This is a genomic window from Nocardia alni, assembly GCF_019038435.1.
GTDB classification, from domain to species: Bacteria; Actinomycetota; Actinomycetes; order Mycobacteriales; family Mycobacteriaceae; genus Nocardia; species Nocardia alni.
In genome coordinates this window covers 1-57,671 of record NZ_JAGPOX010000034.1, presented here as the reverse complement: position 1 = coordinate 57,671, position 57,671 = coordinate 1, and the positions used below count along the sequence as shown (strand labels likewise).

Sequence of the window (57,671 nt, the reverse complement as noted above, 5' to 3'; positions counted from 1 at the left end):
ACCGATCTGGGCGTGGACGACGCGGCGCTCGAGCGGGCGGGAGTGCGGCTGATGCGCGTCGGGATGCCGTATCCGATCGCTCCGGAACGGGTGCGGGAGTTCGCCTCCGGGCTGTCCCGGGTGATCGTGGTCGAGGACAAGGTGGCGTTCCTGGAGACACAGATCCGGGAGATCCTGTATGGGACGCCTGATGCGCCTGAGATTCTCGGCAAACTCGACGCTACCGGTGCTCCGCTGTTCCCCCGGGACGGTGAATTGACCACCGGACGCGTCCTGGCGCCGCTGCGCCGCGTGCTGGACGGTCACTTGAAGATGAAACGTTCGCTGCCCCAACCGCTGTCACTGTCCGTGCTGCCGGCCCAGCGCGCCGCCTACTTCTGCAGCGGTTGCCCGCACAACCGCTCTACCGCGGTGCCCGAGGGCTCCCTGGCCGGGGGCGGAATCGGCTGCCACACTCTGGTCACCATGTCCGGACGTACGGACAGCAAGGTCATCGGGCTGACCCAGATGGGCGGCGAGGGTGCGCAGTGGATCGGGTTGGCGCCCTTCACCGATGTGCCGCATCTGTTCCAGAACGTCGGTGACGGAACGTATTTCCACTCCGGGCAGCTTGCCGTGCAGGCATGTGTGGCAGCGGGAGTGAACATCACCTACAAGCTGCTCTACAACGACGTGGTCGCGATGACCGGCGCGCAGGACGCCGAGGGTGCGCTCGAGGTGCCCCGGCTCACACACAAGCTCACCACCGAGGGCGTGCGGCAGATCATCGTCTGCGCCGACGAACCGGAGAGGTATCGCAAGCGCGACCTCGCGCCGGGAACGCTGCTGTGGCACCGCGATCGGCTCGACGAGGCGCAGCGGACGCTGCGCGAGATCCCGGGTGTGACGGTGCTGATCTACGACCAGCACTGCGCCGCCGACGCGCGGCGCAAGCGCAAGCGTGGCGAGCTGCCCGTGCGGCGCACCCGCGTGCTGATCAACGAGGCGGTCTGCGAGGGCTGCGGTGACTGCGGAGTACAGAGCAACTGCCTGTCGGTGCAGCCGGTGCAGACCGAATTCGGTCGCAAGACCCGTATCGACCAGACCTCCTGCAACACCGATTACAGCTGCCTACAGGGCGATTGCCCGTCGTTCGTCACGGTCGAGCTGCCGGAGGGCGGTAAGGAGACCGGAAAGCTCGAGCGATCCCGTCCGGAGCCGCCGCTGCTGCCCGAGGTCGACACCGCCACCTCGCACGCCACCCACAATGTGTTCCTGGCGGGCATCGGTGGCACCGGCATCGTCACCGTCAACCAGGTGCTGGCCACCGCGGCCCTGCGCGCCGGGTACGAGGTGGCGGGCCTCGACCAGATCGGAATGAGTCAGAAGGCCGGTCCCGTGGTGTCACACCTGCGGTTCGCCGCTGGCGCGGTGGAGCCCTCGAACCGGCTGACCCCGGGCTCCGCGGACTGCATCCTGGCCTTCGATCTGCTGGCGGCCGCGGAGGCGAAGAATCTGGCGTACGGATCGGTGGAGGTCACCGTGTCGGTCGCCTCGACCAGCCCGACGCCCACCGGGGCGATGGTGTACGACAAGTCGGTCGGCTATCCGGAGACCGAGGAACTGCTGGCCCGGCTGTCCGGAGTGTCGCGGTCGGTGACCTCTTTCGACGCGCTGGCCGCGGCGGAGGCGCTGTTCGGCAACACCGCGGCCGCCAACTTGCTGCTGGTGGGCGCGGCGTATCAGGTGGGCGGGCTGCGCCTGCCCGCCGCCGCGATCGAGGAGGCCATCGAGATCAACGGCGTCGCGGTCCGGGCCAATATCGCGGCCTTCCGCTGGGGCCGGGCGGCGGTCGCGCGCCCGGACGAGTTCGCCGCCGCGATCCGGAACCACTCCGCACCGCGGCCCGGCAAGCCGGTACCGGCGGAACTTCTCGACGGTCTGAGTGCGACGGGGGAGACGCGACGACTGGTCGAACTGCGCGCGGCCGAACTCGTCGGATTCGGCGGTACGCGTTCGGCGCGCGAGTATGTGGTTGCGATGCAACATATCTGGGAGGCCGAGCGAGCCGCCGGCGAGCGTACCGAATTCAGCGAGCAGGTGGCGCGCGGGCTGTACAAGTTCACCGCGTACAAGGACGAGTACGAGGTCGCCCGCCGGCTGACCGATCCGGAGTTCCTGGACGAGGTCGCCGCGGCGATCCCGGACGGCGCCAACCTCACCTATCGCCTGCACCCGCCGATCCTGCGCGCCCTGGGCCGCTCCGAGAAGATCGGTTTCGGCCCGCGCGCGCATATCGCCCTGCGCTTGCTGGCGAAGGGAAAGCGGTTGCGCGGCACCGCCTTCGACCCGTTCGGTCGCACCCGCGTCCGCCGGGTCGAGCGTGTGCTGCTGGCTCACTACACCGAGATGGTCCGGACTCTCGCGGCCACCTTGTCCACGGACTACGACCGTGCTGTGACGGCGGCCGCCCTGCCCGACGTGGTCCGCGGCTACGAGGAGATCAAACTCGCCAACGTCGAGATCTACCGGGATCGCCTGCGCGAGTTGGGCATCGAGCCACCGGAGCTGCCCTGAAACAGTCGTTGCCGGAACGCGGGCTCGAGACGATCAGAACGCGGGACGGCGCTCACGGGGGACCAGCAGGCACAGCAGCGCGATGAGCAGCCCACCGCCCAGTGCGTACAGACCCCAGGCACCGGTGAGCAGGTGCTGGTAGTCGTTGCGGAGCTGGTGGTCGAAACTGCCGTCCAGTCGCCAGGCCAGCACGCCCACGGTGACCAGGCCGACCACGACGCCCAGCCAGCCGAGCAGGCGCGAGCCGAACAGCGCGGCCAGCAGCACGACCGCGGCGACACAGAGCACGACCAAGGCCAGTGACGACTGGAAAGTGACCGACTGGGACTGGATCTGATCGAGCGAGCGCCCGGCGGGGAATCCGTCGCGTAGCTCGGTGAGCCGCACATGACGAGCCTCCACCGTGCCGATGAGCGGCCCGAAGGCACTCACCGCCACCGCGACGGCACAGACCAACAGCAGCAGATGGACGAAAGTGCGCATACCACAGGGTAGGGCGCGGCGACGGATTGCGCCCCTGTGACTCGGCCCAGCTGACGCAAGGACGCCAGGGGGCGCGGCGACGGCTCGCACCGCCCGGCGGCCTGCCGATGCTCGATGCCGCGCACGTTGCTCGGGGCGACACCTCTCGGATCGCAGCGCGCCCATCCGAACGAACCCGGATGGGCGCGAGGCATATTCGATCGGGCATCGCCAGCGGTCGGCTCAGCCGACGCCGGCCTTCACGCGGAACGCGTGCGGTTCGATCGCGCCGCGGATCAGCGCCCGCTCGTCGACCGTCTCGGCGCGGTAGGGCAGCCGCGACAGGGTTTCGACCATCTTCGCCACCGGATCCGCGAGCACCTTCGGGGTACCGAAGATGAACGTCCACTCGTGTTCGTCGCTGACGTACGGCACGACGGTCGGGAACAGGTCGTGGAACCGGTCCCATGAACGCTTCAGGGTCTCGTTACGCCACATGGTCTGACAGCCCGCCTGCGCCGCCAGCACGCCGCCCTCGGCCAGCAGGGCCCGGCAGCGCTGCAGGAACTCGTCCTCGTACAGCCGGTTGTGCTGCGCGTCCTCGACCCGCTCGTCGGGCAGGTCGATACAGATCATGTCGTAGCGCACGCCCGCCGCCTCGGCCTCGGCCAGGAAGTCCCAGCCGTCGGCGTAGTGCATCTTGATCGGGCCGGCCTGTGCGACCGCCTCGGCCAGGTCGGCCTCGGCGTAACCGTAGGGGAGGTGCTTGGCGCACAGCTCCACCTCGAGTTGGTCGATGTCGACGTGATCGACCACCGCCGCGCCCGCGGCCACCGACATCTGCGAGGCGACGCCCTCGCCGGAGCCGACGATCAGCACCCGCTCCAGCTTTTCCGCCAGCGCGTAACCGGGCACCAGCATGGCCTCGTGATAGGTCAGCTGGGAGAACTCGGTGGACTGGCGGTCGTCATCGGAGAACAGGCTCACACCCTGATCGGTGCGCGCGATCACCATGTGCTGGAACGGAGTTCGTGTATCGACGATGACATCGTGCAGATCCCACACGCGGGTCAGGCCGTCGCCGACCGGCTCGTGGATCCGCCGGGCGTTGCGCCCGCGCTGCACCACCTCCATATGGACCGAGCCCGGTGAAAGCTCCTGCTGCAGAAGCTCGACCGCCTTGGTGGCGCCGGCGCCCAGGCTGCCACAGGTGAATACGTCGACGAAGATGTCGCCGGATTCCGGATACGTGTGGATCGAGGCATGCGATTCCGACAGCAGCGCCAGCACCGTGACGCCCATCGGCTCGAACTTCTTGTGCACCACATCGCATATCGTCACCCCGGCGGCGATCAACGATTTTCGAAGCGCTGCTTCGAGTCGTTCGAGATCGTCGCACAGGGCCGCGTCGACACCACCGAACTCGGCCAGCACGTGCCAACCGGTGAATTCTGCCGTCATGGCTAAACTCACTCTCGCTCAGCGCCGATGACATGAACAGTCAAAGGCGGAAAACCGTTGAAGGACACCGACGAATAACTCGCCGTATAGGCGCCGGTATCGAGGATCCGAACAGGATCACCGGCACGCAGCGTGGTCGGCAACAGGACCCGCGTGCGTTGATAGAGTACATCGTCCCCGTCGCAGGTCGGACCGGCAATTACCGCCTCATCGCTCGTGTCGCCGTCTCGTGAGGTTTCGATCCGGTAGGCGATGTACTCGTTCTCGGTTTCGGCCATTCCGTTGTAGCGGCCGATATCGAGGTATATCCAGCGCCGCCCGTCCGGCGCCGTACGCACGTTCACGACCTCGGCGTGGATCACACCGGCGCTGCCCACCAGGGCGCGGCCGGGTTCCACCACCAGATCGGTGTGCTCCGGGAGATGGCGGGCGACCGCGTCCGCGATCACCGCGCCCAGTTCGGACAGTTCCGGGGCCTTGTCGACATATGAAATCGGCAATCCACCACCGATATTCACCGAATTCACCGGAATATCCTTGACCGCCAACGCCTCCGCGATGGCGCCGGCCTGTTCGACGCCGATCCGCCAGGCCACCGGATCCAGTTGCTGTGAGCCGACGTGAAAATACGGGCCCACCGGCGTCAGGCCCAGGTCGCGCGCCCGAACCAGCAGGCGTATCGCCTCACTGGGCGCGCAGCCGAATTTGGCGCCGAACGGCGTCCGCGACTCCGGCGCCGAGGACAGGAAACGGCACTCCACGTGCGATCCGGGGGCGTGCTCGGCGATGCGAGCCAGATCGTCCTCGGTGTCGAAGGCGTAGCGGCGCACACCCGCGGCATGGGCGTGGGCGATATGCGCGGCCTTCTTGATCGGATTTCCGTAGCAGAGGGTGGCCGGGTCGATGCCCAGGCCGATGCACTGATCGATCTCACCCACGCTGGCGACGTCGAATTCCGCACCTTCGGCGGCCAGTAGCCGGATGATCTGCGGCACGGGAGAAGCCTTGACCGCGAACCGAATTCGTGCTGTGGGTAGGGCCGACCGCAGTGCGCGGTAGTTGTCGCGCACCCGATCGAGATCGATCACGAGACAGGGCGACTCGGGCGCGTGTGTAACCAGCAATCTAAGGGAACTCTCTTTCTTCCGGGCAGCCTCCCACGACAGACAGCGAGCGAGAGCGTATCAGCGAGAAGGCATGCGAAACGAACCGGCGATGAGGTGAACCGGAACACGTGTGCGCGACGTCACGGCGGTCGGGCTGCCACGCCTCGGGGCGAGAACGGCTAGCGGGACACGCGACGGACGCACACGTCGCCGGGTTTTCGGCGCAGGATAATGCTCATCCCACACTCACCGTCACCGTGTCGAACACCACTTCACCGGCGGCGTCCGATTCGGGCAGGTCGACCACGGCGTCCAGGGACCAGCCGTGATCACCCGCGGGATCGTCGAGCACCTGACGCACCCGCCATAGATCGGGCTCCTGCTCGACCTGGAACAGCCGTGGGCCACGCGCGGCCGGACCGATGCCGATCTCGTGGTATTCGGTGAAGTAGGCCGCCAGCTCGGACTCCCAGTCCGGTCCGTCGTCGAGTTCGTCCAGGGCGTCCCAGCGGCGCAGCGCCGCCAGCTCCACCCGGCGGAACATCGCGTTGCGGACCAGCACCCGGAAGGCGCGCTCGTTGGCCGAGATCGGGCGCACGGTTTCCGCGCCGAAGGCGAGCTGCTGCGAGTCGTTCTCCGCGCCGGGATTGGTCAGCTGCTCCCACTCGTCGAGCAGGCTCGAATCCACCTGGCGCACAAGCTCACCCAGCCATTCGGTGAGATCCTCGAGCTCCTCGGTGCGCGCGGATTCGGGCACCGTGCGGCGTAGCGCGCGGTAGGCGTCGGCCAGATAGCGCAGCACCACGCCCTCCGAGCGGGCCAGCTCGTAGTTGCTGACCAATTCGGCGAAAGTCAGTGAGCGCTCGATCATTTCGCGAACCACGGACTTGGGCGAGGGGCTGAACTCCGATACCCACGGATGGCCCGCGCGATAGGTCTCGAAGGCCGGTTCGATCAACTCGGCCAGGGGTTTGGGCCAGGTGACCTCTTCGAGCAGCTCCATGCGCTCGTCGTATTCGATGCCGTCGGCCTTCATCTCGGCGACGGCCTCCCCGCGTGCCTTGTGCTGCTGGGCCATCAGCAGTTGGCGCGGGTCCTCGAGCGTGGACTCGATGATCGACACGACATCCAGGGTATAGGTATGGGCGGAGTTGTCGAGGAGTTCCAGGGCGGCCAGTGCGAACGGCGAGAGCGGTTGATCGAGGGCGAAATCGCGCTGAAGATCGACTGTCAGACGCGCGTGGCGGCCCTGAGCGTCGGGTTCGGCGAGCTGCTGCACCACACCGGCATCCCGCAGCGCGCGGTACAGGCGAATCGCCTTGACGATATGTTTGCGCTGCGCCGGGCGCGGCTCGTGGTTGTCCTCCAGCAGGTGCCGCATCGCGTAGAAGCAGTTGCCGGGCCGGGCGATCACATTCAGCAGCATCGCGTTGGTGACCTGGAAGCGGGACACCATCGGCTCGGGCTGGGCCGCCACCAGACGATCGAACGTCTCCTCCGACCAGGACACGAACCCGTCCGGCGGTTTGCGCAGCTGCACTCGCTTCTGCTTCTTCGGATCGTCGCCCGCCTTGGCCCGCAGGCGGGCGTTCTCCACCTCGTGTTCGGGCGCCTGCACCACGACCGTGCCCATGGTGTCGTAACCGGCACGTCCGGCGCGCCCGGCGATTTGATGGAATTCGCGCGATTTGAGCCTGCGGGTGCGTACCCCGTCGAATTTGGTCAGGCCGGTCAGCAGCACCGTGCGGATCGGAACGTTGATGCCGACGCCGAGAGTGTCGGTGCCGCACACCACCTTCAGCAGCCCCTCCTGGGCCAGCCGCTCCACCAGACGACGGTATTTGGGCAGCATTCCGGCGTGGTGCACGCCGATGCCGTGCCGGATCAGCCGCGAGAGCGTCTTGCCGAAACCGGTCGCGAAGCGGAAGCCGCCCAGTGCCTCGGCGATCGCCTCCTTCTCGGCCTTCGAGGAGAAATTGACGCTGGTCAGCGCCTGCGCGCGCTCTAGCGCGGCGGCCTGGGTGAAGTGCACGACGTACACCGGCGCCTGGCTGGTGGTGACCAGATCCTCGAGGGTTTCGGTGATGGGCGTGCGCACATACGAGAACATCAGCGGCACGGGGCGTTCGGTGCCGCTGACGATCGCGGTCTCGCGTCCGGTGCGGCGGCGCAGATCCTCCGCGAAGAAGTCGACCTCGCCGAGGGTGGCCGACATCAGCAGGAACTGGACCTTCGGCAGCTCGATCAGCGGCACCTGCCACGCCCAGCCGCGATCCGGATCGGCGTAGAAGTGGAACTCGTCCATGACCACCTGGCCGACATCGGCGTTCGCGCCCTCGCGCAGCGCCATATTCGCCAGGATCTCCGCGGTGGCGCAGATGATCGGCGCGGTCGGATTCACCGCCGCGTCCCCTGTCACCATGCCGACCTTGTCCGCGCCGAACACCTCGCACAGGGCGAAGAACTTCTCGCTGACCAGGGCCTTGATCGGTGCGGTGTAGTAGCTGCGCTCCCCGCGATTGAGCGCGGCGAAATGCGCGCCGACCGCGACCATGGACTTACCGGAGCCGGTCGGGGTGGACAGGATGACGTTGGCGCCTGTCATCAGCTCGAGCAGCGCCTCTTCCTGCGCCGGATACAGCGTCAAGCCCTGATCGGAGGCCCACTCACCGAACGTCTCGAACAGCCAGTCCGGGTCCACATCGGGTACCGCCTGGTCGGGTACGAGGTCGGACAGCTGCACGGGCGAGGAGTCTAGTGGCTCGGACAGGGAACCCGGGCATCGGATCAGAGCTGCTCGCCCTCGCCCGGCGCGTCGGAGCCATCGATGCCGTCGAAACCGCCCTGTTCGGCCAGGAAGCGCTCGAATTCGGCGCCGAGCTCCTCACCGGTCGGCAGGTCCATTTCACCGGCCAGGAGGCTGGACTGCCGCTCCTGGGAGGTCACGAAGCTGTCGTACTGGCGCTCGAGGGCCTGCACCACCATCTCCACCTCGGAGTTGCCGGCGATGTGCTCGTTGACCTGCTCGCGCACCCGCGCGGCGGACTCGCCCAGCGCCGCCAGGGGCAGATCCAGCCCGGTGTTGTCGGCGACGTTCTCCAGCAGGGTCTGCGCCGCCTCCGGATACGCGGTCTGCGCCAGGTAGTGCGGCACGTGCACCGAGAAGCCGACCGATTCGTGGCCGTGCTGCGCCATCCGGTACTCCAGCAGCGACGACGCGCTGCCTGGCACCTGCAGCTCACCCGGCCAGCGCTGATGCTCGCCGATCAGATCGCGGTCGTTGGAGTGCGCGGTCACGCCCAGCGGGCGGGTGTGCGGGATCGCCATCGGGATCGCGCTGAGCCCGATCGTGCGGCGCACCCCGAGCTGCTCGGCCAGCAACCGCACCGCGGTGACGAACTTCTCCCAGCGCAGATCCGGTTCCAGGCCCGCCAGCAGCAGGAACGGCGTGCCCGCGGTGTCCTTGACCGCCCAGAGAGACAGCTCCGGCTCGGCGTACTCGGAGAAGTGATCGGTCTTGAAGGTCATCAGCGGACGACGCGAGCGATAGTCCAGCAGCTCGTCCACGTCGAAGGAGGCGACCAGCTCGGCCTCGAGGCTCTCCCGCAGATGCGTGGTGGCCAGGCGAACCGCGTGACCGGCGTCGGTGAACCCCTCCAGCCCGTGCACCAGCACCGGGCCCTCGCCGTCGGCAGACGACAGCTGCGGAGCGGGAAACTCCAGCTCGTACATATGCGACTCGTAGTCCTCCATCGAGTACTCCTTCCTGCGTGGTCCGCCACAAGCGGCCCGGCGGCGGGACAAGGCGCCGAGATGGCCCGGGTGACCACCCCCATTGTCCCTCATGTGCTTCCGACTCCGCGTTCAGCGGGGGACCGTACCGCTGACAACGCCCCAACCACCAATCCCCATTCCCTGTAATTTGGCCTCCGCTTCGCTGCGGCGGGTTTTCGGCGCCCTGGGGCTCGTCGGTGGTTACGTTATCGACGCATCGCGCGAAGTGTTTCCGGCGTGGCGGCTGGGGGTCGGGAGTGGGGTTCGGCATAGTGTGCGGCGTGAAACTGCCGGAGACACCGGGTACACGGGGGCGTGCGACCGGGCTGGCCTGGGTGGCCGGGTGCGTGGTGGTGGGGTGGGTGCTCACTGCGTGCGGGTCGTCGGTGCCGGGGCATCCGTCCGGTCCGGCCGGCAGTGCGACGCCCGAGGCGACCAAACATGTCGGGGCGGATCTGGCGGTGCTTCTTCCCGGACAGTCGCAGTTTCCGGCTACGTACCAGGCCGTGGTGTTGCCGGCGCCGCACACCGCGCAGGCCGCGGCCGATCTGACCGGGATTCCGGTCGGCTCGACGGTGGATCCCGCTGATTGTGTGGCGCCGCCGCCGGCGGATCCGCACCAGGTCGCGGTCGTGGTCGGTACCGACGAGAACACCAGTGCGACCATCACCGTCGAGCTGAGCCGCAGCCCCGAGCCGCTCGATCGGTTGCGGGCGCAGCTGGGGCAGTGCGGCACGGTGCGGGCCCGGCACGGCGCGCTGGTCACCACCGTCACCACCGAGCTGGATCCGCCGCCGCCGGTGAACGCCGACGACTCGCTCGCGTGGAGCCGCACGGCCGGCGGGCAGCGGGGCGGGGCTGGGCTGACCCGCTTCATGCGAACCTTGGCCGCGCAGGTCGGCGATGTGCGGATCACCGCCACCTACCTGAGCTTCGGCCATGACGCGCCCGATATGGAGGCGCTGGATCAGGTCTTCACCGCGACGGTGGGAGATGTGCGCAAGGGGTGATCGGGCATTGTGGTCGGGGGTTGGGCCCGGCTGCTCCCCGCTCGGACCTTAACAGCGGGGTCCGACACGAATCGTCTTGCGAGACCGCCGGATCGGCTGGCTGTACACAGGTCGGCGGTTATCCCCAGGTCTGATGAACGCCCAGCTCATCACTCCGGGACCGAATCGTCCGGCGGTCATCGTGGACGCATGACAACCGCTATCGACACCACACCCGCCGCCCGGACGGACGATTCCGGCCCCGCCCCGGCTGCCCTCTCCAGGGCTCCGGGCGCTCTCGAGACGACTCCGTGCCGGTTCGCGCTGCACGCGGACGACCCGGCCGAATGCATCGCCGCCATCCCCGCGCTCCTGGGCTTCGCGCCTCGGCGATCGGTCGTGGCCGGTCTGCTCCAGCATTCGCCCGGACGGCCCGGCCGGGCACAGCTCGCGGCGGTGGCCTGCCACGATCTGGATCGTCCGGGTGAGTTCGCCGAGCTGGCCAGGAATCTGGCCACGATCTGCGCGCACGAAAACGCCATCGGCGTACTTGTGCTGATCGTCGACGATCGTGCCGGCACTCCACGCGGGCCGTGGGCGTCCTGGCATCGCGACTTGGTCGCGGCCATCGAATGCGCCCTCACGGCCGAGCAGATCGTGCTGGACGACGCATGGGTGGTACCCGACATCGCCGAAGGGTACGCGTGGTGGGACGTGCGCGATCCGACGCTGTGCGGGGTGCAGACCGACCCCGCCGCCTCGGCGCTCGCGGGAAATCACGCGTGCTGCGCCCACCCGTGCTGCGAACGCGCTCCGCAGACCTCATCGGCCACCGCGCGCACCCTGGTGGCGCCCGATGAGAGGCTGACATCCGAGGTCGGTGAGCTGCTCGAACAGGTCGAGGAGGATGCCGGTGAGCGTTTCCGCGCGGCCGTGCGCCACGACGCGATGGACCGGTATCACCGGGAAACCCTGGCCGCGGTACTCGACCGGATATGCGCGGCCAACGACGCCGGTGACGCTGATACGCGGGGAATCGCGAGCACGGCGGTCGCGCTGCGGAACAAGACCGTGCGCGACGCCCTGTTCGCCGTGGCCGGCACCGAATACTCGGAGGCCGCCGAGCGACTGTGGTCCCGAATGTGCCGCGCCTTGACCGGACCCGATCGAGCCGAGGCGGCGGCGCTCCTGGGATACAGCGCCTACACCCGCGGCGACAGTTCGCTGGCGGCGGTCGCCTTGCAAGCGGCGGCGCAGTCCGATCCGGACCACACCATGGCCCGCCTGCTCGACACGGCGCTCACCACCGGGATGTGCCCGAGGGCGGTTCGCGTACTCGCGTGCAGCGGTCGCACGATAGCCGCCGACCTGGGTATCGAACTCGATGTGCGGCCTGGTTGGCTGCCCGGATGAGCGAGCGTGCCGTGGGTACGGTGTGCCGCGCTGGCGGCGGAGGGTGCTGGCGGTGTGGAGCCGTGAGCGAGCGTGCGTGGGTACGGCGTGCCGCCCGCGCGGCGGAGCCGAGTGCCAGCGAAGTGGAGCTGTGAGTGCTACCGGGCGCTGTGCGCGCGGTCGCCGAGGGATTGCAGGAATGCCCAGGCGTCGGTGACGATCTCGTCGAGGTCGTTGTGCCGCGGCTGCCAGCCCAGTTCGGCGATGGCGCGTTCGCTGGAGGCGATCAGCACCGCCGGATCACCCGCCCGGCGCGGCGCGTCGACCGCCGGGATCGGGCGGCCGGTGACCCGCTCGCAGGCCGAGATCACCTGGCGCACCGAGAATCCGGTGCCGCTGCCGAGGTTGCAGATGCGGTGTTCGCCCGGACGGGACTGGGCCAGTGCCAGCAGATGCGCCTGCGCCAGATCCCGGATGTGGATGTAGTCGCGGACCGCACTGCCGTCGTCGGTCGGATAGTCGGTGCCGAACACCGAGATCGATTCCCGGTGGCCCAGTGCGGTCTGCAGGACCAGCGGAATGAGATGGGTTTCCACTACACGGTTCTCGCCGAGCCCACCGTAGGCGCCGGCGACATTGAAATAGCGCAGGCTGGTCGCGGCCAGCCCGTGCGCCACCGCATAGGAGGTGATGGCATGGTCGATGGCCAGCTTCGACGCGCCGTACGGATTGGTCGGCCGGGTAGGCGCGTCCTCGGTGATCGGCACCTGCTCGGGCTCGCCGTAGACCGCGGCGGTCGAGGAGAACACCAGCCGCTCGGTTCCGGAGTGGCGGATCGCCTCGAGCAGGGCGAGGGTCTTGACCACGTTGCCGTGCCAGTACTTCTCCGGCTTCTGCACGGACTCGCCGACCAGCGACTGCGCGGCGAAATGCAGGACGCCGTCGAAGGATTCGGATTCGACCAGCTCCACGCCGACAGTCGCGATATCGCCGTCGACGAACTTGGCCCCGCTGGGCACGCCCTCGGCATTGCCGGTGGACAGGTCGTCGACCACGACGACCTCGTGACCCTCCTCGATCAGCACCTGCGCGCAGACGCCACCGACGTATCCGGCGCCACCCGTGACCAGAAGTTTCATACTCGGGTTACCTCAGACCAATTTCACTTGGACGGCGTGAGCCATCTCGTCCGACAATTCGAATCCACCATGCCCGGGCACCGAGATGACCACGACACCGGGCTTGGTCTCCACGGTGACGCGGGCATCGGGGACCACGCCCACCTCGCGGAGTTGATTGATGGTCTCCGGGTCGGTCTGGATGTGCTCGGACAGCCGCCGGACCACCACCGCGACCGTCTGGCCCGCGGGCAGATCCGACAGGCGCATCAGCCTCTCCTCGGCCGATCCCTGGGCCGACACGCCCAGCTCGTCCAGTCCGGGGATGGGATTGCCGTAGGGGGAGGTGGTGGGGTTATTGAGCACTTCGACGAGGCGGCGCTCGACATCCTCGCTCATCACGTGCTCCCAGCGGCAGGCCTCGGCGTGCACGTTCTGCCAGTCCAGCCCGATCACGTCCACCAGCAGGCGCTCGGCCAGCCGATGCTTGCGCATGACCGCGACCGCCATCGAGCGGCCCTTCTCGGTCAGCTCGAGGTGACGGTCGCCCGCGACCAGCAGCAATCCGTCCCGCTCCATGCGGGCAACCGTCTGGCTCACCGTCGGGCCACTCTGCTCGAGGCGTTCGGCGATCCGCGCGCGCAGCGGCGTCACGCCCTCCTCCTCGAGGTCGTAGATGGTACGGAGATACATCTCCGTGGTGTCCACCAGATCTTTCACCTGTTACCCCTTCGTCGGGACGAATTCTACTCACGCACGGCCGCCGTCCCGCGCGTCAGCATATTTCGTTTGTCCTGCGGAAACGCCGAGGCAACCGGGCACGGCCCGGTGGCGCCGGAATCCGGCGCGCCGCACTGCCTAGCATTTGTACTGCATACCAACGACAAAAAGTGCCCTCCGCTTCCCGTGTTCGGTCGCAGATCACATCGAGGCCGTCCAGGGGTCCTGTGCATTAGCGTTGTCCGCATGGCAAGCCGACCGCGCAGCGACGCCACCGTGGTGTGGACCGACCGGTTCCTGGAATACACCTGGACCCCGGAGCATCCGATGAAACCGGCCCGGCTCCGGTTCACGATTGCACTGGCACGTGCCCTGGGACTGCTGGAAGGGGTGGAGTTGCTGGCTCCCGCCCCGGCCGGGGAGGCGGAGTTGCTGCGCGTGCACACTCCCGCATATCTGGAGGCCGTCCGGCACGCCGAGCCCGCGGCGCCGGGGGCCCTGATCCCGGAGTCCGCGCCGTACGGGCTGGGGACGCAGGACAATCCGATTTTCCCGAGGATGCACGAGGCGGCGTCGGTGATCGTCGGCGGTACCCTCGCCGCGGCCGGGGAGATCGCCGCGGGCCGCACCCGCCGGGCGGTCAGCATCGGCGGCGGCATGCATCATGCGATGGCCGAGGCCGCATCGGGATTCTGTGTCTACAACGACGCCGCCGTGGCCATTTCCTGGTTGCTGGACAACGGTTTCGACCGCATCGCCTATGTCGATGTCGACGTGCACCACGGCGACGGCGTGCAGCGCGCGTTCTACGGCGATCCACGGGTGCTGACGATCTCGATCCATCAACATCCGGCCACACTGTGGCCCAATACGGGGTGGCCCGAGGAGATCGGCGCCGGTCCGGCCGAGGGGACAGCGATCAACCTGGGCGTGCAGCCCGGCACCCGCGACGCCCAGTGGCTGCGCGGTCTGCACGCCGTCGTGCCCGGCGCGCTGGCCGCGTTCCGGCCGCAACTGCTCGTCGGTCAGTGCGGCGTCGATACCCACCGCGAAGACCCCCTCGCCGACCTGGCGTTGACCGTCGACGGCCAGCGCGCGGCGTTCCTGGCGATGCGCGAGTGGGCCGACCGCTACGCCGAGGGCCGCTGGCTCGCCGTCGGCGGCGGTGGATACGGCGTGGTCCGGGTGGTGCCCCGGGCCTGGACCCATCTGCTGGCAACGGCCCTGGACCGGGATATCGACCCGGCGACCGCGACGCCGGCCGAGTGGATCGAGCAGATTCACACCTACGCGCCCGCGGTCGAACCGCCCCGCACCATGGGCGACGGCACGCCGCCGGAGTTCACTCGCTGGGACGGTCCCGGTGGTGCGCCGGACACCGGCGACCCGCGCGCGGACCGAGCCCAGCGCGCGATCGACACCGCCGTGCTGGCCACCCGCCGGGCGGTATACCCGCTGCTCGGCCTGGATCCGGAGGATCCCCGTGACTGATTCCGATCACCCCGGCGCGGGAACGAGCGCGACACCGCCGGAACCGGATGCGGCGGCCGGCGCGGATGCGCCCCCGGGCTGGCTCGCGGCATTCGGCCCCGATACGCCCGAAGTCCCGCCGCCCCCGCCGCAGCATTGGGTCGCCGACGTCCTGGGCTCCGACGGCGGAGTGGTGCGACTACGCCCGATCACCCCGGATGATGCCGCGGCGATGCAGCTGTTCCATGCCCGTCTGTCCGACCGCACCCGTTATCTGCGGTATTTCGGGCCGTATCCCCGCATGACGCCCAAGGACCTGTACCGGACCTCGCATGTGGACTACCACAACCGGGTGGGCCTGGTGATCGAACTGGGCGCGGAGATCATCGCGGTCGGGCGTTACGAGCTGTTGCCCGAGCACCCGGGCCCGCGCGCCGCCGAGGTGGCGTTCGTGGTCGCGGACGCGCATCAGGGCCGTGGCCTGGGCTCGATCCTGCTGGAACATCTGGCCGGGGCCGCCGCGGAGAACGATATCGACACCTTCGTCGCGGAAGTGCTGGCCGAGAACAACGCGATGGTGACCGTCTTCCGGGACGCGGGCTATCAGGTGCAGCGCAGTCGCGACGGTTCGGTACTGCATCTGGAGTTCGCGATCGACCCCACCGAAGCGCTGCTGTCGGTGCGTGATTCGCGCGAACGAGCCTCGGAGGCGCGTAGCGTCGGCAATCTGCTGCACCCCCGGTCGATCGCGGTCATCGGTGCGACGCCGTCCCCGGGCCGGGTCGGCGGGGTGGTGCTGGCCAATCTGCTGTCGGGGTTGTTCCAGGGCCCGGTGTTCCCGGTGAATCCGAATCGCACCTCGGTGCGCGGGGTCCGGGCGTACGCCACCGTGCGCGATATTCCGGACGAGGTGGATCTGGCCGTGGTCGCGGTCCCGGCCACCCGGATCTCCACCGTCCTGGACGACTGCATGGCCAAGGGAGTCAAGGGCCTGGTGGTGCTGACCGCCGGATTCTCCGAGACCGGCCCGGCCGGATATGCCGCCGAACGGGATCTGGTGGTCGCCGCGCGCGGCCACGGCATGCGGGTGGTCGGGCCCAGCGCGCTGGGCATCGCCAACACCGATCCGGCGGTCTCGCTCAACGCCACGCTGGCCTCGGTCCTGCCCGGGCGCGGGCGGGTCGGGTTCTTCTGCCAGTCCGGGCCGTTGGGCGCGGCGATTCTGGCCGAGGCCGCCGCGCGCAGGCTGGGCCTGTCCACCTTCGTCTCGGCCGGAAATCGCGCCGACGTGTCCGGTAACGACCTGCTCCAGTACTGGGACTCCGACCCGAATACCGATGTGGTGCTGCTGTACCTGGAGACGTTCGGCAATCCGCGTAAGTTCTCGCGGATCGCGCGGCGGGTCGCGCGCACTAAACCCATCGTCGCGGTGAGCAGCGGACGTAATGGCGTCCGCACCGCCTCGCCGAGCGCGTTGGAGCGCTCGGTGGAACGCGACCTGTTCGCCCAGGCCGGAATCGTGCAGGTGGACACCATCTCCGAACTGTTCGACTGCGCGATGCTGCTGGCCTACCAGCCACTGCCGAGCGGGCCGCGCCTGGCGGTGATCGGCAACAGCGCCGCGCTGGCATGGCTGGCGGTGGACGCGGCACGGGGTGAGGGACTCGAGGTCGGCGAACCGGTGGATCTCGGACCACAGGCCGGGCCCGAGGACTTTCTCACCGCCACCGCGGCGGCCGTCGCGTCCGACGAGGTGGACGCGGTGATCGTGATCTTCGCACCGCCGGTGTCGACCCCGTCGGCGGCCTACGCCGAGGCCATCCGGTCCGCGGCCGGACCGGGTGTGGACGCTGATTCGACGCCCACCACCGTCCGCAAACCCGTGCTGACCACGTTCATCGCCGATTTGGGCATGCCGAATCTGCTGGCCACCAGAGGGATCGGCGGCGCGGTGGAGTCCGGTTCGATCCCGTCGTATCCGGATCCGGAACGCGCCGCGCGGGCGCTGGCCCGCGTGCAGCGCTACGCCCAGTGGCGCATCGCTCCGGCCTCGGCCACGCGCCGCCCTGCCGATATCGATGCCGAGCGGGCACGGAATCTGGTGGAGGAGTGGATGATTCGCGCGCCTGGCGGCGAGTGGCTGGGTGATCTGGAGGCGGTGCGGCTGCTGGACTGCTACGGCATCCGGGTGGTCGAGTTCCGCGAGGCCCGCGACGCCGACACCGCGCGGGAGGCCGCCGAGAAGCTGGGATATCCGGTGGCAGCCAAGGCTACCGGTGAGATGTGGCGCAACCGGCCCGATCTCACCGGGGTGCGCCTGGATCTGTGGCGCCCCTCGGCGGTGGAGCGCGCCTACGCCGACCTCGCCGAACTGTCCGGCAACCAGGTCGTGCACGTGCAGAAGATGGCCGTCAAGGGCGTCGGCTGCGTGCTGCGGGTGCAGGACGACCCGTCGTTCGGGTCGGTGATCAGCTTCGGCCTGTCCGGCACGATCATCGATCTGCTCGGCGACCGGGTGTATCGGGCGCTACCGCTGAGCGAGGCCGAATCGGCCGCGCTGATCGACGCGCCGCGCGCCGCGCCACTGCTGGCGGGCAAGTCGGGAGTGCCAGGCAAGACCATCGGCGAACCCGTGGACAAACGCGCCCTGTCCGAACTGGCGCAACGCATCTCGGCCATGTGCGACGACCTGCCCGAGATCCGCGAACTGTCGATCGAGCCGATCCTGGCCTCCCCGCAGGGCGCGGCGATCCTGTACGCCCGCGTCCGCATCGGCCCCGAACCCAGCCGCTTCGACATCGGCCCGCGCCGCCTGGCGTGAACCCATCCGGGCCGTACCACCAGAGGCCCGAGGATCGGTCGAGCATTGCAGTCCGGCCTCACACGCCATCGGTGTCACATGTCCGGATCTGCACCGACATTCGGGACGGTATACGACGCGCCCCGTGGAGTGGCCAGAGCCGTGATTTCGTGAGGTGATCGCGGATCGTGCCTCGACCGCACAGGCAAGATCGTCATCCGCACCGCCGATTGATCCATGACCAGGCGTGCGCCCCGCTCAGGCGGGGCAGGTCAGGTCGTTACTCAGATGCGGCAAGGTCGGCTGCGACGGGGACGGGAAGGGGGTGCGGAAGGTGAAAGCGTAGTCGGTCGGACCGTGTTCGCGCAGGTGGGTGATGTGCTGCTCGGCCTCGGCCACGGTCGGCACATGGCCCGCGGGCACCCACCACAGTGCCTGGTAGGCCTGGGTCATCGAGACGAACCACTCGCGGCGTTGTCGCATGATCCGCACGTGATCACTGCTGTAAGCGAAGTCGGCCAGTGCCTCCAGTGACGTCCACACGCTCATGTTGATCAGCAGCCGGTCGTCGTCGAGGACCTGAATCGCTGTCGCGTCGCCGTCCTCTGTCTGCAACCGCCACACGAAACCCGGTGCGGCGTCAGCCAACGCGTTGATTTCGTCGAGCGCGCCGACGAAGCCGGCGAGCCGGTCGGAGGTCAGGGGTTCGAGGGGGAGAGCGATGTTCGCGTGAACGGAGCGTAGCGGAGTGAACCATAGGCACAGGGCGCCTCGCGCCCGACGGAGCCGAGCGCCAGCGAGGTGCAGTCGGGGGTGAGATGATGGCCGAGCATGACGCGATGCTACCGAAAATGAGTAGATCTTCTCAGAAATGGTGAAACGCCTCGGGCGACGCCAGTTGCCCGGACGACCGCGCGGTAGTCGATACTGGGCGCATGCGCGAAGATCAGATCGAGACTGCCACCGCGCCACTGCGGGACGATATCCGGTTCCTGGGCGCGATCCTGGGGGAGACGGTTCGCGACTGTGAGGGTCCGGAGGTGTTCGACCTCGTCGAACGGGTGCGGGTCGAGGCGTTCCGGGTGCGCCGATCGGAGGTGGAACGCAGTGCGGTCGCGGATATGCTGCGCGACACCGATATTCGCACGGCGCTCCCGCTGATCCGGGCGTTCAGCTATTTCCTGCTGCTGGCGAATCTGAGCGAGGATCTGCAGCGCGACCGCCGCCGGGCGGTGCACATCGCGGCGGGGGAGCCGCCGCAGGAGTCCAGCCTCGCCGCGACGTACCGCAAACTCGACGCCGCGCGCCCGGACGGCGCGCTGGTCGCCGACCTGCTGGACGACGCGCTGATGTCGCCGGTCATCACCGCGCACCCCACCGAGACCCGCCGCCGCACCGTCTTCGACGTGCAGTCCCGCATCACGGAGCTGATGCGCCGCCGCCAGCGCTATACCGAGTCCGAACCGGAGTACGCGCGGATCGAGGTCGAACTGCGCCGTCAGATCCTCACCCTGTGGCGCACCGCGCTGATCCGCCTCGCCCGGCTGCGGATTCAGGACGAGATCGAGGTGGGCCTGCGTTACTACGAGCTGACCCTGCTGGAGGTGATCCCCCGGATCAACGCCGACGTGCGTACCGCGCTGCGTGCCCGCTGGCCGGAGTATCCGCTGCTGGAGCGGCCTATTCTGCGCCCCGGCTCATGGATCGGCGGCGACCGCGACGGCAATCCGAACGTCACCGGCGAGGTCGTGCAGCGTGCCACCCATCGCGCGGGCGCGGTCGCCTTCGGCCACTATCTGAGCGAACTGGTCGGGCTGGAGAAGACGCTGTCGCTGTCCGTACGCCTGGTGACCGTCTCGGACGACCTCGAGCGCCTGGCCGTGACCGGATTCGACGATTCACCACAGCGCACCGACGAACCGTATCGACGTGCGATTCACGGCATCCGCGCACGCCTCACCGCGACGGCCCAGCGAGCGCTGGGGAAGATACCCGTCGACGGCGTCGATCTGGGCGCGGTCGGATCCGGCGGTTCGAGTGCCGACGCACAGCCGGCCGACAACTCTTCCGGCACGACGCCTCTCGATGCCGCGCGCCGACGCGTGGAACCGTACGACACCGCGCAGGAGCTGCTGCACGACCTGGCCGTCGTGGACGCGTCCCTGCGGGCCTCCGGCGACGCGCTGCTCGCCGACGACAGGCTGGCCGCCCTGCGCGGTGCGGTCGAGACGTTCGGCTTCCACCTCCAGGGCCTGGACATGCGCCAGAATTCCGAGGTACACGAGCAGGTGGTCGCCGAACTGCTGGCCTGGTCGGGCGTCCACCCCGACTACGCGAGCCTGCCCGAACCCCAGCGGATCGAACTGCTGGCCGCCGAACTCGGCACTCGCCGCCCGCTGCTGGGTCCCGGCGCGCACCTGAGTGACCTGGCCGTCAAGGAACTGGGCGTCCTGCGCGCGGCCAAGTCCGCCCTGGACCACTTGGGCCCGGACACCGTGCCCAACTACATCATCAGCATGTGCACCTCGGTCAGTGATCTGCTGGAGGCCGCGCTGCTGCTGAAGGAGTCCGGCATCCTCGACCCGGGCGACGCGCGGACCCCGCCGTACAGCCCGGCCGGTGTGGTGCCGCTGTTCGAGACGATCGAGGATCTGCGCAACGGCGCGCAGACCCTGCTCGCCGCGCTCGAGGTGCCCGCTTATCACCGCCTGGTCGCCGCGCGCGGCATGCGGCAGGAGGTGATGCTCGGCTACTCCGACTCCAACAAGGACGGCGGCTATCTGGCGGCCAACTGGGCGTTGTACCGCGCCGAACTGGATCTGGTGGACGCCGCGCGCAAGACCGGAATCCGCTTGCGGCTGTTCCACGGTCGCGGCGGCACGGTGGGCCGCGGCGGCGGCCGCAGCTACGACGCGATCCTGGCGCAGCCCGCGGGCGCGGTGCGCGGCGCGCTGCGGCTGACCGAACAGGGCGAGGTCATCTCCACCAAATACGCCGAACCGGGCACCGCGTACCGCAACCTGGAGGCGTTGGTCGCGGGCACCCTCGAATCGACGCTGCTGGACGTGGAGGGCCTGGGCGCCGATGCCGAACCGGCCTACGAGCTGTTCGACGAACTGGCCGAACTCGCGCGACAGGCCTACGCGCGCCTGGTGCACGAAACGCCCGGCTTCGTCGAATACTTCCGCTCCTCGACCCCGATCGCCGAGGTCGGAGACCTGAACCTGGGCAGCCGCCCCGCCTCGCGCAAGCCGACCAGCTCCGTGAACGACCTGCGCGCCATCCCCTGGGTGATGGCCTGGAGCCAATCCCGGGTGATGCTGCCCGGCTGGTACGGCACCGGCGCGGCGATCGAGCAGTGGGCCGGGGACGATCCGGCCAGGATGGCCGTGCTGTCGGACCTGTACCGGCGCTGGCCGTTCTTCCGGACGGTCATGTCGAACCTCGCGCAGGTGCTGGCGAAGGCCGATCTGGACATCGCCGCCCGCTACGCCGAACTCGTCGAGGACGAAACGTTGCGGGACACCATCTTCGGCATGATCCGTGACGAGCACGACCGCACCGTGCGCATGCACGCCGCGGTCACCGGCAGCGATCATCTCCTGGCCGACAACCCGGCCCTGGCGGAGTCCATCCGCAACCGCTTCCCCTACCTCGAACCACTCAACCAGATGCAGATCGAACTGCTGCGCCGCCGCCGCGCCGGTGACGATTCCGAACTCGTCGAACGCGGAATCCTGCTGACGATGAACGGTTTGGCGACGGCACTGCGCAACTCGGGATAACCGGCGAGCCCGCGGTTATGCGGGGAGGTTCAACACAGCCGGTCGTCGGCGACGCGGACGATCGTCAGGATCTGCGGCCGCCGAAGGTGCACCAGGGTCGGCGCATGGGTCCGGCTGTGGATCCCGCGAGGCCTGTGCGGTCTTCCTCGCTCGGCGCTGGAGGAGGTCCGATCGAGGACGTCGTGGCGCTCAGAGCTGGGAGGCTCCGCCGTCGACGGCGAGTTCTGAGCCCGTGGTGTAGGTGGCGTCGAAGGCCAGGTATGCCACGGCCTCGGCGAGTTCCCGTGGTCGGCCGAATCGCTGCATGGGGTTGTTCGCGCGCATGGTCGCCTTGGTTTGTTCGGCGGCCTCCGGGCCTAGGGTGTGGGCGAGGATGTCGGTATCGATGGGGCCGGGGCTCACGGCGTTGACCCGGATATCGTGGGGCAGCAGCTCGCGGGCGAGTGAACGGGTCAGCGAGCGCAGGGCCGCCTTGCTGGCCGAGTAGGCGCTGATCATGGGCTGGCCCTTGATGTTCACGATCGAGGTGGTGAGGACCACCGCGCCGCCCGCCCGGATCAGCGGGGCCATCCGCTGCACGGTGAAGTACGGGCCCTTGGTGTTGACCGTGAACACCTCGTCGTAGGTCGCCTCGTCCATATCCTCGAAGGGGCGGAAGCGGGTGATTCCGGCGTTGGCGAACAGCACGTCCAGGGCGCCGAACTCATTTCGTACCCGCTCGGCCAGCGCATCGATATCGGTGAGTACGGTCGCGTCGCTGCGCACCGCGACCGCGGCCGGGCCCAGCGCCTCGGCGGCCGCGTCGAGCGTGGTCTTGTTCCGGCCGGTGACCATGACCCGGGCGCCCCGGTCGATCAGCAGTTCGGCGGTGACCAGGCCGATTCCGCTGGTTCCGCCGGTGATCAGCACTGTCTTCCCGTCGTAGCGTCCCATGACGGCCGTCCCTTCCTGTCGCGCGAGCGTCGTTGTCGCCGGATTATGTTGCGACGGTGGCGAATACGTCCGAGCCGCGTACCGAGAGGCGCTGCGGCCGGTGTCTCCACCCTGCGGTCGGCGGATGTGCCGCGTCCAATGAATGTTTCGCAGCGGCCGATACGTTCGCCGTATCGGCGCAGATCAGGGTGCTGATTTCAGCGCGTCTACCCTGGAGAGGTGCCCGAATCGGACGTGTCGTCTGTGGATCTCGATCTGCGCCTCGTGTACTGCTTCATCGTGGTCGCCGAGCACGGTCATTTCGGCCGCGCCGCCGAGGTGCTGCACACCACGCAGCCGTCCCTGAGCAGGCAGATTCGCCGGCTCGAGCTGCACGTCGGCGTGCGCTTGCTGGACCGTACCGCGCACGGCGCCCGGTTGACCGCGGCAGGGGAGGCGTACCTGCCGTTGGCCGTGGATCTGCTACGCGCGGCCTCGCGGGCGACGGCGACCGCCCGGGCCGCAGCGCAGCCGCATCGCGTCGTCATCGGGTACACCACCGGAGTCGTCGTCACCCCTGCGGTACGCGAGTTGCGCCACCGATTTCCGGACGCCGAGGTCGAGACCCTGCATCTGGCCTGGAACGAACCGCACACCGCGCTGCTGGATCATCGGGTGGATGTGGTGGTCGCCCGTTTACCCTTTCCCGCAGACGGTCTGACCGTGTCCGTGCTGTACGACGAACCTCGTGTCGTGGTGATGCCGGTGGACCACCGGCTGGCGGGCAAGGAGTCGATCACGCTGGACGATATCGCCGACGAGCCCGTGGCCCGCGTGCGGCGATCCGATCCGCTCTGGGGTGCGTTCTGGCGCATCGACCCGCGCCCGGACGGACGTCCCGCGCCGATGGGTCCCGTGGTCGAGGCAGTCGAGGACAAATACGAGATCATCGCCGCCGGACAGGGTGTGGCGATCGTTCCTGCGGGCGACCCCATCAGCGCCGTGCGCGAGGATCTGACGTCGGTTCCGCTCGAGGGAGTGGAACCCGGGCATGTCGCGCTGGCCGCCCGGCGCGGTGACCGCAACCCGCTCGTCGTGGCCTTCGGAGCCATCGTCCCGGCCCATCTCACCGGACCGAAGTCATAGATCGCCGATGACGGCTCAGGCCGAGTCGTCGGTGAGGTCGGTGATGAATAGGTAGCCCGGTGTGTGAGTGAGCGCCTGCGGTGGCCGCGATGCCATGATCACCGCCTGCCGGGTGACACCGCAGGCCCAGAAGACCGGCACCTCGTCGCTGTCCGGTTCGATCGGATCGCCGATGTCGGGCAGGGACAGATCGCCGACTCCGAGGGCCGCGGGATCGCCGATGTGCAACGGCGCCCGTGCGCGATCGGCGGGTAGGAAATTGCCTACGCTTGACCAGTAGGAAATTTCCTACCTATAGTGAGGGTATGGCGCAGCGACTCGAATACTCCGGGATCGACCAGGTGTTCGCGGCGTTGGCCAATCCGACGCGGCGGCAGATTCTCGATCTGCTGCTCGGTGGTGAGCGGACGGTGCAGTCCATCGCCGAGCGGTTCGCGATGGCCCGTCCGAGCGTCTCCGAACATCTGCGGGTGTTGCGAGACTGCGGTCTGGTCGGGGAGGACAAGCGCGGCCGCTTTCGCTACTACCGCGTCGAACCTCAGCCGCTACACGACTTGCAGTCCTGGCTGAGCCCGTTCGAACGGTACTGGCGCGAGCGTCTGCATGCCCTGGGCGAGGTGCTCGACGCGATGCCGGACGACCGTGCCAGCGACGAAACACACCACGACAGAACGGAATCCGAATCATGAGCGACATCGGCACGATCGAACTCGACCATTTCTATCCGCATCCACCGGAGAAGGTATGGGGTGCGCTCACCACCCCCCGGTTGATGGCGCTCTGGATGATGGAGCCCGTCGGCTTCGAGCCGGTGGTGGGCAACGTCTTCGAGATGAAGACGCGCCCCATGCCCGGCCAGGACTTCTCCGGCCACATCCGCGGCGAGGTGCTCGAGGTCGCCGCCCCCGAACTGCTCCGCATGACCTGGAACGACGCTCGAGCCGATGCGCCGACGGGATGGGTGATCAGCTGGCGCCTCCGACCGGAGGGGAACGGCACCCGAATCCTGTTCAGCCACAGCGGTTTCGATCCCGACAACGTCCTGATGCAGCGCGTTCGCTCCATCATGAGCCCGGGTTGGGCAGGGATGCACGGCCAGCTGGAAAAGGTGCTCGCCGAAGCGGTGTGAGCTTCTGCTCGGTCGCGGGTCACCAGGTCGGCGACGCGTGCCGGCCCGCTGGTGCCGTGTAGTCCGCGAACCATCGAGCCGCGGCCACAACTCCCTTGGAGTCCAGCACGGTCCGCAGAGCTGGCAGCTCGTGCACGCAATGCTCGGTGAGCAACGACAGCAACTGACTCGGCCCCGACGGAAAGGTCGGCGCGAGTGCTGCCGCGAACCGCCACACGAACTGTTCGTGTGCGCCGGCCAGCGCCGGAAGGTCGTCGGCGAAGGTGTTCCAGTCGACGTCGTTGGCGATGCGGATGAGCAGCGACAGTTCCGTATCCAGGGCTGTCAGCAGGATGTTCTGGGACCCCAAGGCGCTGTCGAGCAGATGCAGAGGTAGCTGGGACCGTTCGGCCAGCAGCACGGCCTCGTACAGATCCCTGCCCAGCGGGTTGGACCTGCTGTAGTCCTCCACCGGTTCGTTGTACTCCGGTTCGTCTTCGATCGGCTCGGGAATGCGGTCGGCGTCGGCGGCCAGGCGAGCGATTTTCCAGGCGAGCGATTGCCGCTGACTCGCGGCTGGTAGTACCAGCGGTGTGCCGGGAAAGCTCACGCGCGGAATCGGAGTCGGTACCGGCGGATCGTACAGTGTTGTGTCGTAGCAGAAATCCAGGTTGATTGTGCCCGTGTGCCCACGGCCCTGCCATGAGAACAATAGCCGGTCACCGGATGCCCCGCGGTCGTAATAGGATTCGCCGATGTCCGTATAATCGCAGCGCAATCGGTCGATCACGACCGTGCTGTCCGGCTTTCGGGATATCGCTGCGGCGTCGGCCAGGATATCGTCGAATATGTGGCCGAGTGTCGGTTCTTCCGGGGCTTGCCACAGCTCGAAGCGCACGGCGAACTCCAGACCGCCGGACTGCGACGCCCACTCGCAGAACCATGCCCGCATCAGCGCATCGCCGCCGAACAGCACCAGCCGCGGCGACCACGGTGACTGCGCGATCGCGGTCAGGATGTGATCAATGGCCTCACACCGGGCTGCGAACCAGCCGGCACCGTCTTCCGGATCGGTGAAATACCAGGGTAGGCCCGTCACGACACCACCTCTGCCGCGAAACAGCCAGTACCGAAATCGAACTCGATCGTTCTCACTCGCTCATCGAAGCAGAGACCACCGACAACCTCGCTCGGATTTCTCCGCGCACTCATCGCGCGGATCGCCGAACTTCCGGAGGCTCAGGTCTGCCGCCACTGTGACGGAACATTGTGTGGCCGAACCGATCTCGGCTACTCTGGTCGCCAGATCAGGACAGGGAGATTGGTACGATATCCGCCACGATGCGATGGATCGAGCCGTTCGGGATGTCGAAGGTTTCGGTGATCGCGACGGTGACCAAGCGTTGTCCGGCGATGCCCGAGTCCAGGCGGTAACGCGCGGTCACGATGGGTCCGGCCTCGCTCATGTGGACGTCGTAGATGCGCTGGACGAGTTGGTACTGCGGGCCGGTGTCCAGGTCGTGGGTGAGTTGCGGGCCGGAATAGCCGGTTTGGATCCCGGCCTCGACTCGCGTGCAATCGGGTGCGAAGGGCACGTCGCTCGCGTCGTGGCTGATCAGCGCGTCGAGGTAGGCCATGGCGATATCCTCGCGTGGATCGTGCGGAGCCAAGGTGGCAGGGGCGGCTGCCGCTCGGCCCGCGCTCAGGGCAGCCATCGTGGCCAGGGCGACAACTGTAACCTGTTTCAATTTCATGCCGCGATCGTAGGAGATCACGGCGCGCCGCGGCGGGCGAATGCGCGAGCTGCTCGGAGGGATACGCCTCAGCCCTCGCTCACCTCGACCCCGTGCCAGAACGCGACGTAGTTCTTGATGTTCTCCGCGGCGGCCAGCGGCTCCGGGTAGTACCAGGCCGCGTCGGCGTTCGCAGTCCCGTCGACCGCGACGGTGTAATAGCTGGCTTTACCCTTCCAGCCGCACATGGTGTGGGTGTCGGAGCCTTCGAAGTACTGCCGATCGATCGATTCGGGCGGGAAGTAGTGGTTGCCCTCGACGATGATCGTGTCGTCACTGCGAGCCAGTTCCCGCCCGTTCCATGTTGCGATGGTCATGAAAGCCATTCTGCCCTGAGCCGCGCCTCATGCCCACGTGTGTTGTGCCCGGCCGGGGCTGTTGACAGTCGGCCTCGGCTGAGCACGCGACCCGTAGATGTTTCCGGTGCTGATTCACGCAGGACGTGCCCAGCGGCATGAATGGGCTATACGTCGGCCTCGGCGACCGTGAAGACGCGCTCGGCCGTGCGATGGCTGATCGCCGCTCGCTGATCGTCGGTCAGCGGTGTTTCCCGCAGGAAGGCCATCGCGGCAACCGGGTCCTCGTACGGAGCGTCGATCGCGAACATGATCGCGTCCGCGCCGACCGCGCGCAGGGCCAGTTCGAGCACGTCCGGATCGTCGATGCCGCTCGTGGTGATCACGAAATTGCGCCGGAAGTATTCGCTCGGCGTCAGGGCCAAACGCGGCATCGACATGGCCGCCCCGCCCGTCCGGGCCGTGAACGCGTGCCGGTTGTCGATCCGCCGCAGCCAGTACGGGATGCCTTCGCCGAGGTGCCCGAGCACGATGGTCAGCCCGGGGTACCTGTCCAGGGTTCCGCTGAGGATCAGCCGCATCGCGTGCAGTCCGGCCTCTGCCTGGTAACCCCACATCGCGAAGGGCATACCGTACTCGCGGTAGGCGGCCAGCATGCTCGGCGCCCGCGGGTGCAGGTAGATAGGCGCCCGATTCGCCTCGGCCGCGGCCAGCAGCGGCGCGAATTCCGGCTCGTCGAGATATCGCCCGCCGGTGTGCGAGTTGATCATGATGCCGTGGAGGCCGAGCGGGCCCATCGCCCGCTCGACCTCGGCGGCCGCGGCGACGGGATCCTGCGGCGCCACCGTCGCCAGCCCGCCGAACCGGCCCGGGCGCCGGCGCACGATCGCGGCGAGCGCGTCGTTGAACTCCCGCGCCAGCGGTACCGCGTCGGCCGCCGGATAGGGCTGTACCCCAGGCGGATTCAGGCTGAGCACCGCCATGTCCTGTCCGAGCGCGTCCATCTCCCGCAGCCGGGCGTCGAGATCGACGAGCCGAGTGCGCAGATCCGGGGAATTCTCCACCGTCCGCATGAGACCCATCTCGGTCTCGTCGCCGGGTACGACGTCCAGGCCGTGCGCGATGCGGAGAAACGCCTCGGTGGCTATGTGTTCCTCTACCGCTATGACCCGCGTGCCATCTCGATTCGGCATATCGGGCGATGGTGCGGTACGACGCGAGACTTGTTGCGATGCTGTCGATTCGGATGTGGCGGCTGCCTCGTTGGCGCTCGGCGCCGTCACGAGCCGGGTCGCGCGACTGCGCATTTCTCGTCCACTCATGCCCGCCGCCCACCGTCGACCGACAACGCGATCCCGGTGACGTAGGACGCCGCCTCCGAGCACAACCAGACCGCAGCCGCGGCGGCTTCCTCCGGTGTGGCGAGCCGGCCCAGCGGTGTGATCGCCGCCTGCCGGGCGATCATGTCGGTGCCCTCGGCGACCTGCTCGAACCCGGGTGTCAGGGTGGGGCCCGGGCATACGGCGTTGACCCGGATGTCGTCCGGCGCGTAGTCGACCGCGGCGACCTTGGTGAGCCCGACGATGCCGTGCTTGGCGGCCACGTAGGCGGGGGCGGTCGGGATCGCGTACAGGCCGCCGTTGGAGGCGATGTTGACGATCGCGCCGCCGCTCGTCATCAGGGGCAGCTCGTACTTCATGCACAGGAAGGTCCCGGCCAGGTTGACCCGGACCACGCGCTCGAACTCGTCCAGGCTCATGTTGTCCAGCCGCCGGTGGTGCGAGGCCAGTCCGGCGTTGTTCACGGCGAAATCGAGGCCGCCATAGGCGGCGACCGTACTCTCGACGGCCGCCCGCACGGAGTCCTCGTCCGCGATGTCGACGCTGACGGCCAGGGCGTCTCCGCCCTCCTTCTCGATCAGCGCGGTGGTCTCGGCCGCCGCGTTCTCATCGATGTCGAGCACCGCGACCCGGGCGCCCTCCCGGGCGAACGCCAGTGCTGTCGCCCGGCCGATCCCGCTACCGGCGCCGGTGACCAGTCCCGCCCCGCTCCTGCCCGTGTCCGCTGCTCGCTCGCTGCGCTCGGCTGTGCCGACTGGTCGCTCGCTCATGCCAGTGGCTCGTGGTTCGCCCAGGCGACCTTGTACGGATGCCGCGCCTGCCAGCGGTCGATGACCTCGTGCATTCCGGGCTCGACGAACGCCTTCGTCAGCGTGTCGATATCGGCCACGCCGATCTGCACGATCGCGGTCGCGATGAGCGCCGGAATGGCCTCTTCGCCGGGGATGGGGATATGGCGCCGGGTGACGACGGACTGGATGAGACCCGAGTCGAGCATGACCTGTTCGATATCCATGAGGTATTGGTTGAGCTCGGCGTCGGGCAGCGGCTGATCGAAGGAAACGATCATCGTATGGTTGATCATGTAGTAATTTTCGGGCGCATATGCCGCCGGTGTCCAAGACCGATTCGATCTTCGGCGATAACCTGGAGGCATGATTGAACTGGAGACCCGGGAGCTCGAGTACTTCATCGCTGTGGCCGACGAGCTGCATTTCGGCCGGGCCGCGGTGCAGCTTTCGATCGCGCAGCCCGCTTTGTCGAAGGCGATCCGCCGGATCGAGACTCGGCTGGGAGTCCCGTTGTTCGTCCGCTCCAGCCGGCACGTCGAACTCACCCCGGCGGGGGAGGCACTGCAAGAGCACGGGCGGCATGCGCTCAACGCCGTCAGTGCCGCGGTTCGCAGCGCCCAGCGTGCCGGCGACGCACGAGCCCCGTTGCGGTTCGTGCTCAAGCCCGGTGGCGACGCTGGGCTGCTGTCCGGAATCCTCGCCGAGTACTCCCGCCAGCCCGATGCCCGCCAGGTGGACATCCTGTTCAGCGGCCCCACGGACCGCACCGATTTTCTGCGCGACGGCCGGGCAGACGTCGGCCTGCTCTATGCGCCGTTCGATGATCTCGACGGCTTGGCCCACGAGACGCTGTACACCGAGGATCGTGTGGTCATAGTGCCGTCCGTCCATCGGCTCGCCGGGCAGGATGCGGTGCGAATGTTCGATCTGGAGGGCGAGACCCTCCCGCTGTGGAAGGGGATCCCCGGCGCTGACAACTCAGGTCCGGAGGTCGCCGACGTGGTCCAGATGTTCCACATGATCGCGGTGGGCAGAATGATCGCGGTCCTGCCGCGCTCCCTGGTCGAACAGCTCCCACCCGGCCTGATCTGCATCCCGGTCACCGACGCCCCGCCCAGCCACCTCGTACTCGCCTGGAACGAGCAGGACTGCCGCCCTCTGGTCGCCTCATTTGCCGCCGCCGCACTGACGTCATCCGCGGCCAACCGAGCCCAGTCCGAACCCACTGAGCAAACCGTATGAGCATCGCTGAGCAAACCGTATGGGCACTGAGCACAGGATCGAGGATGCTCAGTGCCCATACGGTTTGCTCAGTGCCGGCCGACTTGGCGTTCGGTCGGCCCGATACGGGGTCGACCCTGCGAAACACAGCGCCGGCCGGTTCGCGCAGTGCCCGGAGGGGACGGGACGCGCGGACGCCGACCGGCGCTCGGGGTGATCACCATGTGTGCTGATCACCGCGGTGGAGCTGGGCCGGATTCCGGACGGCCCAGCGTCTGTGGGGCTTACCGCCGCACGGCGGCAAGCCGGTACTACCGACTCATCGTTCTCAACTGTGATTACGGCCCGGGCTGATACCGCACCGATAGACCGACTGAATGTCACGTTCGCCGGTCCGCTCAGTGGCCCGGCGAGACCGAACCTGATGTCCGTCCGATTCACCCCTGCGGAATCGCGATACTCCCACTCGATCCTCCCCTACTGCCCCGCTCCCAACCACCCAGATCGCTCGACCCATATCGGTCGGCTCATCGATCTGAGTGGCCCTGCTCTCCAAGCTAACTCATCGATCCGAGCAAGCTCATCCTTTTCGCGACCTCGACCCCATTCTCAGCCGACCCATCCACCCGGTCGGCCGAGCCACCCGAGGAAGAACTCAGCTCGCGTAAGCGCGCAGCCGATCGGCCCGCTCACCCTTGCGCAGTTTCGACATGACCTCACGCTCGATCTGCCGCACTCGCTCCCGGGACAGCCCGAACAGCTTGCCGATCTGATCCAGCGTGCGGGGCTGACCGTCGTCCAAGCCGAAGCGCAGGCGGATGACCTGCTGCTCCCGCTCGTCCAGGGTGGCCAGCACGCTGCGGACGTCGTTGTGCATGATTCCGGCGATGACGGCGCTCTCGGCGGAGGTGGCCTCGGAGTCCTCGATGAAATCGCCGAGGGGGGCCTCCTCGTCGCTACCGACGGGCATGTCCAGGCTTACCGGGTCGCGGCTGTGGTCCAGCAGGTCGGCGATCTTCTCGACCGCGATGCCGGACTCGCGGGCCAGCTCCTCGTCGGTGGCCTCGCGGCCGAGCTGCTGGTGCAGTTCGCGCTTGATCCGGGCCAGCTTGTTGACCTGCTCGACCAGGTGCACGGGCAGCCGGATGGTGCGGCTCTGATCGGCCATGCCGCGGGTGATGGCCTGGCGGATCCACCAGGTGGCGTACGTGGAGAACTTGAAGCCCTTGGAGTAGTCGAACTTCTCCATCGCGCGGATCAGACCCAGGTTGCCCTCCTGGATTAGGTCCAGCAGCGGCATGCCGCGGCCGGTGTACCGTTTGGCGAGGGAGACGACCAGGCGCAGGTTGGCCTCGAGCAGATGCGAGCGGGCAGCCTGACCGTCGCGCACGAGGATCGCGAGATCTCGCTTGCGGGTCGCGGCTAGACGCTTGCTGGTCTCCAACAGGTTCTGGGCGTAGAGGCCCGCCTCGATGCGCTTGGCCAGCTCGACCTCGTCGGCGGCCGTGAGCAGCGCCGTCTTGCCTATGCCGTTCAGGTACACACGTACCAGGTCGGCGGCGGGGCTCTGGGTGTCGAGGTCCTCGCTCGTGCGCACTCCAGTGGTGGCGGGGCTTGTCATGACTTGCCTCCTGTCGGTGGTGTCTCACTCCGAACAACGGACCCGACAGTGGGAAAGTTCCCCGCCACCGCGGCAATAAACCGTGTTGAGCTGCGGCTATCGCCCTACCCATCTGAGAAGTTCCTAAGAAGCAGCTCGTCCGGGAACGCCTGCCGTATCCGTTCTCCACTCGTGATCCGGGACGGACCGAATCGTGATCACCGGCCCGGTGCAGAGGAGTACCAGGACTAGGCGGGGCGAATCAGTCCGTGACGAATCAGATCGGTCACGACAGTCAGTGCGGCGGCGCGGAATTCGGGTGTCGCCTCCGCGTCGGTGTGGCCGACTGCGAGCAGTTCGACCAGTTCGTTCAACGGCAGACCGTCCTGGCGCATTCCCGCTAGCAGCGCGGCAGTGATGTCGTCCACCTCGTGTTGCCAGCGCGGACCGTCGCCGCGATGCAGGCGCGCGACCTGCTGCGTCCACCCCTGCTCGCCGGGCAGGTAGACCCGTTCCAGCGCGGTCGCGGCCTCCACGGCGAACGGCGCGGACCAGGCCAGACCCGGATCCGAGGCCACCGTACGCAGCCAGGCCGAGCGGTCGAAATAGGCGCTGGCCTCCGCGCCGAGCGGATCGTCGAAGGCGTGCGTGAGGTCCTCGGCGAGCAGTTCGGTGGGTCCGTCGATCGCGCGCAGGTAGACGAAGCCGAAGCCGATGCCCTCGACCTCGGCGGCGTCGAACGCGGCCAGCCACGCCTCGGCGCGTTCCTGTGCCGCGGGGTCGCGCGGATCCAGTCCGGCATCGCGCAGCCAGGTGCCCACGTAGAGGGCCGGATCGGCGATATCGCGCTGCACGATCCAGGCGTCCACCCCGTGATCGGGCAGCCACGAGGACACCCGAGCCTGCCAGTCCTGTCCGTCGACATGCACCCAGGAGGCCAGCATGGTCGCCAGGCCGCCGGGTTTCAGCAGCGCCGGGGCCTGGGAGACGACCAGTTCGCTCGCGCCGTCCAGGGCCAGGCCCGAATCACGGTAGGTGTGCTCGACCCGCGCGGGACCGACCACGAACGGGGGATTGGCCACCACGCGATCGAAGCGCCGCCCCGCGACGGGCTCGAACCAGGAGCCCTCGAGCAGTTCGATGTCCAGCTCGTTCAGCGCGGCGGTGGCCTGCGCGAGCCACAGCGCCCGTGCGCTGACATCGGTGCCGGTGACCGCGCGGGCGTATCCGGCCGCGTGCACCGCCTGCACGCCGCAGCCGGTGCCCAGATCCAGCACCGAATCGACCGGCGCGGTCGGGGTAGCGCGCAGCAGCGACAGCGAGGCCTGGCCGACGCCCAGCACGTGTTCGGCGGTCAGGGTGCGCCGCTGGAGCGAATCATCGAGGTCCGAGATCACCCAGCGGGTGCCGCCGCCCAGGTCCAGCGGGCGCAGATCCAGGGCGGCGCGAATCCGGTCGCCGTCGCGCTCCAGCAGTCCGGCCGCGACCGCGCGATCGAGGTCCAGCGGTGCGAGCGCGGCGGCCACCGCACTCTCGGGTTCGGGATCGCCGAGCAGCAGCAGCCGCACCAGCGTGCCCAGCTCGCCCGCATCGCGGACCGCGCGCCGTACCGGCACCGGTTCGGAGCGGCCCAGCGCGGTGTGCGCGTCGTCACCGAGCACCGCGAGCAGGGTGTCGGCGTCGTACCGCGCGCGGGTCAGCGCGGCGCGCAGGTCGGGGGCGAGCGCGGCCAGCGGCGAGACAACGGCCGTCGAGTTCGTCATGGATCCGAACTTTGCCAGGGGACGTAGCCGGGATATGGCAGCGGGGCCTACTCGACGGACAGCTCCAGCGGTGAGCTCTCCGGCGTGCCGACCCCCGCGGGTGGCTGCGACATCAACTGCAGGTCGCGCTCCTGGCTCCAGGCGTAGTTGCGCAGGGTGGTGAACTGGGCCACGAAATGGTCGCGCCAGGTCGAATTGCTGAAATTCATCGCGGTGTTGACCTGCTGCCAGCCGGTGGTGGAGAAGTTCACCGACCCCTCCCAGCACTGCGGCCCGCCGCTCGCGTCGACCGCGAAACCCTTGGTATGACAGATATACGCACTGCCCGCGGTGCTGGTGCCGATGGTGACCTCCACCCCGGCGTCGACAAGCTGTGACAGCAGCGGCTTCTCGCTGCGGCCGATGGACTGTGAATGGTCCAGATACAGATGCAGCCGGACACCGTTGTTGTGTGCGGTGATCAACTCGTCGGTGGCGTCCTGGAGGGTGAAGGTGTAGGCGATGATCCAGGTCTCACCTGGGCCCGCGACCAGTTGCAGGAAGCGCTGTTTCGCGGCGTCGTGATCGTCGGGCATCAGATAGCACGTCAGGGAACTATCGATAACGAAGGACATGTGCGCACGGTACCCATGCCGGGCGGACGACACGCGAGCTTCGGCACGACCCCTACCCGCCCAATTTCGACAAGTAACTTAAACAGATAACTTTGACAAGTTGCTTGTTGAATTCTAGGGTGGCCGTCATGCAGGCACACCTCCCGGCTCAGCAGTCCGCGCTGACGGCGCAGCGCCTCGACGACGCGATCAAGCGATTGCGCAACCGACTGCGCGCCGAATCCGGGATGCATTCGACCGGTCTGACCCTCACCCAGGTCTCCGTGCTGCTCACGGTGATCCAGCAGGGCCCGGTGACCGCGGCCAGGCTCGCCGCGCTCGAACATGTCACTCCACAGGCGGTCGCACAGACCCTGACCGTGCTGAAGGAGGCCGGGCTGGTGCGCGCCGAACCCGATCCACAGGACGGCCGCAAGAAGCTGATCAGTGCCGATCGGTCCGCGATCGCGCTGATCGGCACGGTGCAGGCGGATCGCGCCTCGTATCTCACCCGGGCGATCGACAGGCTCATCGCCCCCGAGGAACTGGGCGACCTGGACAAGACCATCGAGCTGCTCGAACGACTGGCCGCAGGAGAAGTAGACGGTCCCACCAGATGACTTCGGTCGTGACCTTGCGTGAACCGATGCGCGAACCCTTCGCGTGGACGTTCACCGCCCCGCTCTATGTCGGCTCCAGCCTCAATCCGATCAACAGCTCCCTGATCGCGACGGCGCTCGTGCCGATCGCGTCGAGTCTACACGTCCCCGTCGGCAGCACGTCGGTGCTGGTCTCCGCGCTGTATCTGGCCAGCGCCATCGCCCAGCCCACCGCGGGCAAACTGGCCGAGGTGATCGGCCCGCGCCGTGTCTTCCTCGGCGGCATCCTGCTGGTGCTGCTCGGCGGCGTCGTCGGCGGCCTCGCGCACGGTCTGCCGCTGCTGATCGCCGCCCGTGTGCTGATCGGCGCCGGAACCTCCTCGGCGTTCCCCTCGGCGATGGTGCTGGTGCGCCGCCGCGCGACCGACGCCGGACTGGCCGCACCGCCCGGCACAGTGCTGGGCGGCCTGGCGATCGCGGGTATGGCCACCGCGGCCGTCGGTCCGCCGATCGGTGGTGTGCTGGTCGGCGCGGCGGGCTGGCGCTGGGCCTTCCTGATCAACCTGCCCGCCGCCGCCATCGCGCTGGTGATGGCCGTGCGCTGGGTGCCGCGGGATCCGGTGCGCGAACGCGAGGGATGGCGGGTGCTGGCCGCCCGGATCGACCTGCTGGGCATCCTCGGCTGCGCCGCGTTCATGACCTCGCTGATCATCTTCCTGATGGGGCTGCCGCACCTGGACTGGATCGCGCTCGCGGTCTTCGTCGTGCTCGCCGTGCCGACGGTGTGGTGGGAGCTGCGCACCGAGCAGCCGTTCATCGACCTGCGCGGTCTGGCCGCGAACGGCGCGCTCACTCGCACCTATCTGCGCCAGGGCCTGACCCTGATCGGGGTCTACACGGTGATGTTCGGCGTGACCGAGTGGATCGAGGCCGGTCGCGGCGTCTCCACCGAGATGGCCGGGCTGTTGCTGTTGCCGATGGGCGCGGTGTCCGCGCTGCTGTCGTTCCCGCTGTCCCGCCGCAATCTGGTGCGCGGCCCGCTGATCGTCTCGGCGGTGAGCATGCTGCTCGGTTCGGCCGGCATCATGCTGCTCGGCGCGCACAGCCCGATCCTCGCGATCGTGCTGGTGTCGTTGATCTTCGGCGTCACCGCCGCGACCACCACGGTCGGCAACCAGACCGCCCTGTACCTGGAGGCCTCGCCCGAGCAGATCGGCACGGCCTCCGGATTGTTCCGGACCTTCGGATATCTCGGAACGATCGTCTCGGCCGTGATCGGCAGCCTCGCGTTCCGCGGCGGCGTCGACGACGGCGGCCTGCACACCCTCGGCCTCGTGCTCGTCGCGGCGGGCGTGGTGGTGCTGCTGCTCACGGTCCTGGACCGCAAGCTCGGAAACCGAGAGAGAAATCGGCGAGACTCGCCGGATCATGAAATACAACAAGGAGATTCACCCGTGAGTACCCCCGCCATCCCGGCGATCGACCCCAAGCAGACCGCTCTGTTGGCGATGGACTTCCAGCAGGGAATCCTGTCCCGCTTCGAGGACTCCGACGCCCTGCTGGAGCGAGTCGGCGGCGCCATCGCCGATATGCGCGCCGCCGGCGGCACCGTCGGCTACGTCCGCGTCGCCTTCACCGAGGACGACTGGTCGGCCGTGCCGGATACCAACAAGACCTTCTCCCAGGTGGCAGCGGGGAAGCTGATGCACCACGAGGAGGACGCCACCCAGATCGACGGCCGGATCGCGCCGCAGGACGGTGATGTCGTCGTGCGCAAGATCCGCTTCGGCGGGATCTCCACCACCGACCTGCACGAGCAGTTGCGCGATCGCGGGATCGACACCGTGGTGTTGTCCGGGGTGAGCACCAGCGGCGTGGTGCTGTCGACGCTGATCGATGCCGCCGACCGGGACTATCGGGTGTTCGTGCTGGCCGACGCGGTCGCGGATACGGATTCGCAGGCGCACGAGACGTTGGTGAACAATGTGTTCCCGTCCCGGGCGCACGTCATCGATACCGCGAAGCTGCGGGAGATGCTGTCCGCCTGACGGATCGGCGGTATCCGAATCCAGCACGAGTGTCGATGAGGGACACGATGTTTCGGATTGCCGCCGTGGCTCACGGCGCTGTGCCGTGCCGCAGCGCCGTGAGGGCGGCGGCGATCGCGTGCAGGGCCAGGCCCTGGCCCCAGGGCTGGGGGCGGTCGTCGCGGATGACGCTGTAGCCGAAGGGGATAAGCTGCAGGACGGTACCAGCGCTGACGCGGGTCAGCAGGCCCTCGGTGTCGACGTAGGCCAGCGAACCGCACACCGCTCGCCATCCTGCGGCGGCGATCTCGGCGGGGCAGTGGGGAATCACCGCGGCCGCACGCAGCATCGCCGCGCCCAGGCCCGCTGCGGCGGAGGTCTCCAGGATTCCGGCGTTCTCGGGCTGCTCGTCGACCAGAACGCTCCACACACCGTGCCCGGGCTGATGGTCAGCGAGCCAGGACAGTTGGCGCAGCAGGGATTCGGTCACCCGTTGTCGTTGATCCGGTGGGACCGCGACCCGTTGGCGTGCCGCGAGTTCGAGGTACTCGACCGCGGCCAGTGCGTACCAGGCATTGCCACGACCCCAGTGACATCGGATCGTCTCGCCGCGATGCGAACCGTGCGCGAACAGTCCGGTAGCCGGGTCCTGGAGGATGTCGGCATGGGCGAGAAGCTGTGTGCCGAATTCGGTGACCAGTGTTGCGTCACCACGGTATTCGCCGAGATGACCTAGGAACACCCCGGCCATGAACGTGGTGTCCGCCCACACTCCGCCCGGCCAGTGCTCCAGCGCGCCGCCCGGAGCCCTTGTCGCGTCGGGTGATTCGCGTAACCACCGCGCCAGCTCATCGGCGATATCGGCCAGATCGGGGTGGTCGGCGGCGGCGAGCATCGCCGCCGTACCGGGGGCCAGATTGTTGACGTGGGTGATGGCGATCCCGGCGCCGCGCTGATTCCGCAGCCATCCCACGACCTCGTCGGGGATCGGCAACTCGCGCGCCCGGGCGTAGCGAATCATGCCGAGCAGGCATACCCCTTCACCCCAGAACCATGACGGCAGTCCGGTTTTCCAGGTTCCCGCCACCACCCGCTCGCCGAGTTCGAGGAGCCTGGTAGGCGTCAGGCCGGTCAGCGGCGGCAGTGGCGGCGCGGCCTCGCGGGACGAGGTCAGGTCATCGGGCGGCACGGCGCTTTTCCCAACCGTCCGGCAGCGTGAAGCGGCCGTTGGGGTCGGGGGCGCCGTCGCCGGACCGGCGGCGCGGCAGGACCGAACTGGCCGGTTCGATGCGGCGGCCCTCGGCCAGGTCCAGCACCAGGCGCCGGCCGTTCCACTCGGCCTCGAGGCTGTCCGCGCCGAAGGGCAGGCGCACGGCCGGATTGTCGAGATGCGGCGGGCCTTGCGCGGGTTCCATCGGCGCCGAATCGTTCACGGTGAACGCGCCCGGCCAGCGCAGCGACAGTCTGCGCCCGTCCCTGGTCCGCCACTGCACGCAATCCGGCTCGAATTCCGGATCGTTCAGGGCGGCGACGAATTCGGTGAACGAGCCGTCGGTGGCGGCTCGCCCGACGGTGACGACATAGCCGAGACCTGCCCCGCGCGGCAACCAGGCCTGATAGGCCTCGTCGCCGGTGGTGCACGGCCGTAGGCCCCCTGCCGTCGCGACCGCGACATATCCTGCCTCGACGCGTCCCGCGAGCCACGGGCCGCGTTCGGTCCACTCCTCCAGATGTGGTGTGGGGAACCAGACATGGGTCGAGCCGAACGGATCGTCGTCCGGAACCTGGTGCAGCACAAGGACGGTATCGCGGTGCTGATGCGCTCGGGGCAGAATGCGCTGTCCCGCCCAGGCGTTGGGACGAGCCGAGGACGAGGTGCTGTCCGCGGCCGGATGGGTGGCGAACACCTGGACCTCGGGTCCGAGCGTAGCGCCCCAGATGTGTTCCTGGAGTCCGGGCAAACCGGATCGGTAGTCCTGCACGCTGGAGAGCATCGCGTCGGGCGTGCGCCACACGCGCAGGTCCGAGCCGTAGGGTCGGGAGAGCAGATCGTGTTCGGGCCGGTACCGGCCGCGATACACCTGGCGGCCGTCCCACTCCTGCGGCGGCGTCGCGGCGATCTCCCCGATCAGCTCGGGCATCCGATAGCGATCGGCGGTGGCCAGCACGGTCGCGGGCAGTACCGCCGAGTTCAAAGCCCCTGCGCCCCAGAGTGTCCACATGATCGGCGCGGTCTCCTCGAACCGGGACGAGCGCAGCGTGGGCACATACGAGCGGCCGTGCGCGGCGCCGTGAATCCCGCGCCACGAGTTGCACGCCAGGGTGAGTAGCGCCTTGTCCAGCAGGGCCTCGGCCAGCCGCCGCATCCGGTAGTCCCCGGCGAATTCGACCCAGGACACCAGGGCCAGCGCGTCGATGGCCAGGTAGGCGTTGGAGTCGAATTCGCTGAAACCGCCGGATAGCTTGCGGCGCATCCACTCCTGGGCCAGGCCGCGGCCGTGGTCGGCGTGCTCGCGCCCGGTGCGGCCCGTATTGGTGAACATCTCGTCCGGAAACAGCTCACCCACCAGGGTTTCGGCGGTGTGCCAGACGAACTGGTGGTTCTCGGTGAAGTAGCACATGGCGTCCAGGCCGGGCTGGTCGATCCAGTACTTGAACCCCAGTAACGCGCGCCGCACCCGCTCGTGCTGGTCGGTGGTCCACACGTCGTCGCCGAGCCGCTGTCGCAGATGCACCAGCGCCAGCGCCTCGAAATCGGCGCAGTCGGATCGGGATTCGATCATCCGCAACGCCGGTGCGAGGTCGTCGTCGGCGATTTTGGCGTGCGGGTCGAGCGCGTGGCGAGCCAGCGCCCGGGCCACGCCGGGCACGCCCGCGGCGACATGCCGCAGCAGTTCCGATCGCCACTGCGCCGGGTCGGTGTCGCCGGGGCCGGAACGATAGTTCTCCGGCACACGGGCCGCCCGCAACTGTCGCGTCACCGGCGCCATGGGGTCCGGGACTCGCACGGTCAGCACCGTTTCGCCGGTCGCGAGCATCGAGGCGGTCGCGTCCGTCGCGGCGAGGCCGTACGACGGATCGGCGCCCCCGGGCGTCCCGCTCGCGGCGTCGGCCGATTCGGCTATCGCGCTGGAACTTTCGACGATAGGTACGATCGCTGCCTCGTCGGTGATCTCCACCTCCTGTATCCGGCCGCCGGCGGTGATCACTTCGTACCGCGCGCCGACCGGACCGCTCATCCGGACGGTCCCGTCGGGGCTGGCCCACGGGCCGATGCCGACCGCGTCGAGCAGGTGTTCCGCTGTGGCGGCACGGTATTCGTCGGCTTCGGGGGAGGGGATGACCACCCGGACCGGCAGGCCGTCGATCCGCAGGCTCGCCACGTGACGGCACTCCCGGAACGCGACCTGCCAGGTGAGCAGATGTATGGTGGTCGCGCCCGAGCGCAGCCGTACCCGGACCTGGTCGCGATACGGTTCCATATAGCTGAAATCATCGCTCTGCCACAGCAGCTCACCGTCGGCGAACAGTGCCGCCGGACCGGTGCAGCTCACCTCGAGGACCCGGTACTCGGCCTGGTCGACCTCCAGCACGGTCGCGGCGATCGCCTGGCGGTACTGCGGGGTGAAGCAGAACTCGCTCCAATCCAGCAGTCCGTCCGCGCCGACGTGCCGACGCTCCCAACGCGATTCGCGCCGCTGCCCCTGCGAGTCCCAGGAAAAGTCCGCGCCCTCGCACACCTGCGGCATCGGCTGGCCGACATCGAGCGGATGGATCTGGTAGAGCCGCCGTTTGAGCGGCGCGACGTCGGGACCGTTGGTCAGCACCCAGCGCCCGTCCTGGCCCCACGGACTGCCCGTGGCCTCGAGCACGAGGTCCAGATCCCGGCACGGCGTCGACCAGACCGGCACGCTGAGCCAGTCGCGGACATAGCCACGCCGGTCCAGGGCGTGTACCGTGCGCCCGGTCGGGGGCAGTAGGTCGTTCACCTGATCGCTCCTTGGACGAGACCGGAGATGATCTGCCGATCGACACTACCGCCCCGCGAGGATCTGGTCGAAGGGGATAGCTTGCTGTCCGGACGACGACCACCGTCGTGGTCGGTCGCGGCAGTCCGAAATGCCACGGGCTCTGTCGATTCAGCGGTGGACGGACCGTCCGCCGAATGCGCTGCCGAACCGGGCGGTTCCGGCGATGATCAGCGTGAGCAGCGGCAGAACCCAGAGCGCGGTGCCGAGACCAGTGAGATCGGCCAGATGGCCGATCAGCGGTGGGCCCGAGACGAATCCGAACCAGCCCAGCGCCGAGACGGTAGCGATGGCCGATCCGGAATTCGATCGAGCGGCACTGGCCGATCCGGCCGCGCTGAACGCGCTCGGCACGAGCAGCGCCAGACCGATGCCCATCGTGGCGAAGCCGATCAGCGCCGTGATGGGCTGGCGGGTCAGCAAGGCGATGCTCATGCCCGCCGCGGCGATGACGGCGAGGACGGGCAGCAGAGTTCGGTTGCGGAATCTGCCTTGCAGGAAGGTCCCGGACAGCCGCATGGTCACCATCGCCAGGGCGTAGGCGGCGTAGCCCAGACCCGACAACGCCGCGCCGGCCCGCAATTCGTTGTGCAGATAGTTCGCCGACCAATCGGCCACCGCGCCCTCGCACAGCATCGAGGCGAAGGCGATGCCGCTCAGTGCCAAGACCACCGCCGAGGGGCGAAGGCGTCGCCGCAGAGGCGGGAGTGGTTGGTCGCCATCGGGTTTCGTGTCGCCGTCGGGTATCAGGAAGCGCGACAACATCTCCAGGACGAGGATGGCGGGCACGCCCAGCAGGGCCAGTTGCGGGCTCAGCCCGATGCCGGTGGCGACGGCGCCGGATCCGACGAGCGCGCCGAGGAATCCGCCGATGCTCCACACGCCGTGCAGGCGAGACATGATCGGCGTCCCGACGGCTCGCTCGACGGTGACGGCCTGGGTGTTCATCGCGACGTCCAGCGTCCCCTGGAACAGACCCCACAGTGCGAGCGCGAGGAACAACTGCGTCGTCGAGCCCACCATGCCGACGGCGATACCACTCACCGCGTAACCGGCGATCGCGATGCGGACCACGCGGTGGCTGCCCAGCCGGGACAGCGCCCAACTCGAGATCGCCATGGCGGTGATCGAACCGATCGGCGCCCCCAGCAGCGCGGTGCCCAGGGCGCCGTCGCTCAGCCCGAGCGCCGATTCGATCTGCGGGATGTGCGCGGTCCACGACGCGAACAGCAACGCGTGCACCAGGAACGTCGCCGCCAGCGATACCTGCGCGGCCACAGGCGATCTCGACGTTCGCGATTCGGTATCCGGACGCTCAGACACGGTGCACGTCGATGCCCTCGGCGGACAACGCCGCGAGCACGTCCTGGGGAGCGTCGGTATCGGTGACCACGACGTCGATCGCCGATGTCGCACAGACCACGGCCATCGCCGTGCGCGTGAATTTGCTCGAATCGATCATCGCGATCGTCCGTGTCGAGGCCGCCATCGCCGCGCGCTTGACCGCGGCGTCCTGTAGGTCGTATGCCGTGACGCCGCGGTGCGGGCTCAATCCGCAGCAGGTCAACAGCATCGTGTCGAACCGCAGTGTCGACAGATTCTGCTCGGCCATCGGTCCTACCAGCGAGGTTTCACCGGCTCGCACCGTTCCGCCGGGCAGGAGCAGCGAAACACGCGGGGCTCCGGCCAATATGGTGATCGCGTGGACGGCCAGCGGAACCACGGTCAGCCGTCGCGATGCGAGTACGTGCGCTGCGGCCGAACCCGTTGTGCCGCTGTCGAGTACGACCGACTCACCGTCCCCGATCAGGCCCACTGCGGCGGCGGCGATCCGGGTTTTCGCCTCGGCCCGCTCGAGTTCGCGCATGGCGAAGGGCATCTCCTCGCCGCGCAGCATCGTGCTGACCGCGCCGCCCCGTACCCGGCGCAGTACTCCCGCCTGCTCGAGTTCGGCCAGGTCGCGGCGCACCGTGACCTCTGATGTGCCCAATTCCTGCGCCAGCTCGACGACCGTGACCAGTTCCGAGGTCTTCAACGCTCGAACGATCTCCGCGTGCCGGGTCTCTGCAACACCCATGCTCATAATGTACACAGAATCTGATCATTCGAAAGACATAAGTGATCGAATCAGCGATTGAGGGCGGCATCCAAGGCGGCGATCTTCGGTGAAGGGCCCGTACCAGCTATTCGGTCCGGCGCCGCAGTGTCGCTGTGGCCACCAAGAGCGTCGCGAGGATGAAGACGGCGATGATCAGCAGGTCTCGCAGCAGGATCGCCGTCGGCATCGGAAACGTGCCGACCTCGCTCATCGCCTCGTCGACGTACCGCAACGGCAAGGCGTAACCCGCCCACTGCAACGGTACGGCCATCTGCTCACGCGGCCAGATCAGGCCGCACAGCAGGGTCTGCGGCAGGATGACCGTCGGCGCGAACTGCAGTGCCTGGAATTCGGTGCGCGCGAACGCACTGGTCAGCAGCCCGGTCGCGGCCCCGAGCACCGCGGTGACCGTCGCGACGACGATCACCATGCCGAAACTGCCCTGGGACCGCAGCCCGAGCAGTCCGTAGGCCACGACCGACGCGACCGATGCCTGGACGACGGCCAGCAGCCCGAAGGCGATCCCGTAGCCGAACAGCAGATCCACCTTGTGCGTCGGCGTGCTGAGCAGTCGTTCGAGCGTGCCGCTGATGCGCTCGCGCACCATCGCCACGCTGGTGATGAGGTACATCGAGATGAACGGGAAGATCCCGAGCAGTGTCAGCCCGACCTGGTCGAAGATGTCCATCCGGACGCCGAAGATGTAGCGCAGCAGCGCGAGCAGCAGGCTGGGCACCGTCAGCAGGACCGCGACCGTGCGCCTGTCATGACGGACCTGCGTCAATACCCGTGCCGCCGTGGCGAGTGTGATCGTGATCGACATCAGGACCTCACCCGGTCGGTGTCATCGAGGATGAGCTGAAGGAATGCGTCTTCCAAATCCGTTGTCCTGGTGTGTGACCGGAGATTGGCGGGAGTGTCGTCGGCGAGCAGCCGTCCCTCGCGCAACAGCAGCAGGCGGTCGCATCGATCGGCCTCGTCCATCACGTGACTCGACACCAGCAGCGTCGTCCCGCCGTCGGCGAGCACGTGGAACTGCTGCCACAGGTCGCGGCGCAAGACCGGATCCAAGCCGACCGTCGGCTCGTCGAGCACCAGCACGTCGGGACTCGCCAGAAGCGCGCAGGCCAGGGAGACCCTGGCCCGCTGCCCGCCCGACAGCGTGTCGACGAGCCGATCCGCCAGGTGCTCGAGACCGACATCGGTCACCGCGCGCCGGGCGGCGGCGGAACCGGTGCCGTAGATGGCGGCGAAATACCGCACATTCTGGCGAATCGTCAGGTCGCCGTACACCGACGGCTGTTGCGTCACATACCCGACGCGGCGGCGCAACGCGGCCGAACCGGCGGGCTCGCCGAGCACTCGGATGTGCCCGGACTTGATCTTCTGCACGCCGACGATCGCCCGCATGAGCGTCGTCTTGCCCGAACCGCTCGGTCCGAGCAGGCCGTACACCGAGCCCCGCGGCACGACGAAGCTCACGTCCTCGAGGACCCTGGTTCTGCCGCGCTCGACGGTCAAACCGTCGGTGTCGATTGCGTTCATGATCGTCACTCCGGGGTCGTGATCGTCATCTTCTTGTCGATGTCGGAAACCTTGATGTCGAGCGTGGATCCGTCGCTCGGGAACGTCAGCGTGGTGTCCACCGGGATATGGGTTTGCTCGACGCGCAACCAGGTCGTGATCGTCGCGGCCGTGGTGGCGCCCGGCAGCAGGTGTGCGATATCGGCGGCGGGCAGGCCGCCGGTCACCTCGAACGAGTCGATGCCCAGCCGCCTTTGCCGGGCGATCGTCGTCGGGTGCTGGATATCCGCGAGCAGGTGTGCGAGGCCGTGGTGCGGGTCGAGGAGATTCGTCGCATCGAGTACACGCGTCGTCGAGCGGGTGAAGGCGCCGGACGAGGTCTTGGTGTAGAGGGCGTCGCGCACCTGGGCGAAATCGATCGGTGCACCGAGGACGGGTGCGATGGATCCCGCTGCCCCACCGCCGTTCTCGGTCGTGATGTCGGCCTCCAGCCGTTGGACGGGCAGCCCCGGCACCGCGCCGTCGGTGACGAGCGCGACATGGGCGCTGCGGATCGACCCGCTGGCGAGTGCGGCATCACGCATCATCAGGGACGCGGCGGGCAATCCGCCGTTCAGTGAACAACTCGTGGCGAGCAGTGCGAGCGCCGCGAGGCCGAATTCCTTGCGCACGTTCCTCCCTCCATATGGGTAGCAACACTATCCATAGGCTAGGGCATTTCAGGGACAAAGGGTAGGGTTGCTATCCATGAGCGCGGAGGCGTTGAAGGGGCATCTCGACGGAATGATCCTCGCGGTGCTCGCGGCCGGGCCCCGTCATGGTTACGGGGTGATCGACGCACTGCGTACGGAGAGCGGCGGCCGATTCGACCTGCCGAAAGGCACGATCTACCCGGCGCTGCACCGGCTCGAGCGCGCCGGGCTGATCGACGGACAATGGTCCGATGAGAACGGCCGTCGGCGCCGCACTTACGAGCTGACCGCGGCCGGGCGTCGCCGACTCGGCGTGGAGCGCCGATCATGGCATGAGTTCGCGGCGGGTGTGGGCGCGCTGCTCGGTCAGGAGGAGCCATGGCCGGCAACGTGATCGACCGGTACCTGACGGAACTCGACCGGCGCATGGCGACGCTGGACGCACGCGTGGCCGGCTGCCGAACCTCGATACTCGCCGAGATCGCCGACGGGCTCTCCGATTCGGTCGAGTACCACCGGGGCCGCGGCCTGACCGTCGAGGAAGCGCGCCGTGCCGCCGTCGCGGAATTCGGTGAAGTTTCCGACCTGGCAAGGGAATTCGCGCCGGAGATCGCGGCCCGCCGGGTACGGCGTTACGGTTTCGGACTGACCGCGACCGGGCCGCTGATCGGTGTGGCGTGGAGTGCTGCGGCACTGGCGGGGTCGTTCGCGGTCGTTCCGCTGTGGCTGACTGTCGCCGGTATCGCCGCGCTGGTGGGTATCGCGCTCGTCGTGGCCCCGATCAACGCGTACATCACTGCGGCGATGGGTTCGGCCGGGCGCTGGATCCACCTGCCGTGCCATGCGGCGGCCCGCAGGCTGCTCGTGAGTGCGGTAGGCACGATGGTCATCGACGTGTCGCTGGTCACCGTCCTGGTCGCGGTGCTCTTGCTCGCGCCCGCCGCCGTCTCCGTCGTGCCCGCCACGGCAGCGGCGGTGCTCAGCGTCATCCGCATCGGCGTCGCGACCAGGAGCGTTCAGCGTCTCGCGGCCGTGCGTGCCATGCCCGCCTGACGATTCAGCGGGCGCTCACGACTCGGCCCGTGCATTCGCCGAGTGCCAGGAGGCCGCCGTCCGGACCGGATGCCTTGCCACGCAGGGTCACCTCGTCGCCGTCGCGCAGGAAGGTGATGTCGGTGCCGTCGGCGAGTGTCAATGGTTCGGCTCCGCCCCAGGTGATTTCGAGGAAGCAGCCGCGTTGTCCGCGTTCCGGTCCCGAGACCGTGCCGCTGGCGAAGAAATCACCGGGGCGCAGTGTTGCGCCGTTGACGGTCATATGCGAAAGCATTTGCGCGGCCGTCCAATACGTCGTCCCGTACGGTGCCCTCGATACGACCTCGCCGTTGAGGACGATCTCGATCACGATGTCGAATGCCCATGGGGGAGCGGCACTGTCGTCGAGGTAGTCGGCCAGTGGGGTATCGCGCTGTGGTGGGGCGATGCGAGCGTGGTCGAGACAGGCCAGCGGCGTCACCCAGGTCGCGATCGATGTGGCGAAGGACTTTCCGAGGAACGGGCCCAGGGGTACGTACTCGAAGGCTTGGATATCGCGCGCGGACCAGTCGTTGGTGAGCACCAGGCCGAAGATATGGTCGGCCGCGGCCGTGAGGGGGATCTGCCCTTGTGGCGCGGGCGATCCCAGGACGAAACCGACCTCGGCCTCGATATCCAGGCGGCGGCTGGAGCCGAAGGTCGGCGGGTCGTCGGGTTCCGGTCGCAGGCCCCGGGGGCGCGGGACCTCGGTGCCGCTGGGGACGATGGTTCCGGCCCGGCCGTGATAGCCGATGGGCAGATGCTTCCAGTTCGGTGTCAGGGGCGGCTGTCCGGGGCGGAAGATCCGTCCGACGTTGGACGCGTGGAATTCGTTGCCGTAGAAGTCGACGTAGTCCGCGACCGTGAACGGCAGATGCAGGGTGACCTCGGTGAGTGGAACTGCCTCGGCGACAATGCTTTCGGCAGCGGCGGGGTCGCTCACGGCGTGCACGAGTCCGGCGTGTACCCGGTCCCAGGCGGCGCGGTCGCGGGCCAGCAGGGCATCGAGGTTCGCGGTGTCCGTGACCGCGATGTCATCGGGTGCCGCGCCCGCGCGGCGCAGCAGTGCGGCGGCATCCAGCACGTGATCGCCGAGCCGCACACCGAGTTTCGGTACGCCCGCGGCGGTCGAATACGAGCCGTACGGTAGATGCGTGGCCCCGAGGCCCGCGGTGGTCAGGTGCTCGGCCGCGCTCATTCCAGCTTCCTTCCGGCCCAGGTCCAGGCGTAGACACCGTCGTCCGCGGCGGTACCGCCCTCGCCGAGTTCCAGCGGCCGGAAGGTGTCGATCATGACCGCGAGTTCGTCGACGCTCTCCACGCCGATCGAGGCCTCGACCGCGGCGGGCTGGGGTCCGTGCGCGTATCCGCCCGGATGCAGCGATATCGACCCGATCCCGATCCCGGAACCCTTGCGTGCCGCGTAGTCGCCGCCGACGTAGAACATCACCTCGTCGGAATCGACGTTGGAGTGGTAGTACGGGACCGGAATCGACAGCGGGTGGTAGTCCACCTTGCGGGGCACGAAGGCGCAGACGACGAAGTTGTCACCCTCGAAGACCTGATGTACCGGCGGGGGCTGGTGGATCTTGCCGGTGATCGGCATGAAGTCCGCGACGTTGAACGTGTACGGGTAGAGGCAGCCGTCCCAGCCGACGACGTCGAACGGGTGATCGGCGTAGACGAGCCGGGTGCCGATGATCCCGCCGGACGCCGCCCGGTGTTTCACCAGCACCTCGATGTCCTTGTCCTCGACCAGGATCGGCGATCCGGGACCGTGCAGGTCGCGTTCGCAGTAGGGAGCGTGCTCGAGGAATTGGCCGAACCGGGACAGGTAGCGCGCGGCCGGTGCGATGTGGCTGTTGCCCTCGATCGCGTACAGCCGGCTCGAGCCGTCGGGTAACCATCGGTGTGTCGTGGCTCGGGGGAGGATGACGAAATCGCCCGTGCGATAGGGCAGCTCGCCGAATACGGTCTCGACCGTGCCGTGCCCGGACTCGACGTAGACGCATTCGTCGCCGATCGCGTTGCGGTAGTAGGGCGATACCGCGTCCGCGACCACGTAGCCGATGCGAACGTCGTTGTTGCCCAGGACGAGTCGTCGTCCGGTGACGGGATCGACGTGCCGGGCGTCGTCGGTGAACAGTTCGTGCAGCCGCAGATGACGGGGTTTCAGCGGATGGTTCGGCGCCGTCGAGTGGGCCGGGAGATCCCACACCGCGCTGTCGACGATCGCGGAGGGAACCGTGCGGTGATACAGCAGGGCGGAGTCCGAGGAGAAGCCCTCCTCGCCCATCAGTTCCTCGTAGCGCAGCCTGCCCGCGCTGTCGCGGAACTGGGTGTGCCGCTTATCGGGCACCTCGCCCACGCATCGGTAGTGCGCCATACCCACCTCGATGTTCGATAATCGGTCACTTAGTGGTCTATTATCGAATATATTTCGCTGGAATGTGATCCGTGTCAATACCGAACGTCTTCGCCGCCCTGATCGACGACGCCGGGATCACTGCCGCTGCCCGCCGCTGTGCTGGCGCATGCCGCTCATCGGCATTCACCCGTGCGTGACCTGGTCGGACCGTTCGTCGTCGGGACAGATGCGCTCGAGGCCGGCGCTGCGATACACCCCGGCCGCAGGATCCGATGAGGAGGGAACAATGACAGCCGTGACCCGCCCCGAACCGACCGATGGCGCCCAGACGCTCGAACGCGGCCTCGCGGTCCTGGTCGAGCTGAGCCGCCACGTCGACGGCATGACCACCGCACAGGCCGCCGCGGCCTGCGGTCTCCATCGGTCGATCACCACCCGCCTCCTGGTGTCGTTGCAGCGCACCGGATTCGCCCATCGCGACGAGGCCGGCGCCTACCGCGTCGGCCCCGCCGTCTTCGGTCTGCTCGGCCTGTCCCACCCGCACCTGCGCGACGTGGCCGCACCCGTCCTGGACCGCCTGGCCCGAACGGTCGACGCGACCGCCTCCCTGGTCGAGGTGGTCGACGGCTACGCGGTCACCACCCTCGTCGCCGAACCCCCGAGCAACGGCCCCCGATACTCCTATCGCCTCGGCAACCGTGACCCCCTGGACCGCGGTGCGGGTGGCGTAGCGGCCCTCGCCGCCGGCCCACCACAACCGGGCGAGTCCGACCGCGTGACCGCCGCCCGCACCCACGGCTACATCATCACCCACGGCGAACTCAACCTCGGCGCCCACGCCATCGCCGCCCCCCTCCCCGGCTGGGGCGCCCTCGCGGCGATCAACATCGTCACCAACCGGCAAGACATCATCGACACCGCCCACCACCCACTCCTGAACGCCGTCCACGAAATCGGCACCCACACCGCCGCCGAGCAACCGCGCTGAGTCGCTTTGCGCTGCTGGTCACCGATGGTTCGGGAGGGAACGCTGTAGAGTACGACCCGCGGTTCGAGGATGTGAACGGACAAACGCGCTGAGGAGTTCGTCATGCCTTATACAGTGGATTTCGATACCGTATCGACTGTCGGTCTGGAGTCGTCGCCGGTCGCGGCGGCGCTCGCGGGTCTGCGGGCGAACGAGGCACGGTACTTCCGGAACAAGTACGACCACGTCTTCACGGTGGAGTCTGCTGGTGATACTCGGCCGACCGTCGACTGGGTGCATCGGATCCTCGAGGATGAGCGGGGCATCGTCATCGCCTCCCGCCCGCTCGAGACCACGGCCTTCCAGGTGGACGACATGCGGTTCGCCTACGTTTTCTACGAGAGCGGTCTGTCGATCAACGTGATGTACTCCGTCGACGGTCTCGACAAGCGTGCCGTCGGGTTCAAGTTGTCCGATGGGATGGAGGTCCCCGGCGAGCTCGGCGCGTTCAAGTTCGCGCGGCAGAAGTCGAAGCTCGCCGGAACCATCCGTGGTTCCTACTTCGTCATCAAGGGCGAGTACTGATCCACTGTTCGCAGCGGGCCTGCCGGTCGATCGTCGACCCGGACGTCCTCGGATTGCTTGCCGTGGCCCTCGACGACGAATCGCTGCGGACGACCGCTCGGGGTGAGATCGCGGCTAAGGCTTGATGCCGACTCCGCCGATCCAGTCCAGCCAGCTGTCCTCGGCCCCCTCCGCCGGATCGGTGCGCCACTGCGATACCCGAACCACGCCCGGTTCGACCAGCTCGAAACCGTCGAACAAGGTCGCGATCTCCGCTGCCGACCGGGGGCGGCCGGGCGTGGCCGTCTCCCGTGACATTCTCAGCAATTCCGACAGCTGGTCGGCAGTCCATCCTTCGTTCGTGAAATGAGAGATCGCCAGCACACTGCCCGCCGGAATTCGATCGCGCAGGCGGGCGATCACGGCGGCGGGGTTGGCGTCGTCGCCGACGACGTGCAGGATCGACAAGAGCAGGACCGCGACGGGTTTATCGAAATCAAGGCTGCCCGCGACCTCATCGGAGCCGAGGATTCCCTCGGGATCCGCGAAATCTTTCCGCACCGCCGACGCCCAGGGCACGTCGGCCAGCAGACGCTGGCTGATCACGTTCGCTACCGGGTCGTTGTCGATATATACCACGCGCGCGTCCACACCGAGATTGGCGAGGATCTCGTGCACATTGCCGACGGTCGGAATGCCGGAACCGATATCGAGGTACTGGGTGATGCCCTGTTCGGCGCAGAAGGTCACGACCCGGCGCAGGAACGCGCGGTTGGCCCAGGTCGCCTCCCTGATACCCGGCCACATCCGCTCCAGTTCGTCGGACCACTCCCGGTCGACGGCGAAATGGTGCGAACCACCCAGCAGATAGTCGTAGATGCGCGCCATACTGGCCACGTTCGGGTCGATATCGTCGACAGCCCACTCGGGAAGGAACGGCACCTGCGACATTCGGACCTCACTTCACAAACCCGCCACCCGCGATATGCGACCGGCTCCTCGCATCTGTGGCTACAGAGTATCCGCGTAAACGGCTAGCTCTTCTTCATCTGCTCGTACACCTGCTTGCACTCCGGGCATACCGGGGAGCCGGGCTTGGGGGAGCGGGTGACCGGGAAGACCTCGCCGCACAGGGCTACGACCATGGTGCCCATGACGGCGCTCTCGGCGATCTTCTCCTTCTTCACATAATGGAAGTACTTGGGGATATCGCTGGTGGTCGACTCGTCGGTGGTGGTGTCCGGGTGGACCAAGGTGTCGGTACTCACCTGCTCAATAATGCCAGTCTCGGGCCGAGAGTGTCGTCGGGAGGGGTGGTCGTGCGGGTGAGGATTCACCGCGTGTGCATTCGACATCGGCGAGTGGAAGACTCGAGGTATGCAGCGTGACGGCGAAACTCCCGATGCCGAGGGCCGTGAAGGCACAGTCCGTGCGGATGCCCTCCGCGACGGCGAGGCCGGTACCGAGGCGAGGACGTCGGCTGACGCGGAAACCGAGACTCCGTCCCCGGACCCGGACTCGTCCGCTGGGCAGGGGTATTTCCGGGACACGTTGAACCTGGGCCCGGTGCCGCCGCCGCGCAAGCGGGCAAGCTTCTTCCGCGCGCCGAAGCAGGACGGCCCGGTGCTGATCACCGAGGCCGCGCCCTCCCTGGAGCAGCAGCATCGCTCGCGGGTGCGCCGGTACATGCTGCTGATGGGGTTCCGCATCCCCTGCCTGGTCCTGGCCGCGGGCGCCTACGGCCTGTGGCACAACGCGCTGATCTCCCTGGTGATCATCGGCGTGTCCATTCCGCTGCCGTGGATCGCGGTGCTCGTCGCGAACGACCGCCCGCCGCGCCGCAAGGACGAGCCGAGCCGGTGGGACGGCCGCCGCGCCGAACACAAGGCAATCGAATCGGGGCGGAACCGTTCGATCGACGGTTGACGTCTCTGAGCAGCGCCGTCACCGGGTGATCCAGGGGTTTCTGATCGGTCACTCACCTGGTGACAGTTCGATCACTCACCCGGTGACCGCTACTCGGGCGGTTGTCGAGCGCGAGCGAATCAGTCCCGACAGCACCGCCGCGATCGCGCACAATCCGCCCGCGATGTACCAGGCCAGGTCGTAGCTGCCCCGCACGTCGCGGACGATGCCCGCGCCGACCGCGGCCAGTGCCGCGCCCACCTGATGCGAGGCGAACGCCCAGCCGAACGCGACCGGTCCGTCGTCGCCGAAGAACTTGCGGCACAGCGCGACCGTCGGCGGCACCGTGGCGACCCAGTCCAGCCCGTAGAAGACGATGAACACCCATAGGCTGGGCTTGGTCTCCGGGGCGAGCAGCGAGGGCAGGATCAGCAGCGACAGCCCGCGCAGGGCGTAGTAGGCGATCAGCAGATAGCGGGCGTCCATGCGGTCGGTCAGCCAGCCCGAGGCGATCGTTCCGGCCACGTCGAAGACACCGACCGTCGCCAGCAGCGAGGCCGCGGTGGTCGGCGGCATGCCGTGATCGTGTGCGGCGCTGACGAAATAGGTGCCGACCAGGCCGTTGGTCGAGGCGCCGCAGACCGCGAAACCCGCTGCCAGGAACCAGAATTGGGGTTTGCGCGCAACCCGGAACAGGACCGTGGCCGCCCGGGTGATCCCACCCTGCGGCGGGGTGCGCACGCCGATCGCGCTGCCGGGTTCGGCGCCGTAGGCCCGCACGCCCACATCACTGGGAAAATCCCGGATGAACAGCAGTACCAGCGGCACGACCGCCAGCGCCGCACCCGCCACCACCAATGACGGCAGCCGCCAGCCGTGCGCCTGCGCCAGCATCGAGATCAGCGGCAGGAAGATCAGCTGACCGGTCGCGCTTGCCGCGGTGAGCACGCCGGTCACCAGCCCACGATGGCGGACGAACCAGCGTCCGGTGATGGTGGCGACGAACGCCATCGACATCGACCCGACGCCGACCCCGACCATCAGCCCCCACGTCGCGATCAGCTCCCACGGCCGCGTCATGAACACCGTCAGCCCGCTGCCCGCGGCCACCAGCAGCAGCGCGAACGCCACCACCCGCCGGATGCCGAACCGGTCCATCAGCGCCGCGGCGAACGGCGAAATCCCGCCGTACAGCACCATGTTCAACGAAACCGCCGCACCGATCGTCCCGTGCGACCAGCCGAATTCACGATGCAGCGGATCCATCAGCACGCTGGGCACCGAGCGGAATCCGGCCGCGCCGATCAATGCCACGAAGCCCGTCGCGGCGACGAACCAGGCGGGGTGAACCCGCCGACCGGCCGAGCCCGCCGACGGAACGGACGACGTGCGGGCGGATCGCGCGAGGTCCGGCTCGACGCTTCCGGGGTCTTGCAGTTCGGTCACCGGAAAATCGTGCCCGAGAACCGGTTGCGGATCGAGTGGCCTGAATGCCACAATCCGTCAATATCTGGCCAACGCTGAGAGGGGTGGCATGTTCCGGTGGAATTGGGTGTTCATCGACCGTCCTGCCGACCGCTTCGACGCCGCAGAGGCATTCTGGGCGAGGGTGACCGGCAGCGCCCCGTCCGAGCGGCGCGGTGATCACGGCGAATTCGTGACGCTCTATCCCACGCAGGGCGACCCGTGTCTGCGGATGCAGGCGGTCGGTGATTCCGGCGGCGCGCATGTGGATCTGGACGTCGAGGACCTGGCGGCCGCCTGTGGCCACGCCCGCTCGCTCGGGGCGAGCCTGGTCACCGATTACGGTGATTACGCGCTGATGCGCTCGCCCGCGGGCATGGCCTTCTGCCTGACCACCGAGGACGGTGCGCGGATCCCGCCGCCGACTCCGTCGCCCGGTCCGGGCCTGAGCCGTCCGGATCAGATCTGCATCGATATCGGCCCCGGAGCGTTCGACGCCGAGACGCGCTTCTGGTCCGCCCTGACCGGCTGGGATCTGCTGTCCACCACCGAACCCGAATTCACCCGCCTCGCCGTTCCCGATCGGTTTCCGGTCCGAATCCTGTTGCAGCGCTTGGACGAAGAGAGCGCACCGGCCGCGCATCTCGACCTGGCCTGCTCGGACGTCGCGGATGTCGCGGCCTGGCACGAGAGTCTGGGCGCGCAGCGGGTCGGCGAATTCCCGTACTGGACGGTGATGCGCGACCCCGCCGGGGGCACCTACTGCCTGACCGCTCGTGATCCGCATACGGGGAAGGTGATGCAGTGACAGGCACCGCACCGGTCCCGCACAATGTCGCTGTCCTGGCGCTCGAACCGGTGGTCGGTTTCGACCTGACGATCGCGCCCATGGTGCTCGGATCCGCCGAGGGCGCCGACGGTGGACGCCTCTACGACGTGCGGGTGTGCGGGATGAATACCTCGGCGGTGTGGTCCACGATGGGCTACGCGATCCTGCCGCAGGGCGGGCCCGAGCTGCTGGCCTGGGCGGATACGGTCATCATTCCCGGCACTCAGCTGCCCGGGGCGCGCCGGGAAGGCACCCTTCCGGCCGAGGTGTCGCAGGCGTTGGCGACGATCCGGGAGGACGCCCGCATCGTCTCCATCTGCACCGGCGCGTTCGTGCTCGGCGCGGCCGGACTGCTCGACGGCCGCCGCGCCACCACGCACTGGGCCCACGCGCAGGATTTCCGCCGGCTGTATCCGCGGGTGTGCCTGGACGAGAACCTGCTGTTCGTCGAGGATGGGAGGTTCTGCAGCTCGGCCGGTTTGGCCGCCGGCCTGGATCTGTGCCTGCACCTGGTGCGCACCGATCACGGCAGCGAGATCGCCAACGCCGTGGCCCGCTATGCCGTGGTGCCGCCCTGGCGCGAGGGCGGCCAGTCGCAGTTCATCGATCGGAACGTCCCCGAGGACGGCTCCGACGGCACCGCGCCCACCCGGGCCTGGATGCTGCGCCACCTGGACCGCGAGCTGGATCTGGCCGCCCTGGCCGTACACGCCCGGATGAGTGTGCGCACCTTCACCCGTCGCTTCAAGTCCGAGACCGGACAGGCACCGGGCGCGTGGTTGCAGCAGCAGCGCCTGCGTCACGCCCGGCATCTGCTCGAGTCCACCGAACTGTCGATCGACGAGGTGGCCCGCGCGGCGGGCATGGGCACCGCCGCCTCGCTGCGTCACCATATGCGCACCGAGCTCGGTGTCCCGCCGCTGACGTATCGCAAGACCTTCCGCGCGGTACGGCAACCGGTCGGACAACTCCGGGGATCGTGAGCACGCGGAGCCTGCGGGGCGGGTGGCCTCGGGCGTCCGAGTTCCCCCGTCGACCTCGGTCATGTGGCAGGCTCGCAGTATGAGCGACGAGATCGATCTATCGGTGACGCTCGAGCAGTACCTGCGTGTCTTCCGTCAGCCCGAACTCACTCGTGGGCAGCTCGAGTCGTTGTACGAGAGCGTCGAGCTGTTCCTGGACGAGATCATCCCGCGTGCGGGCGAGATCCTGCCCCAGGGTGACCTGAACCAGGAGTCCGTCTCCCTCGCCCTGCAATTGGAGCGGGCGCTGGAGCACGCCCTGGCCGAACGCGATGCCGCGGATCGGGAATACGAACGCCGCGTGGAGATTCGGGGCCGGATGGTCGCCGCCCTGGACACGCTGGACGATTTCATGCGACAGATGCCCGTCCTGGCCAAACGCGAGATCGCCATCGGCACAGCGGCGCTCGACGAGGGTTTCGAACTGCGCGACGGTGGCGCCGTGCGCATCGCACCGGCGCAGGACGAGAGCGATCCAGGAGCCCTGGAGCTTCGCCGCGCCGACCTCGAGGAACAGTTCACCGCGGCGGTCGCCGCGCGCGGGGAGCTGATGCGCTCCACCATCGAGACCCTGCGCGACCGCCTCGGTTTCTCCGCAGACGGCACCGGAATCCCCTGGGTGCTGCGGGAATTGGCGACCAGCGGGCTGGATGTCGCCGAACCGTTCGCGGGCACCGCGTCGATCCTGCCCGAATGCGCCCTGAAGGATCTGCTGCGGCAGATCATCGCCGACGTCGAACTGGCTCGTACCGCCGCCGAGTTCGATGAGTCCGAGAGCGACTTCGACGAATCCGAGAACGATTGAGGCGCGGGCGCCCGATTCACCTAGACACGGTGACGGTCGTCGTCGAGGGGCCGGGCGGGGTGTCGTCCTTACCGCGGATCAGCCGTGAGATCCGCAGGCGGACATGGTCGAAGCGGGTACCGGACGCGGGCCAGAATTCCTGCACGGTGGCGTTGAATTCGGCCCCGAGGATGACCGCGAATGCCAGGAAGAAGGTGAACAGCAGGAACGCGATCGGAGTCGCCAGGGCGCCGTAACTGATTCCGGTGCGGGTCACCCAGGCCAGGTAGCGGCGCAGGATCTCGCTGGCCGTCATGAAGAACACGCCCGCCAGAAGGGCGCCGCCGAACAGTCGCAGCCACGGCAGCGAGCGGTGCAGCGCCAGCTTGTACAGCGTGGTGAGCCCGACGATGAGCAGCAGACCGGTACCGGGATAGTAGAACTGGTCGATCAGCCGCAGCCCGGGTTCGCGCCACGCCTCGGGCAGCGCCCGCCCGATCAGCGTCGGCCCCAGCGCCACCAGCGGCAGCACGAACACCGACACGATCAGGAACAGCACATAGAGCAGCAGCGCGAAGATCCGCTGCCACACCGGATTCCGTGCGTCCTGCTGCTTGTGCGCGGCGACGATCGCGTCCACGAACGTCGACATCGCCGAGGACCCGGCCCACAGCGACAGTACGAATCCGAACGACACCACCGCACCGCGCCCCCGTTGCAGCACATCCCGCACCGTGGGAGCGATCAGATCGTCGACCACGGTGGGGCTGAACAGATTCCGGCTGAACGTGATGATCTTCGACTCGACGATGTGCACGGTATCTGGCCCGAACCAGCCCCCGACATACCCCAGACACCCCAGCAACCCGAGCAGCAACGGCGCCAGCGACAACGTTTGCCAGAACGCCGCCGCGGCGGACTTGGAGAATATCGAGTCGTCCCAGGCCTTCACCACCACCCGCGCGATGAGCGCCCACGCCCGCAGCATCCCGTGCACGACCTGCCCGATCACCGGTAGCAGCCATCGCCCTGTCGCCCGCGCGGCGCTACCGGCCCACCCGGGCCGCCTGCCGTTGCCGCCCGTTCGCGGCGTGTCTTGATCGTCCATTCCGCCTACAGCATCACCCACCACGCCCCGCCCCCGCGCGCCGACCACCGAATCGTGTCGCGAGTGTCGCATGCCGCAGCCGACCCGATCGGCGCCACCACGTGAGAGATCCCACAGGCGCAATCGCTGACGGGACTTCTCCGTGCAGCTGACGAGACTTCTCCGTGCAACGGAACCACGGGGTGTAGCGCACCGATGCAGTTCTCGCCTAGGCTCGGCTCTCGGTATGGCTCGGCGCCACTGGGTCCTGAAACGCAACTACCGTCCTGAAACGCGACCACCGACGTGCCCAGCGGCGAATCGTCTCTGTGGGCCGGAACCCCTGGACGGAGGCAATAACAATGAGGTTTTCGGCGCGGCGCGTCGGTCGGGTACCGCTGCGTAGGCGACGAAGGAGCAAGCAGCGGTGCCCGACCGACGGGCCCC

At 68.2% G+C, this 57,671-nt stretch carries 52 protein-coding genes (1 of these 52 running past the window's edge); 20 read left to right on the top strand and 32 right to left on the bottom strand.

Going from position 1 to position 57,671, the window contains the following annotated elements:
- Positions 1–2,556, top strand: the 3' portion of a protein-coding gene (locus JZ791_RS15690; protein WP_216895473.1) for an indolepyruvate ferredoxin oxidoreductase family protein. The gene continues 918 nt to the left of window position 1, outside the view; 2,556 of the gene's 3,474 nt are visible here — the last part of the coding sequence; the start codon falls outside the window, past its left edge; it ends in the stop codon at positions 2,554–2,556.
- Positions 2,557–2,589: 33 nt separating this feature from the next.
- Here JZ791_RS15690 and JZ791_RS15685 read toward each other — a convergent pair whose 3' ends face one another.
- The 5 genes from JZ791_RS15685 to JZ791_RS15665 form a co-directional block, all read right to left on the bottom strand.
- Positions 2,590–3,039 carry a hypothetical protein gene (locus JZ791_RS15685; protein ID WP_216895471.1) on the bottom strand — a complete coding sequence of 150 codons (450 nt, stop codon included), beginning with the start codon at positions 3,037–3,039 and terminating at the stop codon, positions 2,590–2,592.
- A gap of 222 nt (positions 3,040–3,261) precedes the next feature.
- Positions 3,262–4,479, bottom strand: a complete 1,218-nt coding sequence (speD, locus tag JZ791_RS15680) for an adenosylmethionine decarboxylase (protein WP_216895469.1) — start codon at positions 4,477–4,479, stop codon at positions 3,262–3,264.
- An 8-nt stretch (positions 4,480–4,487) separates the two neighbouring features.
- On the bottom strand, positions 4,488–5,567 hold the full coding sequence (locus JZ791_RS15675; RefSeq protein ID WP_308162942.1) for a type III PLP-dependent enzyme: 1,080 nt from the start codon (positions 5,565–5,567) through the stop codon (positions 4,488–4,490).
- A 253-nt stretch (positions 5,568–5,820) separates the two neighbouring features.
- The gene (locus JZ791_RS15670; protein WP_216895467.1) at positions 5,821–8,328 is read right to left on the bottom strand and encodes a DEAD/DEAH box helicase; all 2,508 of its coding nucleotides are present in this window, start codon (positions 8,326–8,328) and stop codon (positions 5,821–5,823) included.
- 44 nt (positions 8,329–8,372) lie between these two features.
- Entirely contained in the window at positions 8,373–9,338 is a 966-nt protein-coding gene (locus tag JZ791_RS15665; protein ID WP_216895465.1) for a proteasome assembly chaperone family protein, read from the bottom strand.
- A 302-nt stretch (positions 9,339–9,640) separates the two neighbouring features.
- Between JZ791_RS15665 and JZ791_RS15660 the strand changes: the two genes are divergently transcribed.
- Together JZ791_RS15660 and JZ791_RS15655 are read left to right on the top strand one after the other, a co-directional pair.
- A complete protein-coding gene (locus JZ791_RS15660; protein ID WP_308162941.1) occupies positions 9,641–10,369 on the top strand; it encodes a sensor domain-containing protein in 729 nt (242 codons plus the stop codon).
- A 189-nt stretch (positions 10,370–10,558) separates the two neighbouring features.
- Complete coding sequence (locus JZ791_RS15655; RefSeq protein WP_216895463.1) at positions 10,559–11,761, top strand: DUF4192 domain-containing protein; 1,203 nt, start codon at positions 10,559–10,561, stop codon at positions 11,759–11,761.
- A 137-nt stretch (positions 11,762–11,898) separates the two neighbouring features.
- Here the strand turns inward: JZ791_RS15655 and galE are convergent, their stop codons facing one another.
- Together galE and JZ791_RS15645 are read right to left on the bottom strand one after the other, a co-directional pair.
- Positions 11,899–12,879, bottom strand: a complete 981-nt coding sequence (galE, locus tag JZ791_RS15650; RefSeq protein ID WP_216895461.1) for a UDP-glucose 4-epimerase GalE — start codon at positions 12,877–12,879, stop codon at positions 11,899–11,901.
- A gap of 12 nt (positions 12,880–12,891) precedes the next feature.
- Entirely contained in the window at positions 12,892–13,578 is a 687-nt protein-coding gene (locus JZ791_RS15645) for an iron-dependent transcriptional repressor DtxR (RefSeq protein ID WP_216895459.1), read from the bottom strand.
- 246 nt (positions 13,579–13,824) lie between these two features.
- Here JZ791_RS15645 and JZ791_RS15640 point away from each other — a divergent pair, with 246 nt between their 5' ends.
- On the top strand, positions 13,825–15,069 hold the full coding sequence (locus JZ791_RS15640; protein WP_216895457.1) for an acetoin utilization protein AcuC: 1,245 nt from the start codon (positions 13,825–13,827) through the stop codon (positions 15,067–15,069).
- The gene (locus tag JZ791_RS15635) at positions 15,062–17,869 is read left to right on the top strand and encodes a bifunctional acetate--CoA ligase family protein/GNAT family N-acetyltransferase (protein ID WP_216895456.1); all 2,808 of its coding nucleotides are present in this window, start codon (positions 15,062–15,064) and stop codon (positions 17,867–17,869) included. Before JZ791_RS15640 ends, JZ791_RS15635 begins: the two co-directional genes overlap by 8 nt.
- Positions 17,870–18,106: 237 nt before the next feature.
- Here the strand turns inward: JZ791_RS15635 and JZ791_RS15630 are convergent, their stop codons facing one another.
- The gene (locus JZ791_RS15630) at positions 18,107–18,820 is read right to left on the bottom strand and encodes a DUF3291 domain-containing protein (RefSeq protein WP_308162940.1); all 714 of its coding nucleotides are present in this window, start codon (positions 18,818–18,820) and stop codon (positions 18,107–18,109) included.
- On the opposite strand from JZ791_RS15630, the gene ppc reads away from it, so the two are divergent.
- A complete protein-coding gene (ppc, locus tag JZ791_RS15625) occupies positions 18,784–21,633 on the top strand; it encodes a phosphoenolpyruvate carboxylase (protein ID WP_216895455.1) in 2,850 nt (949 codons plus the stop codon). The genes JZ791_RS15630 and ppc overlap by 37 nt on opposite strands.
- Before the next feature lie 189 nt (positions 21,634–21,822).
- On the opposite strand, the gene JZ791_RS15620 is transcribed toward ppc, so the two are convergent.
- Entirely contained in the window at positions 21,823–22,566 is a 744-nt protein-coding gene (locus JZ791_RS15620) for a glucose 1-dehydrogenase (protein ID WP_216895453.1), read from the bottom strand.
- Positions 22,567–22,785: 219 nt separating this feature from the next.
- On the opposite strand from JZ791_RS15620, the gene JZ791_RS15615 reads away from it, so the two are divergent.
- Positions 22,786–23,691, top strand: a complete 906-nt coding sequence (locus JZ791_RS15615; protein ID WP_216895451.1) for a LysR family transcriptional regulator — start codon at positions 22,786–22,788, stop codon at positions 23,689–23,691.
- Positions 23,692–23,706: 15 nt separating this feature from the next.
- Here the strand turns inward: JZ791_RS15615 and JZ791_RS15610 are convergent, their stop codons facing one another.
- On the bottom strand, positions 23,707–23,919 hold the full coding sequence (locus JZ791_RS15610; RefSeq protein WP_254205766.1) for a D-glutamate cyclase family protein: 213 nt from the start codon (positions 23,917–23,919) through the stop codon (positions 23,707–23,709).
- Positions 23,920–23,996: 77 nt separating this feature from the next.
- Here JZ791_RS15610 and JZ791_RS15605 point away from each other — a divergent pair, with 77 nt between their 5' ends.
- Together JZ791_RS15605 and JZ791_RS15600 are read left to right on the top strand one after the other, a co-directional pair.
- Positions 23,997–24,380, top strand: coding sequence for an ArsR/SmtB family transcription factor (locus JZ791_RS15605; protein ID WP_216895449.1), 384 nt, complete (start codon positions 23,997–23,999; stop codon positions 24,378–24,380).
- Positions 24,377–24,820, top strand: a complete 444-nt coding sequence (locus JZ791_RS15600) for an SRPBCC family protein (protein ID WP_254205765.1) — start codon at positions 24,377–24,379, stop codon at positions 24,818–24,820. Before JZ791_RS15605 ends, JZ791_RS15600 begins: the two co-directional genes overlap by 4 nt.
- Positions 24,821–24,839: 19 nt before the next feature.
- Here JZ791_RS15600 and JZ791_RS15595 read toward each other — a convergent pair whose 3' ends face one another.
- The 6 genes from JZ791_RS15595 to JZ791_RS15570 form a co-directional block, all read right to left on the bottom strand.
- Entirely contained in the window at positions 24,840–25,898 is a 1,059-nt protein-coding gene (locus JZ791_RS15595; protein ID WP_216895447.1) for a hypothetical protein, read from the bottom strand.
- Positions 25,899–26,106: 208 nt separating this feature from the next.
- A complete protein-coding gene (locus tag JZ791_RS15590) occupies positions 26,107–26,553 on the bottom strand; it encodes a DUF8021 domain-containing protein (RefSeq protein WP_216895445.1) in 447 nt (148 codons plus the stop codon).
- Positions 26,554–26,621: 68 nt separating this feature from the next.
- A complete protein-coding gene (locus JZ791_RS15585) occupies positions 26,622–26,909 on the bottom strand; it encodes a DUF427 domain-containing protein (protein WP_216895443.1) in 288 nt (95 codons plus the stop codon).
- 146 nt (positions 26,910–27,055) lie between these two features.
- Positions 27,056–28,081 carry an amidohydrolase family protein gene (locus tag JZ791_RS15580; protein ID WP_216895442.1) on the bottom strand — a complete coding sequence of 342 codons (1,026 nt, stop codon included), beginning with the start codon at positions 28,079–28,081 and terminating at the stop codon, positions 27,056–27,058.
- Positions 28,082–28,206: 125 nt separating this feature from the next.
- Positions 28,207–28,998, bottom strand: a complete 792-nt coding sequence (locus tag JZ791_RS15575) for an SDR family NAD(P)-dependent oxidoreductase (protein WP_216895440.1) — start codon at positions 28,996–28,998, stop codon at positions 28,207–28,209.
- Positions 28,995–29,312 carry a hypothetical protein gene (locus tag JZ791_RS15570; protein ID WP_216895438.1) on the bottom strand — a complete coding sequence of 106 codons (318 nt, stop codon included), beginning with the start codon at positions 29,310–29,312 and terminating at the stop codon, positions 28,995–28,997. Before JZ791_RS15570 ends, JZ791_RS15575 begins: the two co-directional genes overlap by 4 nt.
- A 70-nt stretch (positions 29,313–29,382) precedes the next feature.
- On the opposite strand from JZ791_RS15570, the gene JZ791_RS15565 reads away from it, so the two are divergent.
- Entirely contained in the window at positions 29,383–30,261 is an 879-nt protein-coding gene (locus tag JZ791_RS15565) for a LysR family transcriptional regulator (RefSeq protein WP_216895436.1), read from the top strand.
- Between the two features lie 634 nt (positions 30,262–30,895).
- Here the strand turns inward: JZ791_RS15565 and JZ791_RS15560 are convergent.
- From JZ791_RS15560 to JZ791_RS15550, 3 genes are all read right to left on the bottom strand, one after another.
- A complete protein-coding gene (locus JZ791_RS15560) occupies positions 30,896–31,861 on the bottom strand; it encodes a sigma-70 family RNA polymerase sigma factor (RefSeq protein WP_216895434.1) in 966 nt (321 codons plus the stop codon).
- Positions 31,862–32,088: 227 nt separating this feature from the next.
- Positions 32,089–33,603, bottom strand: coding sequence for a DUF7782 domain-containing protein (locus tag JZ791_RS15555; protein ID WP_216895432.1), 1,515 nt, complete (start codon positions 33,601–33,603; stop codon positions 32,089–32,091).
- A gap of 47 nt (positions 33,604–33,650) precedes the next feature.
- Positions 33,651–34,217, bottom strand: coding sequence for a phospholipase D-like domain-containing protein (locus JZ791_RS15550; protein WP_216895430.1), 567 nt, complete (start codon positions 34,215–34,217; stop codon positions 33,651–33,653).
- Between the two features lie 128 nt (positions 34,218–34,345).
- On the opposite strand from JZ791_RS15550, the gene JZ791_RS15545 reads away from it, so the two are divergent.
- Both JZ791_RS15545 and JZ791_RS15540 read left to right on the top strand, forming a co-directional pair.
- Positions 34,346–34,816, top strand: a complete 471-nt coding sequence (locus JZ791_RS15545) for a MarR family winged helix-turn-helix transcriptional regulator (protein WP_216895428.1) — start codon at positions 34,346–34,348, stop codon at positions 34,814–34,816.
- Positions 34,813–36,843, top strand: a complete 2,031-nt coding sequence (locus JZ791_RS15540; RefSeq protein ID WP_216895426.1) for an MFS transporter — start codon at positions 34,813–34,815, stop codon at positions 36,841–36,843. Before JZ791_RS15545 ends, JZ791_RS15540 begins: the two co-directional genes overlap by 4 nt.
- A gap of 70 nt (positions 36,844–36,913) precedes the next feature.
- On the opposite strand, the gene JZ791_RS15535 is transcribed toward JZ791_RS15540, so the two are convergent.
- The 7 genes from JZ791_RS15535 to JZ791_RS15505 all read right to left on the bottom strand — a co-directional run bounded on the left by JZ791_RS15535 (position 36,914) and on the right by JZ791_RS15505 (position 45,143).
- Positions 36,914–38,011 carry a glycoside hydrolase family 88 protein gene (locus JZ791_RS15535; RefSeq protein WP_216895424.1) on the bottom strand — a complete coding sequence of 366 codons (1,098 nt, stop codon included), beginning with the start codon at positions 38,009–38,011 and terminating at the stop codon, positions 36,914–36,916.
- A complete protein-coding gene (locus JZ791_RS15530) occupies positions 37,998–40,811 on the bottom strand; it encodes a hypothetical protein (protein WP_216895422.1) in 2,814 nt (937 codons plus the stop codon). Before JZ791_RS15530 ends, JZ791_RS15535 begins: the two co-directional genes overlap by 14 nt.
- A gap of 150 nt (positions 40,812–40,961) precedes the next feature.
- Entirely contained in the window at positions 40,962–42,128 is a 1,167-nt protein-coding gene (locus JZ791_RS15525; protein ID WP_216895420.1) for an MFS transporter, read from the bottom strand.
- A gap of 37 nt (positions 42,129–42,165) precedes the next feature.
- Positions 42,166–42,927 carry a DeoR/GlpR family DNA-binding transcription regulator gene (locus JZ791_RS15520; protein ID WP_216895418.1) on the bottom strand — a complete coding sequence of 254 codons (762 nt, stop codon included), beginning with the start codon at positions 42,925–42,927 and terminating at the stop codon, positions 42,166–42,168.
- A 106-nt stretch (positions 42,928–43,033) separates the two neighbouring features.
- Entirely contained in the window at positions 43,034–43,771 is a 738-nt protein-coding gene (locus JZ791_RS15515) for an ABC transporter permease (RefSeq protein WP_216895416.1), read from the bottom strand.
- The gene (locus tag JZ791_RS15510; RefSeq protein WP_216895414.1) at positions 43,771–44,493 is read right to left on the bottom strand and encodes an ABC transporter ATP-binding protein; all 723 of its coding nucleotides are present in this window, start codon (positions 44,491–44,493) and stop codon (positions 43,771–43,773) included. The genes JZ791_RS15515 and JZ791_RS15510 overlap by 1 nt, the downstream gene beginning before the upstream one ends.
- 5 nt (positions 44,494–44,498) lie before the next feature.
- Positions 44,499–45,143, bottom strand: coding sequence for an LppX_LprAFG lipoprotein (locus JZ791_RS15505; RefSeq protein WP_216895412.1), 645 nt, complete (start codon positions 45,141–45,143; stop codon positions 44,499–44,501).
- 76 nt (positions 45,144–45,219) lie between these two features.
- On the opposite strand from JZ791_RS15505, the gene JZ791_RS15500 reads away from it, so the two are divergent.
- On the top strand, positions 45,220–45,558 hold the full coding sequence (locus JZ791_RS15500) for a PadR family transcriptional regulator (protein ID WP_216895410.1): 339 nt from the start codon (positions 45,220–45,222) through the stop codon (positions 45,556–45,558).
- Entirely contained in the window at positions 45,543–46,217 is a 675-nt protein-coding gene (locus JZ791_RS15495) for a permease prefix domain 1-containing protein (RefSeq protein ID WP_216895408.1), read from the top strand. The genes JZ791_RS15500 and JZ791_RS15495 overlap by 16 nt, the downstream gene beginning before the upstream one ends.
- 4 nt (positions 46,218–46,221) lie before the next feature.
- On the opposite strand, the gene JZ791_RS15490 is transcribed toward JZ791_RS15495, so the two are convergent.
- Positions 46,222–47,433: a fumarylacetoacetate hydrolase family protein gene (locus JZ791_RS15490; protein ID WP_216895406.1), complete on the bottom strand. Its 1,212-nt coding sequence runs from the start codon at positions 47,431–47,433 to the stop codon at positions 46,222–46,224.
- Positions 47,430–48,620, bottom strand: a complete 1,191-nt coding sequence (locus JZ791_RS15485) for a homogentisate 1,2-dioxygenase (RefSeq protein ID WP_216895404.1) — start codon at positions 48,618–48,620, stop codon at positions 47,430–47,432. Before JZ791_RS15485 ends, JZ791_RS15490 begins: the two co-directional genes overlap by 4 nt.
- 268 nt (positions 48,621–48,888) lie before the next feature.
- On the opposite strand from JZ791_RS15485, the gene JZ791_RS15480 reads away from it, so the two are divergent.
- Complete coding sequence (locus JZ791_RS15480) at positions 48,889–49,590, top strand: IclR family transcriptional regulator (RefSeq protein ID WP_216895402.1); 702 nt, start codon at positions 48,889–48,891, stop codon at positions 49,588–49,590.
- A 102-nt stretch (positions 49,591–49,692) separates the two neighbouring features.
- Entirely contained in the window at positions 49,693–50,154 is a 462-nt protein-coding gene (locus JZ791_RS15475; protein ID WP_216895400.1) for a DUF8821 family protein, read from the top strand.
- A gap of 114 nt (positions 50,155–50,268) precedes the next feature.
- On the opposite strand, the gene JZ791_RS15470 is transcribed toward JZ791_RS15475, so the two are convergent.
- The gene (locus JZ791_RS15470) at positions 50,269–51,084 is read right to left on the bottom strand and encodes an SAM-dependent methyltransferase (protein ID WP_216895398.1); all 816 of its coding nucleotides are present in this window, start codon (positions 51,082–51,084) and stop codon (positions 50,269–50,271) included.
- Between the two features lie 83 nt (positions 51,085–51,167).
- Positions 51,168–51,401, bottom strand: a complete 234-nt coding sequence (locus JZ791_RS15465; RefSeq protein ID WP_216895396.1) for a DUF3039 domain-containing protein — start codon at positions 51,399–51,401, stop codon at positions 51,168–51,170.
- Positions 51,402–51,699: 298 nt separating this feature from the next.
- On the opposite strand from JZ791_RS15465, the gene JZ791_RS45010 reads away from it, so the two are divergent.
- A complete protein-coding gene (locus tag JZ791_RS45010) occupies positions 51,700–52,059 on the top strand; it encodes a DUF3099 domain-containing protein (RefSeq protein WP_308162943.1) in 360 nt (119 codons plus the stop codon).
- 75 nt (positions 52,060–52,134) lie between these two features.
- On the opposite strand, the gene JZ791_RS15455 is transcribed toward JZ791_RS45010, so the two are convergent.
- Positions 52,135–53,484, bottom strand: a complete 1,350-nt coding sequence (locus tag JZ791_RS15455) for an MFS transporter (RefSeq protein WP_438804525.1) — start codon at positions 53,482–53,484, stop codon at positions 52,135–52,137.
- Between the two features lie 88 nt (positions 53,485–53,572).
- Between JZ791_RS15455 and JZ791_RS15450 the strand changes: the two genes are divergently transcribed.
- From JZ791_RS15450 to JZ791_RS15440, 3 genes are all read left to right on the top strand, one after another.
- Positions 53,573–54,310: a VOC family protein gene (locus tag JZ791_RS15450; RefSeq protein ID WP_216895390.1), complete on the top strand. Its 738-nt coding sequence runs from the start codon at positions 53,573–53,575 to the stop codon at positions 54,308–54,310.
- Entirely contained in the window at positions 54,307–55,314 is a 1,008-nt protein-coding gene (locus tag JZ791_RS15445) for a GlxA family transcriptional regulator (RefSeq protein ID WP_308162939.1), read from the top strand. The genes JZ791_RS15450 and JZ791_RS15445 overlap by 4 nt, the downstream gene beginning before the upstream one ends.
- A 79-nt stretch (positions 55,315–55,393) precedes the next feature.
- On the top strand, positions 55,394–56,158 hold the full coding sequence (locus JZ791_RS15440) for a hypothetical protein (RefSeq protein ID WP_216895388.1): 765 nt from the start codon (positions 55,394–55,396) through the stop codon (positions 56,156–56,158).
- Positions 56,159–56,174: 16 nt separating this feature from the next.
- Here the strand turns inward: JZ791_RS15440 and JZ791_RS15435 are convergent, their stop codons facing one another.
- Positions 56,175–57,125, bottom strand: coding sequence for a YihY/virulence factor BrkB family protein (locus JZ791_RS15435; RefSeq protein WP_216895491.1), 951 nt, complete (start codon positions 57,123–57,125; stop codon positions 56,175–56,177).
- Between the last annotated feature and the right edge of the window lie 546 nt (positions 57,126–57,671).

What these genes read in the sequence shown, in the direction of transcription:
- JZ791_RS15575 (WP_216895440.1), bottom strand. Translation starts at nt 28,998, where the DNA reads ATGAGCGAGCGACCAGTCGGCACAGCCGAGCGCAGCGAGCGAGCAGCG.
- JZ791_RS15570 (WP_216895438.1), bottom strand. Translation starts at nt 29,312, where the DNA reads ATGATCAACCATACGATGATCGTTTCCTTCGATCAGCCGCTGCCCGAC.
- JZ791_RS15620 (WP_216895453.1), bottom strand. Translation starts at nt 22,566, where the DNA reads ATGGGACGCTACGACGGGAAGACAGTGCTGATCACCGGCGGAACCAGC.
- JZ791_RS15550 (WP_216895430.1), bottom strand. Translation starts at nt 34,217, where the DNA reads ATGTCCTTCGTTATCGATAGTTCCCTGACGTGCTATCTGATGCCCGAC.
- galE (WP_216895461.1), bottom strand. Translation starts at nt 12,879, where the DNA reads ATGAAACTTCTGGTCACGGGTGGCGCCGGATACGTCGGTGGCGTCTGC.
- speD (WP_216895469.1), bottom strand. Translation starts at nt 4,479, where the DNA reads ATGACGGCAGAATTCACCGGTTGGCACGTGCTGGCCGAGTTCGGTGGT.
- JZ791_RS15600 (WP_254205765.1), top strand. Translation starts at nt 24,377, where the DNA reads ATGAGCGACATCGGCACGATCGAACTCGACCATTTCTATCCGCATCCA.
- JZ791_RS15540 (WP_216895426.1), top strand. Translation starts at nt 34,813, where the DNA reads ATGACTTCGGTCGTGACCTTGCGTGAACCGATGCGCGAACCCTTCGCG.
- JZ791_RS15560 (WP_216895434.1), bottom strand. Translation starts at nt 31,861, where the DNA reads ATGACAAGCCCCGCCACCACTGGAGTGCGCACGAGCGAGGACCTCGAC.
- JZ791_RS15480 (WP_216895402.1), top strand. Translation starts at nt 48,889, where the DNA reads ATGACAGCCGTGACCCGCCCCGAACCGACCGATGGCGCCCAGACGCTC.
- JZ791_RS15685 (WP_216895471.1), bottom strand. Translation starts at nt 3,039, where the DNA reads ATGCGCACTTTCGTCCATCTGCTGCTGTTGGTCTGTGCCGTCGCGGTG.
- JZ791_RS15555 (WP_216895432.1), bottom strand. Translation starts at nt 33,603, where the DNA reads ATGACGAACTCGACGGCCGTTGTCTCGCCGCTGGCCGCGCTCGCCCCC.
- JZ791_RS15495 (WP_216895408.1), top strand. Translation starts at nt 45,543, where the DNA reads ATGGCCGGCAACGTGATCGACCGGTACCTGACGGAACTCGACCGGCGC.
- JZ791_RS15590 (WP_216895445.1), bottom strand. Translation starts at nt 26,553, where the DNA reads ATGAAATTGAAACAGGTTACAGTTGTCGCCCTGGCCACGATGGCTGCC.
- JZ791_RS15520 (WP_216895418.1), bottom strand. Translation starts at nt 42,927, where the DNA reads ATGGGTGTTGCAGAGACCCGGCACGCGGAGATCGTTCGAGCGTTGAAG.
- JZ791_RS15510 (WP_216895414.1), bottom strand. Translation starts at nt 44,493, where the DNA reads ATGAACGCAATCGACACCGACGGTTTGACCGTCGAGCGCGGCAGAACC.
- JZ791_RS15640 (WP_216895457.1), top strand. Translation starts at nt 13,825, where the DNA reads ATGGCAAGCCGACCGCGCAGCGACGCCACCGTGGTGTGGACCGACCGG.
- JZ791_RS15500 (WP_216895410.1), top strand. Translation starts at nt 45,220, where the DNA reads ATGAGCGCGGAGGCGTTGAAGGGGCATCTCGACGGAATGATCCTCGCG.
- JZ791_RS15655 (WP_216895463.1), top strand. Translation starts at nt 10,559, where the DNA reads ATGACAACCGCTATCGACACCACACCCGCCGCCCGGACGGACGATTCC.
- JZ791_RS15515 (WP_216895416.1), bottom strand. Translation starts at nt 43,771, where the DNA reads ATGTCGATCACGATCACACTCGCCACGGCGGCACGGGTATTGACGCAG.
- JZ791_RS15485 (WP_216895404.1), bottom strand. Translation starts at nt 48,620, where the DNA reads ATGGCGCACTACCGATGCGTGGGCGAGGTGCCCGATAAGCGGCACACC.
- JZ791_RS15435 (WP_216895491.1), bottom strand. Translation starts at nt 57,125, where the DNA reads ATGCTGCGGGCGTGGGCGCTCATCGCGCGGGTGGTGGTGAAGGCCTGG.
- JZ791_RS15470 (WP_216895398.1), bottom strand. Translation starts at nt 51,084, where the DNA reads ATGTCGCAGGTGCCGTTCCTTCCCGAGTGGGCTGTCGACGATATCGAC.
- ppc (WP_216895455.1), top strand. Translation starts at nt 18,784, where the DNA reads ATGCGCGAAGATCAGATCGAGACTGCCACCGCGCCACTGCGGGACGAT.
- JZ791_RS15450 (WP_216895390.1), top strand. Translation starts at nt 53,573, where the DNA reads ATGTTCCGGTGGAATTGGGTGTTCATCGACCGTCCTGCCGACCGCTTC.
- JZ791_RS15585 (WP_216895443.1), bottom strand. Translation starts at nt 26,909, where the DNA reads ATGACCATCGCAACATGGAACGGGCGGGAACTGGCTCGCAGTGACGAC.
- JZ791_RS15665 (WP_216895465.1), bottom strand. Translation starts at nt 9,338, where the DNA reads ATGGAGGACTACGAGTCGCATATGTACGAGCTGGAGTTTCCCGCTCCG.
- JZ791_RS15475 (WP_216895400.1), top strand. Translation starts at nt 49,693, where the DNA reads ATGCCTTATACAGTGGATTTCGATACCGTATCGACTGTCGGTCTGGAG.
- JZ791_RS15440 (WP_216895388.1), top strand. Translation starts at nt 55,394, where the DNA reads ATGAGCGACGAGATCGATCTATCGGTGACGCTCGAGCAGTACCTGCGT.
- JZ791_RS15565 (WP_216895436.1), top strand. Translation starts at nt 29,383, where the DNA reads ATGATTGAACTGGAGACCCGGGAGCTCGAGTACTTCATCGCTGTGGCC.
- JZ791_RS15490 (WP_216895406.1), bottom strand. Translation starts at nt 47,433, where the DNA reads ATGAGCGCGGCCGAGCACCTGACCACCGCGGGCCTCGGGGCCACGCAT.
- JZ791_RS15580 (WP_216895442.1), bottom strand. Translation starts at nt 28,081, where the DNA reads ATGCCGAATCGAGATGGCACGCGGGTCATAGCGGTAGAGGAACACATA.
- JZ791_RS15545 (WP_216895428.1), top strand. Translation starts at nt 34,346, where the DNA reads ATGCAGGCACACCTCCCGGCTCAGCAGTCCGCGCTGACGGCGCAGCGC.
- JZ791_RS15605 (WP_216895449.1), top strand. Translation starts at nt 23,997, where the DNA reads ATGGCGCAGCGACTCGAATACTCCGGGATCGACCAGGTGTTCGCGGCG.